The following is a 56,907-nucleotide window of genomic DNA, read 5'->3' on the forward strand; positions in this document are numbered from 1 at the left end:
GGCCCTTCGGAAATCAGGGCCGTGACGACAAGATCCGGAGAGCGGGCGACAAGCTGTTCGAGCGGCATGGTTCCGTCCGCGCGCTGGGACGCGAGGGGATGAAATCCTGACAGGGTCAGAAGATCCTGCATCAGGCCTGTGCCCTCATCGGTCATGTTGGCCCCGATGACCGCCACGCTCAGGATCTTTTCAGGATGCGCCGGATGAAGCGTGGCCAGCCGCGCCTCGAACGCCTGAATGAGACGCTCACCGCGATCCTGTTCGTGAATGGCGCGGGCGACCGTACGGATCTGGGTGGGGATATCCTTCAGGCCCGTCACGCCGGAAAGCTGGACGAGTGGAACATGCAGCGCGTCAGTGACGAGCGAGACAGTGGGCTTGCGCCATGTTCCGTCAAACACGACGGTCGGATGGGCGGTGATGAGGTCCTCCCCGCCCGCCCGCTGGATGGGAAAGCCCCGTGCTTTCCGGCACAGGACAGATTCCGCACAATCTGTCGCCAACGGACTGAGACCGGCAATATCAGCCGGGTCCGCCAGCTCCAGCAGGAGCTGGTCCGTGCAGAGGTTCAGCGATATGAAACGGGGATGCGCCGCCCGGGCGGAAACGGTCAGAAGCACCGCCGCGAGCATCATGGGGACGCCAGAAGCCACCCGTTTCAGCACTGTTGCCTTACAGCCCAAATGTTACGCCACCATAAAAAGACCGACCGGGCTGGAGGTAACCCACGGGATTTTCATAATAGCGGTTCCCGAGATTGTCTCCACGGGCAAAGAGCGTGACGAAACTGGCCAACTTGTATTCGACCGCGACATTCACCGTCACGTAGTCATGGGCGATGACGGAACTGATGTCATAACGATCGTAATCATGCCAGCCGCTGACATAGAGCAGGCTTGGCGTCACGGTCAGGCGCTTGGTCGGCGTCCAGACGATGCTGGCGGTCGCCTTGTGGCGCGGACGCCGGGTCAGGGCGGCCCCCGTCGCCCTGTTCGTGGCCACGGTCCAGGTATAGGTGCCGCGCAGGTCGACATCCTTGCGCAGACGGTAATCCACGAATGCTTCCACACCATGTGTCTGAGCGCGGGCGACGTTTACATAAGTATAGTTATAACCGGACAGTCCGGTGTCGATCAGGTTGCGGACATGATTTCCGTAATAATTCGCGCCGAATGTCAGACGGCCATCCAGAAGACGTTCCTCGAACCCGGCGTCAAACCCGATCAGGCGTTCCGCCCGGAGTTTCGGGTTGGCGAGGAAGTAATAGGCCGGATAGCTGACGAAAAGCTGATTGAGGGACGGGCCGTGGAAGCCGGTGCCGCCACTGGCTTTCAGCGTCAGGCCCGTACCGGGAATCTTGACGGCCGGAGCAACGCGCCAGGTGACATAGTCACCGTAGCGGGAGTTGTTATCATAGCGGATATTGGCCGAACCGAACAGGATGTCATGCCAGTGACCTTCCAGCTGTCCCCATGCGGCGTGGGTCGTCGTCTGGGCATCGATCGGCGTCATGATGCGTTCGCGGATATAATCGTAACCCACGAGGAAAGACCCGTTGTGACCCAGATGGGTCAGGCCCTGCCAGTCCACTTTCAGGCGGTCACCACGGTTGGAAGCGATCTCCGGATCGCCTGCCGTGATGTCATGGCGGCGATAGGTGATGTATCCGACGCCCAGCGTCTGTTCGAATACGCCCTGAAAGGATTTCAGATGGGCTGTTCCCCGCAGGATGGCCTGCTTGAGGTCACTTTCGTTCTGCTGATTGGTGGGGAGTTCGGGATAGATGCTGTAATCATCCGCTGCATATTCGTAATCGGACTGTGTCAGGTGGGCCGTGAACCCCAGATCGAAGTTGTCCGTCACGTCATAGCCGAGACGGACATTGGCCGTCCGGTTGTCATTCCGGTTCGAGGCGACGTCGTGGTCCTTCACCTTGTCACGCAGGTTCCTTGGAATGGCCTGATAGTCCCCGACGTGGTTATGGGAAACTTCCACCATGTAATGGAAACGGTTCACGGACCCTGACAGTCCGGCCGTCTGGTTCTTGGTGGAATAGCTTCCCCCTTCCAGACGCACGAACCCGTGCAGGGGGCCCTGCCCCTGCTTCGTCGTCATGTCGATCACGCCGCCCATCGCATCCGCGCCATACAGGCCGCTCTGCGGCCCGCGCAGGATTTCCACCCGTGCCAGACCGTCCGTCAGGAACTGTGCAGGATCAAAAGCGCCACCGGGCGTCGAGGGATCGTTGATGTCCATGCCATCAAGCCGGACCTTCACCTCGTTCGAGTTGATGCCCCGCATGAAAATGGAGCCTGTTCCCCCCGGGCCACCTGTCCGCACCATGTTGAGGCCGGGCTGACGGACCAGAAGGTCTGACAGGTCACGCCGTTGCAGCACTTCGATGTCCCGCTGCGTGATCACCGTGACCTGCGATCCCACCTGGCTGACATCGTGCGGGATACGATCGGCCGTGACCGTGACCGTTTCGGGGGCGGTTGTGCTTGCAGACCGGGTGGTGACGTGCTGGTGCACCGGTTTTCTGGCCCGGGCGGGAGTAGTCTGGGTGGAGGCGGTCTGGTCCGGAGCTGTCTGGTCCTGCGCCATGGCAGGAACAGCCACCATCATGCTGGACCCAAGAAGCACAAGGGAAATACGGGACATGGAGTCTTCTGACCTCGTCAAACACGACGTTGTCCTCAGAAAAACAGACGTCACCCCGGCAACGGGTCGGTCTGGCGTTCCGGCACACCCCGGCCGGCCCGTCTTTCGGACAACTCCTGCGACGGCAGGTCTCCTGGCTCGTACCGGGTCAGCGCCCCCTTCCCAGCAGAAAAACAGTCTGCCAGTGGTTTTATGGCCCTGACGATCCTCCATCCCTGTGGATGGCGATACTTACAGTTGCGGGGGCAGCCGCAGCATTTCACTGCGTTCCCTTTTTAAGTCCGCTGGTCACGGACACCGTCAGGCCCGTCATGAACCTTCATGCCATGATGATGTCAATCAAATTTGAAGGATTGTGACCTGTCCGACACACCCCCAGTGTCCTGAAAGCACCCTGCCTGACATGATCCGCCAGACTGTCCGTCAGGGCTGCCAGCCGGATTTCATCTGCCGGGTCCAGACGCTGCGCCTGGACACAATATGCCGTGCCAATGTCCAATGACCTTCCTGACTCCAGCGGCCTGTCCGGCCCTCCCTCCTGACGCAGTCGCGTTCCCTGTTCCGGATATTCCTGCCGTTGCGGCGCTCTCTTGCGCCTGACAAAAGGATATGGACAATTGAGGCGCACCGGGACGGAAGAGGGAAACCATGGGCGGCAAAGCGAAATCCACGGAGCGGACAGCCTTGGATGTTTATGTTGACTGTCTGCGGGGTCATCTCGCCATCGAGACGAGGGCCGTTGAAAACGCCCTGTCCGACCTGCCTGCCTGCGAACAGCAGGCGCGCCTGAGCGCGCGGCTGGAGCAGGATCTGACCATGGGCCGCAGCCATGTCAACGAAATCACGATCATCCTTGCCCGCCATGGCCATCATCCGCCTGTCCCGCATGAGACCGTATCTTCTGTCCTCAGCACCGTTTCCAGCTTCCTGCATGGCGGAGACGACGACGACATTCTCCAGAGAACGCTTAAAACCGTAGGCTACAGGGCGCATCAACTGGCTTCCTTCGAAACACTGATCCGTCTTGCCTCCCGTCTGGGCTTTGCGGAGGACGTGAAGATCCTCACCTGCCTGCGGGACGAGGAAATCACGTCTGCCGACTGGCTTGGCGCCAATCTCACCAGCATCATCGACGATTATATCGACGCGCTCTGAGCCGTCGTCACGGGGAAGGATTGGCCCCTTCCCTGAGGAAGGGTAGGATAGATGCATGTCCTGCTTCCGTTTTCTTCATGCTGCCGACATCCATCTTGATAGTCCTCTCCGGGGTCTGGGCCGATACGAAGGCCTTCCGGTAGACGAAATCCGGGGGGCAACCCGCCGGGCCCTGGACCGGCTGGTTGAAACCGCACTGGAACGGGACGTGGCCTTCGTCATCCTTGCAGGGGATCTGTATGACGGGACATGGCAGGATGTCGGGACCGGCCTGTACATGCTCCGCGCCCTCAGCCGGCTGGCACAGGCGGGTATTCGCGTCATCACGCTTTCCGGCAACCATGACGCGCAGTCCGTCATCGCGCGGGAGCTACCCCTGCCCGAGGGGATCGACCACTTCCCCTATGATCACCCGCGCACCATCGTGCTGGAAGGCCTGAAGGTAGCGCTCCATGGACAGAGCTTCCGGGACCGGCACGTCAAAAAGGACATGACGGCCGCCTATCCCGCGCCTCTTCCCGGATACTTCAACATCGGCGTGCTCCACACGTCTCTCTCCGGTTATGGGGAGCATGAAACCTACGCACCCTGCTCCATCGAGGCACTTTCGGCAAAAGGTTATGATTACTGGGCACTCGGTCATGTCCATGCCCGGCAGACCGTCTGCGAGCATCCATGGGTCGTGTTCCCGGGTGTTCTCCAGGGGCGTCATGCCCGCGAGACCGGGCCGTGCGGCGCCATGATGGTGGCCGTGGAAGACCGGGCTGTCCGGAGTGTCGATTTCGTGGAATGCGATGTGGTGCGCTGGGAGCATCTGACGCTGCCGCTGGACGTCGTGGAGGACATGGACGGGCTGACGGTGCTTCTTCGCCGGAAGATGGAGGCATTGCAGGATCAGGCGGCAGGACGGACCGTCGTGGTGCGTGTGATCCTGACGGGACGTACGGCCCTGCATGACCGCTTATGCGCCTCCGTCCAGTGGCATGACGAGATCCGTGGTATTGCCATTTCCCTCAGCGGGAGTGCTGGCCAGATCGCTGTCGAAAAAATCATGGACCGGACATCACCCCTGCGCCGCCCGGCGGATCAGGCGAATACAGAGGAACTGGACGCGGCGCTGGAGGGTCTTCTCTCCGATCCGGAATTCCTGGACGGCCTGCCCGAGGCATTCGAAACTTTCCTGTCCGCCCTGCCCGCCTGTGTGGAGCGGGACAGTCTGCTGGATGGCGATGGCAAATGGCCGCTTGAACAGGCAAAGACGGCCCTGCGCGCGCGCCTCCTGGGAGACATTGCCTGATGCGTTTCGAACGGCTGGATCTTCTGCGGTATGGCGGCTTTCAGGACCGGAGCCTGACGTTCCCGAACGGGAAACAGGACCTTCATATCCTCTACGGAGACAACGAGGCGGGAAAATCGACTACCCTTGCAGCCATCCGGGACTTCCTGTTTGGCTTTCCCCATCATGTCGGAGCGGACTGGGTGACGGCGGGACCGCTTCTACGGATCGGTGGCTGTCTGGAGCGTGACGGTACGGTTCTGTCCGGCATCCGCAGGCGGGGCCGCAACCAGACATTCTATATGCCCGATGACGAGACGGCGGCTGATGACGCCCTGCTGCGGAACTGGCTCGGCAATCTGGACGCGAAGGGATTCGAAGCGGGCTGGGCCCTCGATCATACACGCCTGCGAAATGGCGGTGAGGAAATGCGCCGACTGAAGGATGATGCCGGACTGCAGATCCTTGCGGCCGGGCTGGGACTGGGTGGTGTCAGTGCGCTTTCGGCGGCCCTGGAAAAGGACATGAACGCCGAATGGCGCAAGGGGGGCAGCAAAAGCGCCATGGCGCTGGCGCGGCGCGAACTGACGGACCTGACGCGGGATCTCCGCGCTGATGCGATCACGCCCCGGGAACTGACCGATGCACAGAAAGCGGTCGCGGAGGCGGAAGCTGCCCGTCAGGCCTGCGAGAACGACTACCAGACCCTGAGCGCGCAACTGCGCGACAATGCGCGCCTGCGGACCATTGCCGTTCCCTACCGGCAGCTTGTCACGCTGGAAGCCGAACTGGCAGCCTATCCGGTGCCGGATGTGACGCTGGAAGAGTGCGCCCGGGCGGAAAACACCCTTAAGGCCATCCGGGAGGAAGAACTGGCCTGCCAGACTACTGCAGCCTGGCTCCGGACGGCTCTTGCCCAGATTGAAGAGCTTGGACCGGTTGCGCCGGTACTGGCGGAAAAAACCATTATCGCCAGACTGACCCAGGACGCCGTTGCACTGGCACAGGACCGCGACCGGAAGATGGACCGGCAGGAGCGTATCCGCCGTGACCGGATCTGGCTGGAGCAGTTCTGGTCACGGCACGGAAGTGCGCCCTGCGAACTGCCTGATGTCGCGGCACTCGAGCGTCTTCAGAAGGCGCTGGACCGGCGGGAGCAGCTGGTGGCTCGTATCCGCGACGTTCAGGCTCGTCTGATGGACGCGCAGCGCAATCTCGCCGCCTGTTCCCGATCTTCCGGGGAAGAGGACATCCGGCAGAACGAGGACCGGATCCGTCATCTGCGGCTCGGGATTGACTATGCACGGGCTCTGGGGCCGATCGACAGGACCGTTGATGACCGCCGGGCCGAGCTTGAAGCCGCGATACACCGTCTGGACACGGCGTTTCTCCAGCTTGCCCCCTGGACACCGCCCGGACCTGCTGCGGCGCAGGCACTGGAGGGCATGGCGCTCCCGCCCCGGCGGCAGGTCGAGGAAACTGGGCAGCTCTGGAAGACGCAGGAAGACAGGCAGCGTCAGGCGCAGGATACCGTTCACGCAGCACGGCATGAGTCCGCGCGGCTGAAAGAGGAACAGTGCCGGCTGGAACAGGACGGTCAGGCCGTCTCACGCGAGCAGCTTCTTCAGGCCCGGCAGAACCGGGACAGTGCATGGGAAGGTCTGCAAGATACCCTGCGGACCGGGCATGTTCCTGCATTGCCCGTGCTGGAGGCGTTCGAAGTGCTTGTCCGGGAAGCCGACACACTGGCGGACCGCCGTCATGCCCATGCTGAGCTGTCAGGGCGGCTGAATGACCTGAAGGCCCGCATCCGGGAACAGGATCTTCTCGCCGCGCAGGCGCTGGATACGGCAGAGATGGCCGAAACCGGACTGACGGCCCTGCGGACCGACTGGAACGCGCATCTTCAGGCCCTAGGCACCCCCCTGCTCCCACCTGTGGTCCTGCTGGACTGGATGGACAGGCGCGACAGCGTGCTTGCCCTCATCCAGAGCATCCAGAGCCTGAAAAACAGCCTGCGGGATGAAGAACGGCGCCGGGCAGAAGCGATGGCGCTGCTGGAACCTTTCACGGGTGCTCTTCCCCATGCATCCCTCTCCTTCTGGATGAACCATGCCATAACGCTTCTGGGAGAACAGGAGGCCCAGCTGAAGGCCCTGCGCGAAAAGCAGGACCAGCAGGGACGTCTGCGGGACGAGATCGGAACTGAAACCGCGCGTCTTTCGGCCATGCAGGACGAACAGGCCATCTGGGAAGAGGACTGGAAAGCTGTCTGTACGGACACACGCTATCCGGGGCAGGCCACGCGGGCGGATCTCGAAGACATCCGGGAAGCCCGCACGCTTCAGATCCGTCTTCCCAAGGAAGAGGCGGAATTTGCGGACATCGAACAGCGCGCCGCCCGGTTTGACAGCACGTTGACCCCGCTTCTCGAACGCTATGGCCAGCCTTCTCTGGAAGCGCTCTGCGCGCTGCTGGAACAGGCCCGGGAGGCCGAACAGCGCCGGCAGACCCTGCGCGAGACGGAAGCGGGTCACCGGAAGGACCTGGAAGAGCGTCAGGTGCGCCTTTCAGCCCTCCAGGCCGATCTCTCCACCCTTCATCAGCGTCTGTGCAAAACGGAAGACGATGATTTCAGTGCCTGTCTCGCGCAGGCCCGCGCCCGGGCAGAGCGCCTTCAGCAATGCGAGCACTTCCGGACGGCCATCCTTCAGGCCGGTAACGGGCGGTCTCTCGAGACCCTGCGTCAGGAAGCGGCACAGTCGGACGTGGAGACGCTGGAACATGATTACAACCGTCTGGAAAGTCAGGCCAAAGACCTGAATGATCGCCGCTCCGAGACCGACCGGGTCCTCTGGGAAGCGCGGCAGGCGCTCTCTGCCCTGGTAAACCGGAAGGGCGCGCATGAAACGGCGGAACGCATCCAGACGGTGGAAGCGGAACTGACGGACCATGCCAGCCGGTATGTTTCCCTCCGGCTCCAGCATCTGCTCCTGCGCCGCCTTGTTGAAGACAGGCGACAGAAAGCGCATGGCCCCCTGCTGGCGCGGGCTGGCGCCCTGTTTTCCCGCCTGACGCTGAACCATTATGCCGGGCTGGCCATGGACGATGACGGCGGCGACAGTCTGCTGCTGGCCGGACGTCTGCCCGGGGACCGGGCACTCGTCCCTGTCCATGCCATGAGTGAAGGCACGCGGGACCAGCTTTACCTTGCCCTGCGTCTGGCATCCGTGGAGCAGGCGCTGGATCGCGGCATCAGGCTTCCCTTCCTGGCGGATGACCTGTTCATCACGTTCGATGACAGGAGGACGGCGGCCGGATTACGGATCCTTGCGGAACTTTCGGAGAAAACACAGGTTCTTTTCTTTACACATCATACCCGGATCAGCAAACAGGCGAGAGAATTGTCCATTTCGTCAAAATCGGAACAAATACTGTGAAAATTAATTTATGACCCTGAAAGGGTCTATTTCATCAGAAACAAACAAACTCTGTTTTCTGTGACACAATAAAAAATAAATAATATCTATTTATATTGCCCTGTGTCTTGCCTATGTCTTTGTCGAAATCTTCCAATAACGTCTGGGAAATATCTTCGGGTATTTTCCTGCCCGGCTTTCCGGCCCATGAGTTCACGGTCTCACCATGACTGACATGCCTTCCGAAGACCTGTCTGCACACCGCATCATCCCACTGGCCACGCTGGCTGGTCAGCCACGGGGCCTGAGCCCGCTTGTCAGCAGGTTCGAAGCCTTTCCGCGTGGAGACATGAAAGCGGCTTTCGGGCGTGGACAGGCCGTCTGTCTGATGACCGAAAACACGGGTGGACGGCTGTTTCTCGATGCGGCACAGCTTGCCGATTTTCAGCAGCAGCTGGCCGATGAGCGGCAGGATAGAGACGCTGATCCGGACAGTCCGGAGTTCTTTCTCCTGACCGTTATCCGCAGCGCGCTCCTGCGCCATCTGCCGGTTCTGAGCGGATTGCCGACTGTTTCTTTCCCGACGGAAGCCGGCCCCGGCACATTCCTGCTGATGACGGCGAGGTTGATGGAACAGGGCAAGCTGTCGGACAGTCTCGTCCAGACACGTCAGCGCCTGTTCCAGCATATGACAGACCTGCTGATGACCACGCTTCTGGATGCGCTGGATCTGGAGGTCAGCGTCGCGGGACGGCGACGTCATCGTCAGAAGCATATCCGCCATTATATCGAGGCCCGCCTTCATGAACCGGACCTCACACCGCAGACCATTGCCAGTGCTTACGGCATTTCGGCCCGGGCCCTTTATCAGCTTTTTGATGGTGAGCCCGGTGCGGTTGCGGGTTGGATCCTGAACAGGCGTCTGGAACGCATCCATGCCGATCTGACGGACCCTGCCCATGATGCCCTGACCATCGCAGATATTGCCCTGCGGCATGGTTTCCGGAACGCCGCCCATTTCTCGCGGCGCTTCAGGCAGAAATTCGGGGTCTCGCCCCGTGATATCCGGCAGAAACGCCTGTCCGCCTGATCCTGTGTCGACCGGGAGCAGAGGTCAGGCCGGCGTTTTCCGTGTTTCACTGACAAGGCGCGTGGTGGACTGCCCGGCGACCAATTGCGCCAGAACCACGCGACCGCCCCTCGCCTTCACGACGTCCGCTCCCACAACCTGATCTTCCGTATAGTCAGCCCCTTTCACCAAGACATCGGGCTGAAGGGCGCGAATGGTTTCAAGCGGGGTCTCTTCATCGAACAGGACGACCAGATCCACCTGACGCAGCGCTCCCATGACGGTTGCGCGGGCCTGTTCGGACTGGATGGGACGCGAGGGTCCTTTCAGGTGTGAAACCGAGCGATCCGTATTCAGCGCCACGATCAGCCTGTCGCCCTCACGGGCGGCGGCCTGAATGAGCGCGACATGCCCCGGATGAAGCAGGTCGAAACAGCCATTGGTGAAGACGACCTTCGCGCCATGACGATGCCAGTCTTCCACGATGCGTACGGCCTGCTGCAACGGCACAAGCGCGCCGGATTCCGGAATTTCCTGAAGCAGTTCGCGAGTCAGCTCTTCCCGGGAGACGACGGCCGTTCCGAGTTTGCTGACAGAAATGGAGGCTGCGGCCGTGGCGATAACCACAGCTGTTTCAAGCGGCTGACCGGCCGACAGCACGGCTGCCACCGTCGCCACAACAGTATCCCCCGCACCAGACACATCGAAGACTTCCGTCCTGCGGGTCGCGACATGTGTGGCGTTTCCGGTCCTGCGCCAGAGTGTCATGCCGTCTTCGGAACGGGTCACGAGCACATCACCCCCAAACTGTCCGGACAGTGTCTCCGCAACCTGGAGCACTTCGGCATCCGTCCGGACGGGAAGGCCACTGGCCTGTTCCGCCTCCAGCCGGTTGGGGGTGATGAGCGTCGCCCCGCGATAGGCTTCGAAAGTTGGGCGCTTGGGATCGACAATGACTGGAATACCGCGTGCCCGCCCGGCAGCAATCACGGCTTTCAGGACGTCATCATCCAGTACGCCCTTGGCATAATCCGAGCAGACGACAACATCGGATTCCACAATGGCTTCTTCCGCGGCGCGGATCAGGGCCTGACGGGTCTCTTTCTCTAAGGGGAGAATTTTTTCGACATCGATCCGGACGATCTGCTGGCGGCCACTGACGATGCGGGTCTTGGTGATAGTCGTCCAGTCCGGTGAAGACACGATCCCTTCCAGTCTGACTCCGCGCCTGTCCTGAAGGGCAGCACGAAGTTGCCGGGCGGCATCATCCTCACCCACAAGCCCGACAAGCCGGACTTCCGCGCCCAGAGCCGCTGCATTAACAGCCACATTGGCCGCTCCGCCGGGCACAAGCCGGAAATCGTCATGCAGGACGACAGGAACCGGGGCCTCCGGTGAAATCCGGCTGACGCTCCCGGAAATATACTGATCCAGCAGCAGGTCTCCGATGACCGTCACACGTCCAAAGCGGAAATCATCGATCACGACCTGTCTTTCTCCGGCGTTGCTACAGGAATGGCGTTTTCATTTTCGCAGGAGAGCACAATAAAGAAAAGGCGGGGCAAGAACCCCGCCTTTTTTGCAAGATGCCGAAGCCTCTTCTGTCAGCCTGCGGTGGAACCGGCCAGCAGACCAGCCAGAATGCGGGCGAAGCCGGTCGGATCAGGCAGCGGCTCGCCTTCCTGGACACGGGCGAGATCCAGCAGAACCTGCGCATGGTCCTTGATGCTTTCGCCCTTGGCCACACGCTCCGCCAGCGCACGGATCAGCGGATGGCGCGGATTGATTTCCAGAATAGGCGGCATCGGTGGGAGGGCCTGACCCGAGCGGCGCATCAGGCGCTGCATGGCGAGGTCGGGGCCCCCTTCGGACGTAATGACCACTGCGCTTCCCGTCAGGCGGACCGTGCTGCGGACATCCTTGACTTCATCGCCTAGGGCTTCCTTCAGAGCCGGAACGAGTTTCTCGACATCAGCCGGTTGGCTCTTGTCCTCGTTCTCGGCTTCGAACTTCTCCAGATCCCCATGGGAGTGGGTCACGGAACGCAGGGTCTTTTCCTTGTAGGTCCCGAGCCGCTCCGGCCAGAAACCGTCAACCGGATCGGAAAGCAGCAGGACTTCTAGACCACGGGCGCGGAAGCCTTCCAGCTGTGCGGATGCCTTCAGGGCGTCCAGGTTGTCACCCGTCAGGTAATAGATGACATCCTGTCCGTCTTTCATCCGGGAAATATAGTCATCCAGCGTCGTCAGGTCGTCACCATGTGTGGAATGAAAACGGGCAAAACCAGCGATTTCCTGCCGGTGTTCGCTGTCTTCCCACAGGCCTTCCTTGATGACGGCGCCAAAGTTTTCCCAGAAGGAATTGAATCCGGCGTCTGCTTCTTTCGCACGGTTCCTGATCTCGCTGAGCACCCGTTTCGTCACGGCCTTGCGGATACGGGCCAACACCGGCGTCGCCTGCAACATTTCACGCGAGACGTTCAGCGGGAGGTCTTCCGTATCAACCACACCCTGCACGAAACGCATCCAGCTCGGGACCAGATCGGCTTCATCCGTGATAAACATGCGACGGACGTGGAGATGGATCTTGCTCTCGCGAGACTGTTCCATGAAGTCGAACGGACGCGTGCTGGGCAGGAACAGCAGGGCCGTGAATTCAGTCGTGCCTTCCGCATGCCAGTGCATCGTGGCGTAAGGCTCATCAAACGCATGTGCGATGTGACGATAGAATTCCGTGTATTGTTCGGGCGTGATTTCCGACTTCGGCTTCCGCCACAAGGCCGTTCCCTCATTGGCGGATTTGTCTTCAATCGTACCATCTTCCTTCGTTTCACGCAGAGTGATGGGCCAGGAAATATGATCGGCCCATTTCCGGATGATGGATTGCAGGCGCCAGCTGTCCAGGAATTCCGTCGCGTCGTCCTTCATGTGAAGGACAATGTCAGTTCCCGGTGTGGAACGGGAGGCGGGAGCAATGGTGAAGGAACCCTTGCCATCTGAAGACCAGGTCCAGGCCTCGTCCGTGCCGGCCTTGCGGGATGTAACGTCCACACGATCCGCCACCATGAATGCGGCATAGAATCCCACACCGAACTGGCCGATGAGGCTGGGACGTTCTTCCGGCTTTGCCGCCGTCAGTTTCTCGCCAAACGCCTTGGTGCCAGAACGGGCGATCGTTCCGAGATTCTGGGCCAGTTCATCATGGGACATGCCCAGACCGTCATCGGAAATGATGAGATCCTTGTCCGCCTTGTCCGGCGTGATGCGGATAGATGCATTTTCCGGCAGGGCCAGCGCCGGGTCCGTCAGGGCTTCAAAGCGCCTCTTGTCCGTCGCATCGGCGGCATTGGCCACCAGTTCACGCAGGAAGATCTCACGGTCTGAATAAAGGGCGTGAACCACAAGGTCCAGCAGGCGACCGACCTCGGCGCTGAACTCATGCTTTTCAGCTGGTTTTTGGTTTTCCGTTTCGCTCATTGTCTTGTCCGCCTCCTCGTTAAAGAAATTAATGAGGATATGCGTCCTGAAAATCCTCTTTTCAACATCTGCTCAGAGGTAACTGGCCAGTGTCATGCTCTTCATGTCGGCAATAATGGAGTAAGAAGCCTGTAACTGGTTGTTGGTATCGGTAAACTGGGTCGAGACCTGCGCCAGATCGGCGTCTTTCGTATTGCCCAACTGTGTCGTCAGGGCACTGCTCATCTGGCTCAGAAGGGAGCTGTGTGTCGTCAGGGAATCCTGCTGTACACCCATGACACCACTCATATCCGCAAGGCTTGAGGTGACATTCTGGGTAGAAGTCTGGAGATCCTGGATTATGTCCGTGTAATCCCTGCTTCCTGTATCGGTAGTGCCCAACGAGGCTACCATCATCAGGTTCCTGACGAGATCCCGGACCGGAGAGCCGGTGGAGAGTGCTGAAGCTGCCTCTCCCTGCGTGGCCACCAGCCCAACGGAGACTGTCTCGTTCTGGCCCATCACGATCTTCTGGTTCTCATTGGCAGCGGATACGGGATCAGTCGAAAGGGATGCGGAAAACGGGCTATCCGGTTTGGTGTTTGCGGCGCATGTGGTGGCTTGGCTCAGAACAGCGGAAGCATCTTTCGTGCCAAGCTGTGAGACGGCATTCTCAACCTGAGTGTAAAGGTCCGAACCCTCCAGGTTTTCGCTGACAGGAGCAACAGAGGATTGCTGTCCGGCGAAGACGTATGTGTCCCCCTGCTGTGTATTCAGGAGGCCCGTCAGTGTGGAGAGGGCATTTTTTGCCTGTGCCGATGCCGTGACGACGGATTGTGTGCTGATGGATGAGGTGCTGCTCAGGACGCCAAGCGTTGAGGTCAGGTCAGAGGCAATGTCTGAAATCTGGCTCAGGGCCGTCTGGGTGGAGGTCAGTTTGTTCTGGGCCGCGGTGACATTACCGCTCCAGGAGGAAATCCGGGTAATGGCAGGCTGAAGCGCCAGAGCCTGTGTGCGGGCTGAACCGAGACCGGCATAGCTGTCAGCCGTCACACCCGTTGATGTCTGACCCTGAAGGCTGCTCTGGGATTTGGTCAGGGTCTGGAGCCCCAGCAGCATCTGGCCTGACAGACCACCGAAACCGAAAGAAGAAACTGTTCCCGTCATCGTCAGGTTCCAATCGCATTGAGGAAAGCCGAGAACATGGTCTGGACGGTCGATATGACCTTGGCATTCGCGGAATAGGCATTCTGCAACGTGACGATGTTCGCCATTTCCGTATCAACGGAAACGGAAGACGTTTCGGACAGGCCGGAGGACAGGCTGCTCTGTGACGTCTGGGCATAGGAGAGGTCGGTACTGGCGTTACTGGCCGTTGCCGCCTGGTTGGCGGTGAGAGTTGTTGCCAAAGAAACCAGCCCCTGATTTCCGCTGTAACCCGTTACCAGCGTCCCACTCATCCCGAGACCCGAAGTGGGAGAGGCGGGCTGGGACGTCCCGTCTGCCAGTGTCGTTCCGAAGGAATATTTCAGGACGTTCTGGACGGTATCCGTATCGGCGCTGTTGCCGTCAACGAGGAGAGACGGGTCATTCGTATAGGTGGAAGAGACCGTGATATCCTGTGATAAACCGATGCTTCCATCGGGGCTCAGTGTTGTCTGGGACGTGCCTGGCACCTGATCGGAAGATATCGTGAAAAGACTCATGCCCTGTGCCTGGAAACGGCTGGCGACGGTGGAGGAAAAGGCGTCCAGCTGGGCCTGCATCGTGGGCAGGGTCGTATCCCGAAGGGTGATGTTCGCACCCAGCGTTCCGCCTGTCAGATGGCTGGTGATGTCCTTGCCGTTCAGGGTGATGCCGGAAATGCTGTTGGCGTCTCCGTTACCGGGATAGACGCTGCTGGCTGAGATCTGCATGCCGGAGGTGGAGAGCGGCCAGTCTGAGGAAATTGTGGGTCCGCTGGCGGAGGACGTGTCCCGGGTGGGGAGGGTCATGCCATCGGCCGTGGAAATCGACATGTCTCCGCTGGATGTCACGGACCAGTTGACCGAGAGTTCACTGGACAGGGAAGAAAGGGCCGTGAAACGCTGGTTTTCCAGACTGGCCGTGTCTGCATCCTGACTTTTCAAGGTCATGATGCGCGTGGAGAGAGTGCCGATCGTCGTCAGATCGGTGTTGATGTCCGAAATGGAGGAGACAATCCCATCCTGTGCGGTCTGGCGCTGCTGCTGGTAGGTATCGGCAAGGGTGTGGACAGAGTCACAGAAACTGGACGCATCCGAGAGGACGGTGTTCTGGGCGGAGGCGCTGGTAGGTATGGCGGTGAGGGCTGTCAGCGAGGACTGGAGATTGCCCAGCAGGTCGGGCAGGGTACCGCTGCTGCCGGAAGATGCGCTCGTCGATCCCTGAAGGGCCGTGATGGCGGAGAGGGCCGTCTGTGTCGTGCTGTACGAGGCCACATCCGCATTCTGGCTGTACAGGGCTTTCTGAAGCTGCTCGCTGGTGGCCAGCGTGGTGGCTGCGACACGAACCCCGGAACCCGTATTGCCCGCCACCGTAGACTGGACGTTCGCGACTTCCCTGATGTAGCCGGCCGTTCCGGAATTGGATACATTGTTGGAGGCCACGTTCATGGCGTTCTGAACGGCATTCAGACCGGATGCCGCGATAGACAGTGCGCTGTTCAGTCCCACGAAGCGGATTTCCTGTTCGGTTGTCTTACTGGATCATCGCCAGTGTGGTCTGGAGAAGCTGATCGGCCGTAGTGACGACCTTGGTGTTCGCCCCGTAGGCCTGCTGCGCGACGATCAGTTTGCTGAGATCGCTTGTCAGGTCCGTCGTGGATTCCTCGACGGAGCCTGTGGTGAGGGTGCCGGCGCCATTGGTGTTGACGGCGCTGACCTGTGGGGAGCCCGAGCTGGATGTCGCCGTGTAGGCCTGCCCGTTCTGGGCGGCGAGACCATTCGCATCCGAGAAGGTGGCCAGCGGGACCTTGGCTACGAGCTGTGACAGGCCATTGTCGAAATTCGCCATGACGGATCCATCCGACTGCATGGAGATGCCGGTATAGGTTCCACTGGTCACGCTGTCTGTCGTCATGGTCGGATCGATCGTAACGTCCGAAGAGGATGTCGCGAGGTGGACGCCACTTGTGCTGCCGATCGTTCCCAGACTGACGGTCATGTCCTGTGGCGTACCGGTATAGGGTAATGTGGCGGAAGCGCCCTTGGCCTGCGAAGTTCCGTTGACGGAGATGATGGAGCCGTCGGAAGTGCTGAAGGAGACCGTTCCGAGCGTACTGCCGTCAGCATCGCTGGTGACAGTCCATGTTGTCTGGCTCTTGTCGGTATCCGACTGTGTCTGGGCGTCCTGCGTCCAGTTCAGTTTCAGGGGCGTCTGGGACGGATTGCCGCTGCTGTCATAGACGGTGGCGCTGGAAGTATTGGTCTGCCCGCTGCCGGAGGTGGTCCCAATGGCGGAGGACAGGGAGAGTGTGGTTGTTTTCGTCGGAGTGAAATTGACGTTGCTGACCTGGATGGGTTTCAGGTCGCTGCTCAGGGCACCGTTCGAGGAGGTGACGTTATATCCCTCCAGGTAATATCCGGATGTATTGACGAGATAGCCGTCTGTGTCTTTCGAGAAGTCACCATTCCTTGTGTAATACTGCTGGCTGCTGAACGTGGGATTGCCTGTAGTGCCCGTCCCGGATTTCTGCACCACATTGAAAAAACCATTCCCGGAAACGGCGAGAGCGAGGGAATTCGTGGAACTGACGACCGAACCCTGGGTGTCATTGTGCTGCCGGGTCGTGGCTTCCACGCTGTCGCTGAGGGAATTCCCGTCATTCGCCAACAGGTTGCTGGTTACGAAGTCCTCGAAACTGGTGGAACTGGCCTTGTAGCCGGTCGTGTCGCTGTTCGCGATGTTGTTCGAAAGGTCGGTGAAGGCGTGGGACTGGGAGTTCAGGCCACTGACGGCGGTATTGAGGGAATTGATGATCGACATGACGGACTCCGCGGCGGGCTCAGATGTCGGGCCATGCGCCCGAGCAGGGATCAGGAGCGTGAGGATTCCACAGGAACCGTTAATAAAGTCCTTACACCCCTGTCCCCGCGGCAACGGAGACTGACAGCGGGGACGGAGCAAAAATACCGGCTGGCACTGGCTCTCCGGATGGATACCGGGCACTATGCGGGGACATGCCAGCGCCTTGTGATGATTCCGCCTCGCCAGCCATTCCCGACGACTCCCCGGTCAGACCGGCAAGATTCGTTCATGGCAGCATCATGCGACATGTCATCACCATGGCCGGAACAGGCGCCATCGGCCTGATGGCCGTGTTCGCGGTCGATCTGCTGAATTATGGGTACATTTCCCATCTTCATGATCCGACGCTGACGGCCGGCATTGCGTTTGCGACGTCCCTGAGTTTCGTGCAGGTCGCTGTTTCCATTGGTCTGACGATCGGACTCGGAGCCTGTACAGGACGTCTGATCGGGGCGCGGGATCATGCTGAAGCGCGGCGGCTGGCCTCTGCTTTCATCGCTATCATGGTGGGGGTGACGGCTGTTCTGGGGTTGTTGACGGCCACGTTTGCAACGCCGCTTCTCGGGCTTCTGGGCGCGCAGGGTGGCGCGCAGATGCAGGCTGCGACCTTCCTGCATATTGTTTCGCCCGCCTTGCCGCTTGTCTGCCTCGGCATGGCGCTCTCGGCGCTGCTACGGGCTGTGGGGGATGCGAAACGTTCCATGCGGGTGACCCTGACAGGCGCGGTGGTGGCAGCCTGTCTCGACCCGATCATGATTTTCGGTCTACATCTTGGTCTTGAAGGGGCGGCGATCAGCACCGTCCTGTCCCGCTGTGCCATTACGGGCAGCGGTTTTCTGAACCTGCGGGGCCATGCGATGCTGCAATGGCCTGAACGGTCTGCCTTTCGTCCGGCCCTGCGGAAAATCGGCTGCATCGCTCTGCCAGCTATCGCCACCAATCTTGCCACGCCGACGGGCGCACTGTTTGTCACACATGCCATGTCCCGGTTCGGGCTGGACGCCATTTCCGGGCAGGCGACGATTGACCGGATTGTTCCGGTGGCTTTTTCCCTTGTTTTTGCCCTGACCGGTTCTGTCGGGCCGATCATGGCCCAGAATCTGGGCGCCCGGCAGATCGGGCGGGTGCAGGAAACACTGCTGGCGGCGCTGAAGCTGACCGTGCTGTGCGTGACGGTGACATGGATCATTCTGGCTGCCGGGCATAATGTGGTGCTGCATGTCTTCCCGGTTCATGGCGTGGGTGTGGATGTCGTGCGGCTGTTCTGCTGCTGGCTGGTCCTGAGTTACATGTTCGTCGGACTGCTGTTCGTGGCGAACACGGCGTTCAACAATCTTGGCCATCCGCTTTATTCCACCGCGTTCAACTGGGGGCGGGCAACGCTGGGCACCATTCCATTCGTCTGGATCGGGTCGGCTTATGGGCCGGTGGGGATTCTGGTGGGACAGTCGCTGGGGGTGGTGCTGTTCGGATCGCTGGCGGTGCTGACAGCTTTTGGCGTCGTCCGGAAGCTTGAGCCTGAACTTCTGGAATCGGAACATTCCGCAGAGGCAGAGCCGACGTCCTGAAACGGGCATTTTCCGCAATCGTGAATTTCATTGTTCTACCGGTCTGAAATCCGATCCAGATAAAAATGACTCCGGCGCTCAGAAAAAAGGCCGGATGGAATCCAATTACAAATGTTACATTCAGTCGCGTATCAAGATGAAATGTCCAAGAAACGTTTCAGATAAATTCATATATAATCCAGAATGAAACCAAGTTTCTGTAACTGTATTACTTTTATGTTGTTTTGAACACAGTTCGTTTTTCTGTTTTGGTTTGATGATGTTCTTCGTGGACAGATCTGGTTTTTAAACACATCTTTTCCGGGCAAGAGAAATTCCTTCATTTCGAGGCCCATATGGCTTTTTATCGCAAACGGGCGCTCCTTTTCTGTGCGTCGGTTCTGGCAACAGGACTGGCAACGGATGCTGGAGCGCAGACAGTTTCCGGCACAGATACGACCCAGCGTACGACCCGGCATCACACCACGCCCCGTAACAGGTCCGTTTCGTCTGCCCGGAAAACCACATCTCCGGTCTCCTCACAGCCTGTCCGTGCCACGGCGACAGCGCCGGCCGTTACGGCTCCGGCCCGCAGAACAGTGGCAAGTGCGGATACATTCCGTTCCATCGAGGGCCGAAACGCGGAAAGCGTTGTGGTGACGGGTTCGGCTCTGAGCACGTCCAACAATGCCAATGCGAACCCGGTTCAGGTCGTGACCAGCAAGCAGATCGAGCAGACCGGCGCCACGACACTGGGAGACTTCCTGCAGCGTCTGCCTTCCATCGGGTCGTCGGGTACGACGAACAGCCAGACAAACGGCACCGGGGGCCTGTCCTGCACGGATATCCGCAATCTTGGCCAGAGCCGTGTGCTGGTGCTTGTTGATGGCAAGCGCGCCGCCATCAATGGCGAAGGCAGCTGCTTTGACATGAACACCATCAACGTTCACCAGGTGGCGAGCGTTGAAATCCTGAAGGATGGTGGTTCCGAGCTTTATGGTGCGGATGCGGTCTCCGGCGTCATCAACATCAAGCTCAAGCACAACCTGAACGATGCCAACATCACCATCCGTGGTGGCATCACCGACCGTGGCGACGGCGAGACAGGCATGATTTCCGGTTACAAGGGCTGGAACTTCGATCATGGCAGGGGCAACGTCACGGTTGCCGGTTCCTACATGACGCAGTCCGGTATCATGCAGCGCAACCGGGCTTGGGCCAATCCGGTTCAGTCCAATGATCCGTCTTCCGCTTCAGAGGTTGCTTTCGGTTCTTCCATTCCGACGGCTGGCCGGTTTCTGGGCCTGAACAGCAATGATGACTTCGTTGCGACAGGCAATGGCGGGGTCAAGAATTTCACAAGCGCCGACCGATATAACTACGGTGCAGACCAGTCCCTGACGAATTCCCTGCAGGATGCGACCCTGTCATTCGATGCCCATTACGACATCAATGACCATTTCACGCCTTACGCCAATTTCAACTACAGCCATCGCGACTCCTCCACCACGATGGCACCGGAACCGGTTGAAGGCAGTATCTATCCTTCAACCCTGCCGACCACGCTGGAGATCCCTGCCAACGATCCTTACAATACGACTGGTGAGGATCTGGCCATGTATAAACGCATGTCGGAGTGGGGAAACCGGCGGACTGAAACGGCTTCCGATACTTATACCGGGATTGCCGGTGTGAAGGGGCTTATCACGCATGGCTGGAAATATGACCTGTCCTATACCTATGGTTGGAACCAGGTCATGAGCCAGATGTCTGGCATTGGAAATTATGAGAAGCTTCTGGAAACTTATGGACTGGAGCAGGCCGAACCTGGAAATTCCGACAGTGCGCTGATCTACAATCCCTCTGTCTGCAACGCGGCGGCCGGCTGTGTTCTTTCCAACCCGTTCGAGAAACTGTCTTCGGCGGCGGCGGCGTATTCGAACTATACCAGTCACGATCATTATTATTACCAGCTGCGGGATCTGAACCTGCGCATCAACAACAACCATGTCGCGCACATGCCGTGGAAAAACGGTGGCGATCTGGGTATTGCGCTGGGCATGGAACATCGTGGCGAGCAGCTTTCCTATTCGCCTGATCCGCTGGTGGCGGCTGGCGAAACGTTGACGAACTCCGCGTCCTACACGGGCGGTGGCTTCAACGTGACGGAGGGATATCTGGAAGGTAAAGCCACTCTCCTGAAGGATGCGTTCCTCGCCAAGGATCTGACACTCGACGCGCAGGGCCGGTATTCGTCCTACAACACCTTCGGCGCCACCAAGAACTGGAAAGCCTCCATCAACTGGGCGCCGATCCGGGACATCCGCTTCCGCGCCACGCTGGGCACATCCTATCGTCAGCCGAACGTCTATGAGCTGTATGGCGGCCAGACGCTTGGTTACGCTTCAGCAACTGACCCCTGTGATTCCGTGCAGGCGGCGTCCTATGGCTCACTGTCGCCGATGGTTGCGGCGAACTGCGCCAAGGCGGGCATCAACACGAGCACGTTCAGTTCGGCATATTCGGGCCAGACGCCCACGCTTTCAGGCGGCAACAGCGCCCTGCGTCCGGAAACCGGCAAGACCTACACGATTGGTACGGTCATTACGCCACGCTGGATTCCGGGTCTGTCCGCTTCTGTCGAATACTGGCACTACACACTCAAGAACATGATTTCCGAACTGCCGACGCAGTATATCATGGACGAGTGCTACACGGGGGCGAACACGTCCTATTGTAGCGACATCACCCGTGTTTCCAGCACGGGACAGATCAACTCTGTGTCGGCGCTGTATGAAAATATCGGTGGCCTGAAGACGAGCGGTATCGATTTCGATCTCGATTACCGTATCCGTGTGACGCATCAGGATGTGCTGACCCTCAGCAACAACTTCCAGCAACTGGTCAGCTATCTTGAGCAGTATGAGCCGGGTGGCGCATGGTACAACTATGCCGGACGGATGCTGTATCAGTCGGGCTACGGTATGCCGCGAGTTCGTGATTATGCCACTGTCGGCTGGCAGCATGGCGCCTTCGGCATCACCTATATGATGCAGTATATCGGCGGTATGGTCTGGAATGACGGTACCAGTGACCTGACACGCGCCAATGGTTATGGTCGCACCAACACACCGGGCATTTTCTCCCATGATGTTACTGTATCGTATCGCTGGAAAGACTGGAATTTCCAGGGAGGTGTCAACAACCTGCTCGACAAGAAACCGCCTTTTGTCGCCAGTGCAACGGATAACAGTGCTGCCGCGCTCTACGGTAATCTTTATGAAGGACGTTATGTCTTCCTTCAGGCTGGTGTGAACTTCTGATCCAATCTTCTGTGCCGGACTTCATCCCCTGCAACGGTAACGTTGCAGGGGATGATCCTTTTCGGGGACAGAGGGGACCTGAGATGTTTCTGTCTCAGAAAACGGAACCGGTGTGTATTATTCCTGATACGTAGTATTTAGAATTTCAATTCTATTCCAAAATGGATTTGTTGGGGAACGCGGTTCAGATGGGATTGATTTTCCAGTACGGAACAGAACTTCCCTATTCTGTTTTTAATATGAAATGACTTCAGGGCCTAGATGCGGGCCGTCTGCCTGCGAAGATGTTCTGGTAAAAATGAAGTTCACGCAGCAGGGCATCCTCAATGGTAGCTGTTCCCCGGAAGCCGTGTGTTTCCTCCGGATAAACCTTCAGTTCGGAATGTTCGAGTTTTGTACGCATGGCTTCAGCCTGCGAGAGCGGAACGACCTTGTCTGCACCTCCATGCAGGAACAGGACGGGAACGCTGATCCTGTCCGCATGGGTGAGGGGAGAACGTTCGAGGTACACAGATTCGGCTTCCGGGTAGGGACCAATCAGACCGTCAAGGTAGCGTGCCTCGAATTTATGGGTTTCTTCCGCCAGGGCCCGCAGATCCGTGACACCATAGAGAGATGTTCCGGCGGTAAAGAGATCGGAACGGGCGAGGGCGCCCAGAACGGTCAGGCCTCCGGCGCTGCTACCCCGGATGACGCAGCGCGCCGGGTCGACCAGTCCACGCTCCACCACGGTCCTGACTCCGGCGAGGCAGTCCTCCACGTCGGCCACGCCCCACTGGCCGTCCAGTGCTTCGCGGTATTGCCGCCCAAATCCCGTTGAGCCCCGGTAGTTCACATCCAGAACGGCGAAACCACGCGACGTCCACCACTGCACCTTGAAAGCGAAAGCGGGATTAGCGCGTCCGGTCGGGCCACCATGGGCCATGACGACGAGCGGGGGTTTCTCGCCCGGGTTCAGGGAACTGGTGCTACTGGCAGGTGCATAGAACAGGGCATGGGCCTGTGTTCCGTCAGCGGTCGGGAAGGAGATGGGAACGGGAACCGAAATATCCGCTGCCGTGACTCCGGCAGGAAGAACAACACTGGGCCGGAAGCGCTGGACCGGCTTTCCGGGAAGGCCCAGTGCGAGGGCAGGAGGCTCATCAGGTGAGGCGTCGATCCAGGCGAAGCGGCCATCTGCCAGCGGTTGGGGCACGTTGACCGGCGAACCAAGAGACAGTTCATGCCATTTGCCGTTATCGAACATCAGCACATGACCGAGACCGTCCCGGATCCCCAGCGTCAGAAGCCGTCCGTCCCGCAGGGGCGCCATGGTCCGTTGTCCGAAAACCCAGTGCGGCAGTCCGATTTCCGCGCCGGCATCAGGCAGATAGCGGGCGTGCCAGCCGATGGGGGTGCGGCGGAAATGAACCGGCGTCCAACGCCCCTGCGCATCCAACGTGGCGTAAAGCGTTCCGTCAGGCGCCCAGCAGGGTTCGATGACGCTGGCGCGTTCACCGCCCGTCAGGTCCGTGACGTTCGCGGGCTTCAGGCCAGGGCGCAGGAGGGATGCCACGAGAAGACGGGTGGCCGTCCATGGCATGTCGGGGTCCTGCCAGGTGAACCACGCGAGGAATGCACCGTCGGGAGACGGGCGGGGAGCGGCGTAGAAGTCGTTTCCTTCCGCCAGCATGGTCTGGATGCCGGAGGATGCGATATGCACGATAGCTGCGACCGGGACGCCTTCGCCATGTGTCTCACGAACGCAGAAAACGCCGTCTCCGGCCGGGTCGAAGGCGAGATCGGCGTAGCGCTGTTCGGAGTCTGTCCCGGCCTGCGCCCACTGGACGGATGCGCCATGACGGCAGAACCAGATACCGCCGCTCCTGCGGTCGCTGAACACGACTTCAGGCGCACCGTCACGCAGGCGCACGTCCCATGCGCCGCCACCATATTCGTGAACGCGCGTTCCTACGGTATGGTCCACCGGCACCAGATCCGCGAATGTGCCGTCCGGAGCACGACCGGTGATGACGGAGCGGCCCTGTTCTTCCGGTCGTGTTTCCTGCCAGAAAATCCAGTTCCCGGCGGTCCGGAGTTCGGAGAAGGACAGGGTGCGTCCCGCTACAAGTTCAGGGCCGACCCATGACGGCCAGTTTCCAGCAGAAAAGGAAGAAGGCAGCTCGGTCATTTCTCATCCTGTGTCTAATGCCTTAGTATCGTAACCGGCGGCAGGATGTTCCGCCACATCTTGTACAGGATCAGGACACTGCTACATCTCACGCATATTCTCGATCAGCTGCTCAGGCAGTACGGCTATGGCGTGATTGGCGTCACGGTCATGTTCGAGAGCATGGGTCTTCCCCTGCCGGCGGAAAGTCTCATCATTGGCGCCTCCCTTTATGCCGGCAGTACGCATCACCTCGAAATCCGCTGGATTGCCCTCGCTGCCGTTCTGGGCGCGATCATGGGAGACAACATCGGTTATCTTCTGGGTCATCACTTCGGATACAGCATCCTCCAGAAACACGGCAAGAAGGTCGGTCTGACGGAAGAGCGCCTGATGCTGGGGCGGTATCTTTTTCGCAAACATGGCGGGATCGTCGTCTTTTTCGGGCGTTTCATCGCTGTCCTGCGCGTCTTTGTGGCCATTCTGGCGGGAGCGAACCGGATGCCCTGGCATTCGTTCCTGATATTCAATGCCATGGGAGGCATCTGCTGGGCCGGTGGCTATGCATTTGTCACCTATGAACTGGGACAGCAGATCGAGAAGATCAGCGGGCCCGTTGGCATTATCATGGCTGTGCTGGGCGTGTGCTGTCTGCTCGGGGCGTTTCTCTTCCTGAAAAAGAACGAGAAACGCCTGACCGAAGAAGCCATGAAACATGCGGAAGCCGAGGAAAAGAAAGATAATAGCCGGCAGAAAAAGCCGGCCTGAACACAAGAGGAAAGCCCTGATGACGCGCTCCACCACCCCGGCCTGGTCCATCACGGAACTCGAGCGTCTGGACGGGAAGACCGCTCTTGTGACGGGATCGACAGGCGGGCTCGGTTTTGAAACGGCTGTCGGGCTGGCACGACAGGGGGCGCAGATCCTCCTGACGGGCCGGAACCGCGAGAAGGGCCGGGCGGCTCTTAACCGGCTTTACGAGCGGGTACCAGGTGTGCAGGCTCGGTTCGAGGCTCTGGATCTGGCGTCCCTGAAATCAATTGCCGATTTTTCCGGTCAGCTCAGGGCGCATCATCAGACCATCCATCTTCTGGCCAATAATGCCGGGATCATGGGGCCGGCCTCCCGCATGACGACCAAGGATGGCTTCGAACTCCAGTTCGGGATCAACCATCTCGGGCATTTCGCCCTGACGGGACGGCTGCTTCCCCTGCTCGCGGCAGGTAACGCCACCATCATGACCGTGGCTTCGCTTGCGGCGCTGAACGGGGAACTGCCGTTCGGGGACCTGAATGCGCGCCATCGGTACAGCCCGATGACCCGCTATCGCCAGAGCAAGCTGTCTAATCTCCTTTTCGCACTTGAACTCGACCGCCGGGCCAGAAAGGCGCCTTGGCCCATTCATTCCCGCGCAGCCCATCCGGGCTGGGCAGCCAGTGACATCGTGGCCAATAACGGCAGTCTCGATCAGGGTGGAACAGCGCTGGGGCGGTTCGGACGGAAGATTGCCCGCGGTGTCGCCGGGCCGGTTTTTCATGCCATGGGTCAGAGCGTGGAAGAGGGTGCCTGGCCGCTGCTCTATGCTCTGGCCTCACCACACGCGGAGGATGGGGGATATTACGGTCCGGTCGGGCCAGGTGAACGGCGTGGACCGCCGGGCGTGGCCGGGCTTCCAGCGCTGGCCTATGACCGGAAACTGGCCGCCCGCCTGTGGGAGGTCTCGGAGCAGATGACGGGCGTGAAATACGGTCTGGTCTGAGGCCAGCCCGTGACGACCGGGTTTCAGAAACCCGGTCGGACAACGATCATGATGACGATGATCGCCATGAGGATCGTCGGAACTTCATTTGCGATGCGATAGTATTTCTCAGGATGGGTATTGCGGTCTTCCGCGAATTCCCGCCGCCATTTGGCGCACATGCCATGAAATGCGAAAAGGCCGAAAACACAGGCAAGCTTCGTCCACCACCATCCTGCGCTCCAGTCAATGACGCCGGGGATGGAGGCCATGGCTCCACCCGCAAGAAGCGTCACAATCATGGCCGGGGTCATGATCTGCCGCAGGAGCTTGCGTTCCATAACCTTGAAACGTTCGCTTTCCGTAGAGCCCGGCGCCGTCTGGCAATGGTACACGTAGAGGCGCGGGAGATAGAACATGGCCGCCATCCATGCGATGAAAGCCATGATGTGCAGTGACAGGAGCCAGCTCAGATGGGCGGCGAGAAAGTCTGTCATGCCTGCGCCTTCTGGCTTTCAAGCGTTTTCCGGAGCAGTGGCACCAGCTGGGAGATATCGGTGATGCGAACGAAGCCCGGCGCCGGCCAGAAGGCGGGCAGGGGAAGGCCTTCGGCACGGAGGAGAACACAGGCCATTCCCGCCCGGCGCGCGGCTTCCGCTCCGGTATCGCTGTCTTCGATCACGAGACAGGAATCCGGCGTTACGCCTTCCGCCTTCGCCGCGTACAGATAGACCTCCGGAGAGGGTTTGGGATGGTTCATGTCATTGGCGGAGTGAACACGGTTTTCGGGGAAAAACTGCATCATATGACAGGCCTGGAACTTGGCTTCCATCTCCCGGACGGAAGAATTCGATCCGACACGAAACGGCACTCCCAGATGCCGCACGCCTTCGATCATTTCGGGCGCTCCCTCTACGGGAACTGCCATTTTCTTCATGAGCTGTACAAGGTTTTCGCGCATTCTGAGTGCCGTATCGTCTGGCAGACTGTGCCCCAGATCATGCTCCATTTCCTTCACGATCTGGGGCAGCGCCTTGCCCATGAAACGGTCATACGCTTCCTGATCCGAGATTTTCAGTCCCTGGGAACGTGCGAATTCCGCTGTTGCACGGCAGGACGGCTTCTCGCTGTCCACCAGTACGCCATCGCAATCGAAAATGATCAGCCTGAGATATCCGTTCGGATCAAGGGCGTTCGTCATATGGCGCGTACAGCCTCCACAAGTGCGGCAACATTTTCAGGCGGCGTATGCTGCATCACGCCGTGGCCGAGGTTGAAAACATGAGGTTTTCCGCGCATTGCATCACGAATGGCCTGTGCTTCACGAACCATCGGTTCGCCCCCGGCGAACAGGACCATCGGGTCCATGTTTCCCTGAAGCGTTACACCCGGCACGAGGTCGGAAATCTGCGCCGGATCAGCAACCGTATCCAGCGCCAGCGTGTTCACGCCGGTTTTTTCCGCATATTCCCGCACCATGATGCCGCCAAGCCGCGGGAAGCCAATGATCGGCGTCTGCGGATGACGTTCACGGATATGACGCACGATGCGCCGGGTTGGTTCAATCACATAGCGGCGGAAAGCGGAAGGCGGCAGGATTCCGGCCCAGGAATCGAACAGCATCACCGCTTCCGCCCCGGCTTCGATCTGGCCGCAGAGCATCTCAGCAGTACTGGTCGTCAGGGTTTCGATCAGACGGTCGAAAAGAGCCGGTTCAGTCTGCATCATGGTGCGGGTATGGACGAAATCCCGTGATCCTCCGCCCTCGACCATGTAGCACGAAACCGTAAAAGGACTGCCGGCGAAGCCCAGGAGCGTTGTGACATCCGGCAGTTCCCGTGACAGGCGGAACAGTGTTTCCCGGACAGGAGCGGTAGCGTCCTTTACGTGGCGGGGATCAAGTTTCGCGAGATCGGCTTCGGAGCGGATTGCGCCCAGCACGGGGCCGCGTCCGTCAATGAATTCAAGGGACTGACCCATGGCCCAGGGCAGGATCAGGATATCGGAAAACAGGATCGCCCCATCCATGCCGTAACGCCGGATCGGCTGGATGGTCAGTTCTGTTGCGATGTCGGGCGTCATGCAGCGGGTCAGGAAATCGGCCTTTTCGCGCATGGCGCGGAATTCCGGGAGGTAACGGCCGGCCTGACGCATCAGCCAGATCGGAGGAGGCCAGACCGCTTCTCCCCTGAGAGCTCTGAGAAGCGGCTTTGCCGACGGAGAAGGTGATGCGTTTTCCAAAATCATGCCGCCCACTAACCATGAAAGAAAAAAGAAAGAAATCCTGGAGGGATAGATGAACCCTGTGGATACCGGGGTACCCGGCTTTCTGGAAATGTACCCCGTCTTACCCACACTGTGTACAACTCGCGACTCCCGGGTTTGCAAGGGATGGAGGATTCTATCCCGAATTGCCCACAGAAGGGCTGTGTACAACCCCCAGTTTCCGGAGGTGTACCCCTTCATCCACGGTACTCGGTACCCGATTTGTGGACTCGGAGTACTATCCCCATGTACCCCAGTACTGACACAATCCTTTCACAGGACTACCCGCAGTACTGATGCAGGACCGGGCAGTCGATAGTACGGAGTCGTACTTCATGACCATGTTGAGTACTTCGCTGATCCTTGCCAGTGGTTCTTCTGCACGGAGGATGCTGCTGGAGAACAGTGGTCTGTCCGTCATCTGCCGTCCCGTGGATCTGGATGAAGAGTCCCTTCGGCTTCAATGTCAGGATCAGGGCCGGTCCCTGGCTGAGACCGCCATTGCCCTTGCCGATGCGAAAGCTGATCTGGCGTCCCGGGTTGCCGGGCCGGGCAAGCTGATCGTGGCGGCGGACCAGATCCTGGATCTGGAAGGCGAGGCGTTTGCAAAACCCCGTTCCTTTCAGGAGGCTCGACGGCACCTGCTGCGGTTGCGCAACCGGACCCATACCCTGCAATCCGCCGTGGTTCTGTACAGAGGAAAAGAGAAGCTGTGGGCTCATGTAGCGTCTCCTGTTCTGACCATGCGGAATTTTTCGGATGGTTTTCTGGACGCCTATCTGGCCCGGGAAGGAGAGGAGATCCTCTCCTGTGTCGGAGCCTACCGACTGGAAGGACTGGGCATTCAGCTTTTCTCGGAAATCCACGGCACCCATGATGCCATCCTTGGTCTGCCCGTGCTGCCGCTGCTGGATGTCCTGCGGAAGATAAAAGTGCTGGAGAGCTGAAAAATCTTCTTTTGACGCTTGTCAGGGGAGAATCAGGGCGATATACCGCCCTCATCCGGTCCCACCCCAATGGGATTGTCGATGAAACAGTGTGGGGCCATAGCTCAGTTGGGAGAGCGCTTGAATGGCATTCAAGAGGTCGTGAGTTCGATTCTCATTGGCTCCACCAGTTTCCTCTTTTTCTCCTGAAAATTGATTTTCTTGTTTTTTCGCTGATGCGGAGTTGCGTCGTCCTGTTCAGGCGATGGCGTTGACGGATGGATCAGCCCGGAGGCTTGACCAGATCCGCTGTGATTCCGTTCGTTGCGGTCAGGGCGTCCTGTGGGGAAAGTTCCAGCAGCAGACCCTGTGCGCCACCGTTGATGACGATGGGTGCTCCGTCCATGGCGCATTGTTCGAATGCGGTGGGAACAGTGCTGCGCTGTCCGAAGGGGCTGACGCCACCGATACGGTATCCCGTGCGCTGTTCGGCGTCCGGACGGGAGAGCATCTTGGCTTTCCGGCCACCGAACGCACTGACAACCCGCGTGAAATCCAGTTCACGGTCCGCAGGAAGGACCACGCAGGCCGGGCGCCCATCCAACTGCACCATCAGCGTCTTGAGAACATGGTCCGGTGAGAGGCCAAGGGCTGCCGCTGCGGCCACGCCGAGTTTTCCGGCCGAAGGATCATAGTCATAAACCCGGCGTTCATACGGAATGCCGAGTGCGTCCAGTGTCAGGGTTGCGGAAGTGTCCTGTTCGCTCATCTGGGAGTCCTCATTATCGTCAAATGGCGTACAGGATGGTAGGGTGTTGCGGGGGATGCTAGGGTATGACCCTGGCTTTCATCATCGAAGGCGGTTTTCCGATGGCTGCATCCCTGCTGGCCTGCATGCTGGCTTCTGCTCTTCATTATCATGTTCCACCCCGAATTTTGCCCGCCATCCAGCGGGTGGAAGGGGGAATGACGGGAAATATCAGCCATAATACGGACGGTTCGGTCGATATCGGGCTCATGCAGATCAACTCGCGCTGGATCCTGCCAATCGCGGGCATGACACAACTTCAGCCGTCCCAGGTGGCGGCGCGTCTGGCGCTGGACCCGTGTTTCAATATCGCCGCTGCGGCCATGATCCTGCATCGCGCCCTTGCGCAGGAGCACGGCAACATCATGCAGGCGATCGGGGATTACCATTCCCGGACCCTTCCCCTGAACCTGGCCTATCAGCGCAGGGTCATCGCGGCGGCATCGGAGTTGTATTTCCGGAAAAGAGCCTGATTTCGGAGCATTGAGGACCGGGAAGGATGGCCAGGGAGGAGATGTTATCTTATAACGCCCGCTTTGCCAGTCTGTGCCGAGGATTGTCATGCGCCGTTTTATGGCCCCGTTTCTGGCCGGGCTGTTTTTGCTTCTTCCCGCGTACGGCAGTGCCGCGCCTCTGCCCGTGGTCTGTGTGGAAGCAGTGTGGTGCGATATTGCTGCGCAGATCGGTGGCAAGGATGTCCGGACACAGGCACTTTTCTCCATGCCGGGTCTTGATCCTCACGATCTGACGCCGTCGCCCTCCATGGCGCGGGCCCTAGTGGAGGGGTCTTTCGTCATCATCAATGGCGCGACATACGATGACTGGGCACGTCCGTTTGTTGCAGGCCGCCCTGACCGTCTGATTGTCGCGGATCTGGCCGAATGGCAGCCGGGCCAGAACCCGCATCTTTTTTTCGATACGGCTGTCGTGCGGCAGGTGGCGCAGGATCTTGCAGCATGGTTCGGGCGGCAGTCCGGGCTTGACCAAGAGGGCGTGCAGAGTCGTCTGGCGGCTTTTCTGCACCAGGTGGATGGCGTGGATGCCGTCCTGTCCGACATGCGCGCGCGCCATGGAGGCACACCCATTGCGGCTGTTGAGCCGGTTGGGCAACCGCTTCTGGAAAAGGCGGGGCTTCATCTCGTGGATCAGGCTTTTGCCTATGCGATCATGAACCATGTGACACCATCTCCCCGGGACGTGGCGCAGCTGGATCAGGTGCTGGCCCGGAAGGAGGTGCGGATGCTGGTTGTCAATCCGGCCATTCATTCTCCTCAGATTGACCGTCTGTTGGAACAAGCCGCGGCGGATGGGGTGCCGCAGGTCAGGCTCGGGGAAATCTTGTCCCCGGGACAGACCTGGCAGGGTTGGGTCGGGGCGTTCCTTCAGGCTGTTGGACAGGTTCTTGATGGCCATGCCTAATATTTCCGGGCCTGGTTTTCTGGAGTTTCAGGACGTGACACTGTTCGCCGGACGGAAAAATGTCCTAGATCATGTGTCATGCACTATTCCCCTGACGGACATGACTCTTCTGACGGGACGCAATGGTGTGGGAAAATCCACTCTTCTGCGGGCCATGCTGGGGCTTTGCCCGGTGCAGGGCGGAAAGATCCTGATTGACGGGGCTGCTCCTGTCCGGGCCCGGCGTCGGATTGGTTACATGCCACAGCGCGTGACGGATGCAGCGCTTCTGGTCCCGGCCATTAGTCACGTTCTGGCTGCCATCGGTGGAACGGGCTGGGGTTTCCCCCTGAACTGGCGTTCGCGCCAGCGGGAAGCGGAACGGTTGCTGGATCTGACAGGGGCGGGTTGTTTTGCATCCCGTCCGCTTGGGCTTCTGTCGGGCGGTGAGAGGCAGCGGATCGGTCTGGCGCAGGCTCTGGCGGATGTGCCGTCGTTGTTGTTGCTGGATGAGCCGCTGGCCGCGCTCGATCAGGCGGGACAGAGGCAGATTGTCACGTTGCTGGAGACCCTGATCCGCAAGCTGGGGATCGGGGTCCTGATGACGTCCCATGAGGTTCTGGCGCTGGAGGGGCAGGTCAGCCGGAAGCTGCATCTGGCGGAAGGAGCGCTGCATGTTCGAATTTGATTTCATGCGGCATGCCTTCGAGGGCAGTGCGATCGTTTCCGTGATGGCGGGATCGGTCGGGTGGTTCCTGAGTCTGCGTCGACAGGCTTTTGCGGCACATGCCCTGTCCCATGTCGGGTTCAGCGGAGCAGCGGGCGCGGTCTGGCTGGGATATCCTCCATTGGGAGGGATGGTGCTGTTCAGTCTCCTGACCGGACTGGCCATGGGCTGTGAGCGTGATGCTGGCGAGGGGGCTTCCGTCCAGCGGGACAGCTCGATCGGGCTGGTTCTTGCGGCCAGTCTCGGACTGGGGACGTGGTTTCTGCACAAGGCCAACGGGGCATCCAGTCTTGCGACGACGCTGCTTTTCGGGGATGTGCTGGGGATTGACGGACGGACGCTTGGTGAGCTGGGCGTGGTGGCTCTGATTTGTCTGACGGGGCTGACGATGCTGGCCCGGCCTTTGCTGTTTGCCAGTCTTGCTCCTGAAGTGGCGCGGGCCAGAGGCGTGCCTGTCAGGGCGGTGTCTCTGGCGTTCATGCTTGTCGCGGCGCTGACCTGCGCTGCCTGCGCGGAGGTTGCGGGGGCTTTGCTGGCGTTCAGTCTGATGATCGGCCCGGCGGCGGGAGCGCTGCGGCTGTCCCTGCGGCCGCTGGCGGGGCTGGTGTTCTCGGTTGGGGGCGCGCTGGTGCTGTCATGGGGCGGGTTGGTGCTGTCATGGCAGACGGATGTGCCCGTGCCCTTCTGGACCGGAATGGGGGCGGCTGGTGTTTACGGACTGGCGTGTCTGGGCAGCCGGTTCAGGACCCTTTCATGTGCGTGAGTTTCAGATGAACCAGCACGATGAAGGCGATCAGCAGAACATGCATGATGATCAGCGCCTTCATCGTGATGACGCGCGCATCCTTGGTTGTATCGGGAACTTCACTCGGCACTGGCTGTCTCCTCTGCCTCTTTTTCAGGAATAGCCTGTACTGCCGGGATTGGCCAGATTGGACGTCACCAGCATTTCATCGAGATTGTTCCGGAAAAAGCGCGAAAAACTATCGCGGTTCCGGTATGTTATGAATGTTATGTCAAATGATACAAAAAATTCCCGACCTGAGCGGGAGCATGTGGATCCCGCAACGATCCAGATTTCTCCCAATGCAAAGCTGACGCTTTTCCTGGCTGCACTTGTGGCTGCCATCTGCGGCGGCCTTTACGGTTATGATACAGGTATCATTTCCGGCACGCTCCCCCTGATCGGCGATGATTTCGGGCTTAACGCTACCATGAAGGAGAGTGTTGCCTCGGCAATTCTTCTCGGGGCCATCTTCGGTGCCTTCGGTGCGGGGAACCTTTCGGAGAAATACGGCCGCAGGGCGACGACCTGTATCGTCAGCGGTATTTTTGTCATGGGGGCCACGGCCTGTTCCATGGCGCCGGGTGTCTGGAGCCTGATTGCGGCGCGCTTTGTGCTGGGACTGGCGGTGGGTGGCTCCACGCAGGTCGTACCCATGTATATTTCCGAGCTGGCCCCGCAGGAGCGGCGCGGCACGCTGGTGACAATGTTCAATGTGGCCATAGGTCTTGGCATTCTCATTGCGAACATCATCGGATTTACGGAGCGCACCAACTGGGGCTGGCGTCCTATGGTGGGTATTGCTGCAGCACCGGCATTTCTGGTGTTTGTATCCATGTTCTTCATGCCCAAAAGTCCGCGCTGGGCGGCTGAAAATGAGGGTATCAAGAGCGCCATCGAACAGCTGAGCCGGATCCGGACGACCAAGCGCGCCGTGCGCCGGGAAATCCAGTCCATCCGTGAAAACGCCGTGAGTGATCCGAAAAACCGTGGCTGGGGCGGGCTGTTCCGTCCATGGGTCCGTCCGGCCCTGATCGCAGCGTTGGGTGTGGCGTTCTTCACCCAGTGCGGTGGGCTGGAGATGATGATCTATTATGCGCCGACCTTTCTGAATGATGCAGGTTTTGGCACGTCTTCCGCTCTGCTGGCGTCGCTCGGCGTGGCGGTTGTCTACTGCATCATGACCTTTCTGGGCTGCATGTTCGTGGACAGGATCGGCCGCCGTCGCCTGATGCTGGTCATGGGGCCGGGGGCTGCCCTGTCGCTGGTCGGGCTGGGCTTCATGTTCCTGAGCCATCCGGCACCGGGAAGTGTGGGAGCTTACATGATCGTGGCGTTCCTGCTGCTGTTCATGATGTTCAATTCCGGCGGGATCCAGGTCTGTGGCTGGCTTCTGGGGGCAGAGATGTTCCCACTTTCCATGCGCGGGCAGGCGACATCGCTTCATGCCGCCACGCTGTGGGGGGCAGATCTGCTCGTGACCAGTACGGCCCTGACGATGGCCGAGGCCATTGGTCTGACATGGACGATGTGGTTCTATGCGTTCGTCAACCTCGCTTCTGTTATATTCGTGTATTTCTTCGTGCCCGAGACGTCGGGGGCTTCGCTGGAAGACATTGAGGACGCCCTGCTTGAAAAGCGCTTCCGCCCGACGCCGGGGCACACCCGCATCGTTCCGGAAGAGGACGCCGAAGAAGCCGCATGATACGGTCTCCCTTTTGAGGGAGATTACTCATGGCGGATGTTATTGCAGAACGGGTTGTTGCCGCGCGGCGTGGTAACAACCCTTCTGTTATCGGGCGTATGAAATCCGGCTGGCTTGTCATGGGCGAGACGCAGCCGCTTCCAGGGTACTGTCAGCTTCTGGCCGATCCCGTTGTGCCGTCCATCAATGATCTCAAGGGTGCCGACCGTCTTCAGTATCTGTCGGACATGGCGGAAGCGGGCGATGCGCTTCTGGCCGTGACCGGCGCGACGCGGATCAATTACGAAACGTGGTGCAATCTCGCGCCATCCCTTCATACGCATCTCGTGCCCCGTTATGTGGATGAGCCCGAGGAAAAACGGATCAGGCCGGCTGGGACGGTCTATGATTATGCAACCGCGCGTCCCTTCAGCCCGGAGGTCGACCGGGCATTCATGGATGCCATGCGGAAGCGGCTGGGGCTTTAGGGTCAGGAGCGTAGGGTGCGCAGCAGATACCAGACCTGAAAGACGGCCGTTTCACACCAGGTCTGGCGTTTGAGATCTGGATACTGTTTCAGGATATGCAGGCGGGCGGAAAAGGATTTCGCCCGGGCTAGGGCTTCGAGCAGGCGCAGCGCTTCCGGAGACAGTATTTCCGACCATTCCAGCAGATAGCGGACATTGCCTTCAAAAATCGACATGAACACGTTCGGTCCGCGCCGGAGGGCAGCGTATCCGCGATGCAGGAGGGATGTCTGGGCGCCAATGGTGTTGCGTCCATGCTGCCTGTAATGACTGACGCAGCGATCGTCGAAAACGATCCTGCCACCGCTTCCGCTGGTCAGCAGGTAGGCCCACCAGTCATGCAGCACCGAAGGCGGGGGCGCATGATTCTGAAGGAGGTGATGGGTGGCGGCGTTGAAAAGGATCGTGTGGCCTGTTGCGATGTTCTGGGTCAGGGCATTGGGAAAACCGGGAGAACGGCGCAGGGGACTGGATTGTCCGATAATGTTCAGGTTCTCGTCCGTCAGGTACTGCCGGGCGCAGTAGAGGGCTGCGACATGCGCGGGGATCGGGGCAATGCTTTCCATGGCCCATGCCAGTTTCCGGGGATGCCAGACGTCGTCCTGATCGGCAAAGGCGACATGGGACGCTGTTGGAATGGCATTCAGAAGATAGGCGTATGAGGCGGCAACACCCAGTCGTCCCGGGTGGGACGTGATCTCGATGAAGCGTTCCTGACCGGCTCGGGCGGCGAATTCCCGCATGAGGATCGGTGAGTCGTCCGATGAGGCATCGTCCCGCCAGTACAGGAGCCAGTCCTCATGGGTCTGGGCCAGGATGCTCTCAAGTTGGGCGGGCAGGTAAGCTGCACCGTTATGGAGCGAGAGCAGGATGGCGATTGTGTCCGATCCCCGCTTCAGATGCGAGCCGGCTTCCCCGTTCAGGAAAGAATGCCGCATGGAGGCACCGGAAGGGGGAAGGGGCATGTCATCCTGAAGCAGGGTATGAGAAAAGGGGTAGAAAACGAATAGGGAAGTTCACACCAGACAGGCCGGTGTGAACCCGGGATCAGGCTGCTGAGAACAGTTTGTGAACCGTACGGGCAATGCTGTCCCGCCATTCAGGAAGGCGCACGCCGAAGATACGGTGCAGTTTCGTGTTATCCAGCCGGGAATCCTGCGGCCTTTTGGCCGGCGTTGGCCAGTCTTCAGTGCGGATGGCGGTAACGCTCGGCATGGACTGTCCGTGTTTCGCGGCTTCCTCAAGGGCTGCTACGGCCAAGCCATGCCATGTTGTCGAACCGGTTCCGCTGGCGTGATAGATACCGGCGTAATTGGCCTTCCACCCGTCTTTTTCGATCAGGTCGATAATGGCGAGGATGGCTTCCGCCAGGTCGTCCGAACTGGTCGGGTTGCCGTGCTGGTCTCCAACGACCTTCAGGGCCGGGTTCTTGGCGCCGGCATTGACCATGGTCTTGACGAAGTTCTTGCCATGCGCGGAATAGACCCACGCCGTGCGCAGAATGATACTTTTCGGGTTGGCCGCCAGAACCGCCTGTTCGCCGTCGGCTTTCGTGCTGCCATAGACGGTCTGCGGTGTGGTAGGGTCCTGCTCGGTATAGGGCTCGCCCTTGTCACCAGAAAAGACGTAGTCCGTCGAGACATGGATGAAAGGAATGCCGGCTTTCGCACAGGCCGCAGCGAGGGCGGCCGGACCGGAGCAGTTGGCGCGCTCGGCGCCTTCCTTTTCTGTTTCCGCCCGGTCAACCGCCGTCCATGCCGCAGCGTTCACGACGACGGAGGGATGGTATTTCGCGACAGTCGCGGCAATTGTTTCCGGATGGTCGAAATCAAATTCCGGGCGTCCGACCCGAACGACACGTGCGCCGCCAAGATTGGCGAGTGACGTGGCGAGCTGGCCGTTACCACCCGTTACGAGAATGGGGCCTGTACTGGACATGGTGCTGCTCACTTTTCGTACTGAAACCAGCCCTTGGCTTCGGAGAAATGCGGAGCGATCTTGTCCTTGTCGGACAGGACGGCGTCAGCTTCGGAAACCGGCCAGTCAATCTTGAGTTCCGGACAGTTCCAGATAACAGCGCGTTCAGAGACCTTGCTGTAGAGCGAGGTGCATTTGTACTGAACTTCGGTATTCTCGGCCAAAGTGACGAAACCATGCAGAAAGCCCGGCGGGATCCAGAGCTGCGACCAGTTTTCGGCTGAAAGCTCGGCAGCGACCCATTTGCCGTAGGTCGGGGAACCTGTGCGGGCATCCACCGCGACGTCCCAGATGGCGCCCTGCGTGACACGGACGAGCTTGCCCTGTTCATAGGGTGCGAGCTGACAGTGAAGGCCGCGGACCACGCCTTTCTGGCGGGAGAGGCTCTGGTTGTCCTGGACGAAAGGCAGGTCGATACCGGCTTCCGCCATGCGTTCGACATTGTAGGTTTCGGAAAAGAAACCGCGATTGTCACCGAAGCGCGGAGGCGTGACGAGAATGACCTCGGGGATGGCGAGACGTTCGACTTTCATGCGCGGGCTCCTTTGAAAATGATGTCATGCGGGGGCGCGAAAAACCGGGTTTCGCACCCCTGGAAATGTGGTTTCAGACGTCCGCCGTGGATTTGCTGCTGTCAGCCAGTTCGAGAAGCAGGCGGCCCAGTTCGGTCTTGCCCATTTTCTTTGCGTGATCGCGAAGCTGGTCGGCGTTGATGAACTTGTTGCGGAACGCCACTTCGGCGGGAGAACCGACCAGCATTCCCTGACGGGACTGGATGGTCTGAACGAAAGTGCCCGCCTGCATCAGGCTGTCGGGGATGCCGGCGTCAAGCCAGGCGCAGCCACGGCCGAGACGATCGACCTGAAGGGTGCCTTCTTCAAGATACATGCGGTTGAGGTCGGTGATTTCCAGTTCGCCACGCGGGCTGGGTTTTACCTTCTTGGCGAATTCCACGACGCGGCTGTCGTAAAAATATAACCCGGTGATGGCCCAGTTGGACGTCGGATGAGTAGGCTTTTCCTCGACTTTGAGGGCGCGGCCCGTTTCGTCGAAGGCTACCACGCCGTAGCGTTCCGGATCGCGGACCTGATAGGCGAAGACGGTGGCGCCTTCAGGACGGTTTGCAGCCGCGCGCAGCAGGACACCGAGGTGCTCGGAGAAAATCAGGTTGTCGCCCAAGGCGAGGGCACAGGGCGATCCCTGAATCCAGTCTTCCGCGATGAGGAAGGCCTGTGCCAGGCCGTCCGGAGTGGGCTGGACGCGGTATTCGAACCGGACGCCGAACTGGGAACCGTCCCCCAGAAGCCGCTGGAACTGCGGCATGTCATGGGGTGTCGTGATGATCATGATGTCCCTGATCCCCGCCAGCATCAGCGTGGAAAGGGGATAATAGACCATCGGCTTGTCATAGACGGGCAGCAGCTGTTTCGAACAGGCTATCGTCATGGGATACAGGCGCGTGCCCGAACCGCCGGCGAGGATAATGCCCTTCATGGGCTTGGTTTCTATCGTGCTCATGAACGTGTCCCCAGTCGCTGGCCAGTATAGCGCTTGGCGCGGATGCCTTCCCACCAGTCGCGGTTGTCGAGATACCACTGCACGGTCTTGCGAATGCCGCTGTCAAAGTCGTGTTCGGCCTTCCAGTGGAGCTCCTTCTCCGCATGGGAGGGATCGATCTCGTAGCGGAAGTCGTGACCCGGGCGGTCGCTCACGAAACGGATCAGGCGCTCACGCGGGCCGGCAGGATCGGGGGACAGCTCATCAAGGACGGAACAGATTTTCCTGACGACTTCCAGATTGGTACGAGGCTGGCGGGCACCGATGGCGTAGGTCTCGCCTGGCTTGCCGATTTCTACGGCCCGCACGAGGGCCTTGGCATGGTCCTCCACGAACAGCCAGTCACGGATGTTCTCGCCCTTGCCATAGACAGGCAGGTCACGGCCTTCGATGGCGTTGATCGTCACAAGCGGGATCAGCTTTTCGGGGAAATGCCAGATGCCATAATTGTTGGTGGTGTTGGTGACGAAGGTGGGCAGGCCGTAGGTATGATGCCACGCGCGGACTAGATGATCAGAGGACGCCTTGGACGCGGAATAGGGGCTGCGCGGATCGTAGGGAGTGGTTTCCGTAAAGGGCGGATCGTTCGGTTCCAGATGGCCAAAGACTTCGTCTGTCGAGATGTGGTGGAAGCGGAATGCGGCCTTTTCTTCGTTTCCGAGCGTATTCCAGTATTTGCGGGCGGCTTCCAGAAGGGAATAGGTGCCGACCACGTTGGTCTGGATGAAAATGCCCGGACCGTCGATGGAGCGGTCGACATGGCTTTCCGCGGCCAGATGCATCACGGCGTCGGGGCGGTATTCCTCGAACAGACGTTGCATCTCGACGCCGTTGACGATGTTGGCACGGGCATGCGAGTACCGCGGATCCCCTGCAACTTCCGCGACCGTGTCTTCCGAAGCGGCATAGGTCATGCAGTCAACGTTCAGGACACTGTGTTCTGTATTCTTGATCAGATGACGCACTACGGCCGACCCGATGAAGCCGCATCCGCCTGTCAGCAAAATCCGCATATCTTTTCCTCAGCATGCCAGATGAGGTTCTACCCTCACCAGTTTGGCAAGTATCTTACAGAGTTGTCGAAGAGGCGCAAATGACGGCTGAAAGTAACATCGGCTCCGCAATACGGAACAGGATAAGGTCTCGCGCTGTGGCGTCGAATAGGCTACCCCCTCTCTGCTGTTGATGAGACAGGAGAACGGGCATGCTGGATGATACTTTGACACGGGGTCTGACCAATGTTCTGGAACGGCCGGATCTCAGAGTCGTGGCGGAAGGGCTGTCCCCTGTTCTGGATGTTTCCCTCTCCCTTCCTTTCCGTCTTGAGGGGGAACTGGCGGTCCGGCAGCCTTTTCCACTGTCATCTATACATCTGAAACTGGGTGCACCCTGTCTTCAGACGCCCCGTCTTGCTCCGACCTATCTGCGTCATGCGATCGAACTTGCGCGTCTGCTGGAGCCCGGAGCCAATCCATGGCTTGCCAGTTTTGCAGCTGCCCGGGTAGCGGCCCTTTTTCATGCGCTGGACACGGAAGACGCCCTGCCGCTTCCGGCTGTTCTGGATGTTTTCAACCGGGATGTGCCTGACAGCCAGACTCTTCTGAAGATATGGCCTGCCCTTGCGGCGTTGCTGCCTCCATTGCCGAATTTTTCCGAAGCGCAGGCAGCCCGGCTTCAGCCGATTCTGGCGTCACTCTGGCCGCTTCTGGCGCCGGCTGAAACGTTGATGAGCAGTGGCGGAGACTCCAGACTGCTGGTTGATCCACGCACGGGGCTGAATCGTTACGCGTGTTCGCATCGCCCGCGACCGTGGGCGATCACTTTTGGTTCATCAACGGCTTCTTCCCTGTCCGAACGGGGATTTGGCGGCGCGGAGCAGGCCCGGCGGGACATGATGAACGCCCTGCTGAGCAAACAGGATCCTGAAACCGTTCAGGAGGGTGTCGTCCGGAGTGCCCGGATGCGGATTGCCCGCCATTACGGGCTGCCGGAAGAAGCAGTTCTTCTGTCCGCATCAGGGACGGATTGCGAAGTGGCAGTTTTGGCCCTTGTGGCGGCACAAGGTGGACGGCCAGTCAGTTCCATTCTGCTGGCTCCGGATGAAACAGGCAGTGGCGTTCCGCTGGCCGCGCGTGGGCGGCATTTCGCGACGGATAGCGCCTGCGCCACACTGGTGGGCAAGGGAGAGCTGATCGAAGGTTTCGATGAAGACACGCGTCTGCTCGGTATCCCGATCCGGAACGAAGACGGGACAGCCCGGCAGGCTGTGGACATTGATGCCGACTGCCGGCGTCTGGTGCACGAGGAGGCTGCGCAGGGACGGCAGGTTCTGCTGCATCGTCTGGACCAGTCCAAGACCGGACTTGCAGCGCCGGACATGACTCTTGTGCAGGCATTGCGTGAAGAGCTTGGCGACCGTCTTAGCGTTGTGGTGGATGCGTGTCAGGCCCGGCTCAGCCCGTCACGGATTACAGACTGGGTGGAGCAGGGTCTTATGGTCATGATCACCGGGTCTAAGTTCTTTACCGGCCCACCTTTCTGTGGCGCCATCCTGCTGCCGGAAAATCTGCCGGAAAATCTGCCTTCCCTGTCACTTCCGGCCGGATTGCGGGCTTATGGCAACCGTGATGAGTGGCCGGCAGGTGCGGATGCGCATGCTCTCAATGATGGCCACAATATTGGTCTGGCCCTGCGCTGGCATGCGGCCCTAGCTGAGATGGACGCGCTTTTTGCCCTTCCGGAAGCGGTGATTCGCTGTCGTCTGACCTGTTTCATGGAGCAGGCGCAGAACATGGTGCAGGAAAGGGGGTGTCTGACTCCGTTGCCGATGGGACAGCCTTTCGATGACGGGCGCTGGGACGCCGTATCAACCATCCTGCCATTTCTGATTGATGATCCCCGATGTCCGGGAACACCTCTTACCCTTGAAGATGCCCGGCGGCTTCACCGCTGGCTGAATGCTGATCTGTCCCCCTGGGTTCAAGAGGGAGAAGCGGCGCTTCTGTGTGTGCTGGGCCAGCCTGTTCCGGTTCCGCACCCGCGTCTGGATGAGCCAGCCGGAGCGCTGCGCCTGTGTGCCGGAGCCCGTCTTGTCTCCGGCGAGCCGTCCCATGAAGGGCTGGATGAAGCCCGGCGTCTGGCGCGGGAATGTGCTGATGCCCGTCGTGTGCTTTCCAAACTGGAACTGATCCTGAAAAACTGGGATATTCTGCTGGACGTCAATCCGGCGCCCCGTTACGCCCCTTTTGCATGACCAGTTCTGACCAAGCGGTCCCGCACGGGCATTTCCTCGATACTCCTGAACTGCCGCGAGGCGTAACACGGTTCTGGCTGATTCGTCATGCTGTTGTAGAAGCCAGCGCCCGCAGGACGATGTATGGCGCGCTGGATGTTCCCCTATGTCGGGAGACCATGGTCAGTCAGCAGGGGGGGTACGCAGCTCTTGCCCGGCGCCTGCCGGAGGACGCCCTGTGGTACAGCTCTCCACTTCAGCGCGCCCGTGATACGGCTGAGGAAATTCGCAGGGCGGGTAATTTCGCGCCTGACGTTACGATTGATGACCGTTTCATCGAACAGTCCATTGGAGACTGGCACGGCACGCCGCATGAGGATTTTCTGTCTCTTCTGACGCTGCCACCTAATCCGTTCTGGTCCATCTCAGCCGCTGAACTTCCGCCTGCCGGAGAAAGCATGCTGGATGTCTGTGCGCGTGTTTCACATGGACTTGAAGATCTGGCGACGGCTCATGAGGGCCGTGATATGGTGATCGTCAGTCACGGTGGAGCTATTCGTGCGGCCCTGGCGCATGCACTGTCCGTCCATCCCGACACGGCTCTTCATTTTACCATACAGAACCTCTCGATCACGATTATTGAACGGATTGATGGTCTGTGGCGTGTTGTTGCGGTCAACGAACTTCCCTTCTTCCAAGGGTGATAGGAAGGGCATCCGGTTTTCAGGATAGATGAAAGAACTGTCCTGTTTCGGTTAGTTTGCAGGGGGATATACGGGTCAGCATGAGGTTGGGTGACCAAGATCATCCAAAGCATACGACATTTTTCACCGGAATTGTTGTTGTGAAATCGGAATAATACGGAAGTATAAAGTCCAAGGTACCCAAAAGACGGGGCGGAAAATGACAGGCATAACTACCGATCTTTGTTCTTGATCCTGACATCAGCCCAACAGGAATATCAATTCCGTCATTTGTGAGCAGATGGACAGAAGATTTTCAAATGAGGCTGGATGGAGTCTAGGAGATTAGGCCCGGCTTCATGAAGCTCAAAGAAAAGGCTGATGATAGCCGCCTAGAAAGGTTCAAGAGACCGCAGATTTTCAAGAGAATAACCGGAGACGGGCATGGTGGGCACACAAGGGCTCGAACCTTGGACCCGCTGATTAAGAGTTACGCCCGGAGAAATGCAGTTAAGGCGCAAGGAAACGCAAAGCCACGCAATAACAACGCTTTACAGAAGCGCGCCTGAGACGGTTCACGCAAAGAGATGCACAGAGACGCCACAGTTGCTATTTCAGATGAGTCCGGATTGAGTCCGCGAAAACCCGTCAGCGGGTCCGGATAGGGGAAATAGGCAAAATGAAATTCAGGGAGCTACACAATTACGGTGTTATAAGTGTTATTAGTGTTACTCACATATATAATATATTGATTTCATTTTGTTTTTCTCCGGTTTCTCCACTAACACCTTTCGATTTTGAAGGTGTTAAAGGTGTTATGGAGCCTCGGGCATGAGGTTTTCAAAACGGGAAATAGACGCTCTCACCTGCCCGCCGGGCAAACGGGACGCGTTATTTTCGGATACGGAGACGAAGGGCTTCCTGGTCCGTGTCACGGCAACCGGGGCAAAGATCTTCCTCTTTCAGTATCGCTACGCGGGGAAGGTCCGTCGCCTCAAGCTGGGAGAGTATGGGGCTGTCACCATTGCACAGGCTCGGAAGATGGCTGAGGAGGCTCGTGGGCGCGTCCTGGCTGGCGGAGATCCAGTAGGCGAACGCAAGGCGGAGGTGGTGGCCTATCAGGCCTCCCTTCAGGAGCAGGCAGCGCAGGCCGCAATAGATGCACTGACCTTGGATGTCCTGATTGATCGCTGGGCCAGCATGGCGCTCAGGGAACATAGCGCGGTCTACAAGAGGGAAGGGCCGCAGCGCATCCGCTATAACTTCCAGCAGTTTCTGGATCGGCCTGCCCAGTCCCTAACTGCCTCTGAGCTTCAGACGCGACTGGATGAGATCGCAGCAGAGCACCCCACCACAGCCCGGCGGCTGCAAGCCTATGCCCGTTCCATGTACGCCTGGGCTGTAAAGCGTCAGCTGGTGGATGATAATCCGTTTATCCGCCTGATCGTGGAAGGACGGGAGATCTCGCGGGATCGCGTTCTGACTGATGAAGAGGTCGGTGAGATATGGCGGGCGGCTGGACAGATGGCCTACCCCTTTGGGCCCTTCTTTCGGTTGCTGTTGCTGACCCTGCAGCGCCGAACAGAGGTTGCGGAGATGCGATGGGAGGAGATCTCGCCAGATCTGACGACCTGGACCATTCCGGCTGAGCGGACAAAAAACAGTAAAGCCCATATCGTCCATCTCTCTGAACCGGCGCGGCATGTTTTGGCGGCATTGCACAGGCAGACAGATCCGAAGACAGGCGCCATTTCCACCTACGTCTTCACTAACACCGGGAGAACGCCCATCTCGGACTTCTCAGGGGCCAAGGAGCGCCTGGAGAAGCTGATCGAGGCGGATCCGGCCAAAAATTCATCGGGAAAAGAAGTCTGCGCCTTGCCTGCGCCGGGCTGGAGGTTGCATGACCTGAGGCGGACGGGTGTGACAGTCATGGCTCGCCTTGGGATTGGACCGCATGTGGCTGATCGGGTGCTGAACCATGTGCAGGGAACGATCAAAGGGGTGGCAGCCGTCTATCAGCGGCATGAGTTTCTCAAAGAGCGGGAGATTGCTCTGGATCGCTGGGCCGTCCATGTCCTTCAGTTGGATAAGGAGGCGGCTCTGGATGGTGCTAGTGGCAAGGTGGTTTCTTTGCGGAGTCCCTGAAACGCAGGAAATCACAAGGGGCCAACCTCTAAATATCGTGCAGGTTGGCCACGCATCTGAGTCTGAAGCGCTCATAGCCCAGTTTTTTTGAGCTACTTTTCCTCTGTTCGGATGGGCAGGAATAGGTAAGTCGCAAATTTTCCGCTTATGAGGCTACCGTCTCATCAGGTGGAGGGATCTGTGGCGTATTATCAATTTCAGGAGCCTGTACGACCTTCAAACGAAGTGGATGAATGGTCGCGATAAAATTTTTTGCGACACCGTTTTTTGAGAACTCGACCAATTCTTGAAGCCCGCTTTCGCTTCTGAGATGTAAGGCTTCGTAGAGACAAATAGGTAGACGAGGATTTACCCTGAAACGTTTATCAGGGCCGCCCTTTTTATTTGGATGTTTCCACGTATGATCAACAACCATTGCATCGGAAGGTACTCTGCCTTCTTCTATGAAGCGGCTATCCTGAGAGCGTAATTGTAGATCGGTGTATCCAATGGCACCCATTTTTTTGCCGTCATCCACAAGAGCCACATCAGGCAGAAAATAAATGGTTTGTTTTCCTACCTTCAAGGAAGGAGGTGTAATGTTGCAGCGTATTTCACGGGGTAAAGCATAGGAAAGGGAAGTTGGCTTCTTTTTGACGAGGTAAGCTGCACCAGCGTTTCTCTTCCAAGTCGTAAGATCCTTAACTGCTCCTCCAGCCTCAATGTGCCATTTTCCATGGCATTTAGACATTCGATCAAACGCGACCGTCATTTGTTGAAAGGCTGTCTGGATATTGTCTTCCAGATTGTAGAGGAGAACCGTTGTACGATGAGCGGCATCGAGGGCATGGCCAACACCCCAAAGGATAGGACTAAGTAGGCCTATGAGTATAAACTCGGGTTTTAGAAATATGGCCATGACCGCAGCCACAATAACCGTTGCCCAGAACAGCAGAGGTGCCGCTCGCATTTGACGGCGTTTGGCGTTCAATTCGTCTAAGATATCTTGATAGGCTTCATTTCGCATTTCCAATACATCACCAGATTCAATCTCTATCATCTGTACGGGATCAGTATTGGGCAGCGTATATGCTGGTTTTTTGAAGGGAGCGTTTGTTCTGCTCTGATATTTTTCTCCCGCTCGACCTATCGAAGCCCGGTAGTAAATTCCACCTCTTCCGGCATGTACATAATGCCCTCTAGGGCCAGTACCAATGCGTAGTCCTCTTACTCCAGCAGAAATACCCATCCCATTTTTTGAAAAATTGAATCGGAAAGGGCCAGCGCTAACAGATTTTCGAATATAAAAAGGCATAAAAATACTTTCTATAAATCAATTTATTTCGGGGCATGTATAATATTTGTGTCTATGGAAAACTATATTAATACTTGTCCATTCAGGTGGAGGCTTTTTCCTTCCATGTCGTAACAAGAAATGACGCCATGGTTCCAGCGAGGTTCACCGCCAATTCAGCATGGCGTGGTTTGGGTTTTATAGGTCGACGCCCCTGCCCATGGGCATCACCGATCTTGTTCCGGATTGAGCCCAGTCCGTTCACCACCGATTGGCAGTTGCCCAGAATGGTCTTGAAGGCATCTTCCTGATGCTGGTGAGGAGCAAGGTTCAGCAATGTGGCTGTAAGGGCCCAGAGCTTTGGCAGGTCAGCTTTTTCGGAATAGGCTTCTCCTGCGTCGTCCAGGATATGTTTGCAGACGGTTTCGAGCAGTGTCCGGGCTGCGGTAATTGCTCCATCGGGATCGACCAAACGGCGATCCAGTGCCTTTTGCCAGATCGCACTTACATGCTCGGGATCAAAGGCTTCCAGAGCTTCGGTCATGGGAGCCACACCTACGCCAGTCGCCTGCGCCTCAAGATAATCCAGCGTTGGCCGAAAGCCGCCCCAGATATATTTCCGGCGTTCCAGATAGGTCCTGTAGCGGGCTTTGATGAACTGCCAGAACTGATCGTTGTTGCGGTGACGTCGTACGAAATCAGGGAGGCGGCTTGATATGGTTGGATCGCTTAAGAGCTCTTGGCGAAGTCGGCTGAACGTCTCTTCATCCATTCTGCTATCGCCTGTGGCGTTGCAGATGAGCGCCATCTGGAATTTTTCCACCTTCTCCAGAAGGGTGCGCTCATCCATTTCATCGTCGTTAAAGTCGAAGCCCACGCAAACCTCCACTCAGTTCGGCCGCTTCTTTGGTCTGCTCTTTGCCAGCTGCTTCACGTTGCCAATGGCTTCCATGAAATGTCGCTCCGCCGGGCTCGGATTTTCAATGGCCCGTTTGCGCCAACGTTCAAATTCTTCAACGCTTTTCAATTTCGCTGTTAACGCGCTGCACTTTCCTGCATGCGTCAACACGTCCCGATCGCCCAAGCGCAGGAAGTCGTCCAGTTTGGAGATCCAATCTTTCATCGTCATTTGCCTGCGGCCCATGGCTTGAAATTCGGCAAACTCCAAGTAGGCAGAAACGATACGATTGAGGGCTGCAATCTCTTCGTCTTCGAGATAATTCTTCGCTATGTCCACGTCTGCCTTACGTGGAGGACCACCTTTCGACTGGTTGGCCCATGACGTAAGGCCCATGTGATCCCGATCTGCGTTGGCTCTGCTATTGATGACTTCGGCCGCTGTATGGCCATGCGCTGCCCAATGCATCTTGTTCTGCACGGCTTGGAAAAACCGGCCGGAGGTCTCCGCTTTCGGATCGTAGTCAACGCTGGTTGCGTAGATTTCCAATACCTTTTTGTAGAACAGCTTTTCTGATGACCGGATGTCCCGGATGCGTTCGAGCAGTTCATCGAAATAATCGGAATCCGGATCCTTCAGGCGCTCGTCATCCATGGCAAAGCCTTTGACGAGATATTCCGAAAGGACTGTCGAAGCCCAGCGACGGAACTGCGTGCCACGTGGGCTGCGGACGCGGAACCCGATAGCCAGAATCATAGGCAAGCTATAATGGGCAACCAGCCTCTCAACCGAGCGGTCGCCTTCAGTTTGAACTATTGAGTAATTCTCAATAGTTGCCTCGCTCTGCTCGCCTTCGGCGATTATCCCTTTGATATGCTTGTTGATATTCGAGACAGTGGTTTGAAAAAGATCGGCGATCTCAGTCTGCGTGAGCCAGACCGTGCCTTTGATCGCTCGAAGCTGGATGGTCTGTTCTCCGTCCTCGGTCGTGTAGAGAATGATTTCGCCGTTGCTCATTGGGTGCGCTTTCTTCAGGATCTGAGTGCAGGCTTCAGGAAGCCCATGGTTCGTGCAGCATAAGGCGGGCAAGACCCTCGTTATCCCCTGTTGATGCGCGTATTGTTTTGGAACGTGCGTTCTTGGCGCTGGTCACAATGATCAGGCCTTTATCGACGCGATACCAGCCGATCCTTTTACCATCTTTCATAACGTCGATCCGCTGGTTGTTCATGCGCTCTACTCCTGTTGGGCAGAGGCCAGCCACACGCCGGGGCCGCCTCCGTTTTGGGGGATGAACTCTACGCCTGCAGGTTCCAAGCTTTTCAGATGCCTGTGATCGTGGCGGCGCACAATATCGTTTCATCTACTTTGAGGTGGTTATTATCACGAAATTGTGAATAACTGTTATTTCTCCCCATTGCGCTTCCTTGCGTCTTATTGCGCGACAAATACCAACGCCAATAAATTCCTAAAATTTCCGCTATTGTCTTAAAAATTCTCTAAGGCAATTCTCTCATCCGGAATGGATTCGGAGGATAATAGTGGAAGAATCCAAGCTTCTTTCTTTAGAAGAGGTTGCGCATTTGGCGAGAGTTACTTCTCGAACGATGCGTAAATATCTCTCGGAACAGAAAGGGCCAGTAATGACCCGGATTGGCGGGCGGGTTTTTGTTCGCCGAGATCATTTCGAGAGCTGGTTAGCGTCCTGTGTGGTTTCGCAGAACGCGTCTTAATTTCAGAGGTACAATATGAAGAAGAAAATGAAGAAAGACCGCAGTCTTTCAAACCGTTTTGCACACCTCAATTCCGGACTTATTTCCGATGTTGAGGCTTCCCAGGCGCAGAAGTCGTCCGGCGTTGCGCGTCGGATGCTCGCCACTCATCAAAAATTATATGCCGATCACGCGCCGGGATCTCCGAAGCAAGCGCTGACAAAATCGGGAAGGGCATAAGATGAACATGGAAACTGCAAAAATCGCTGATTTTCGCCCATTGTCCAGCAGCTTTGATGATCTGAAAAACGCGCTTGTAGCGATTGACGCTGAGATTTCTTCGATCAAATCCGCTTTGAGCGATGGAGAAGTGGCACGAAATGGCCTGCTCTCTACAGGAACTGCGAAAGAGGTCGTTAATCACGATGTCCTTTTGAAAGAAGCCAAAATCTCTTTGGCGCAATTTGAAAAGCTTCGGAAGACCACGGCCGATCAGCTGCGCAATGCTGAAGAAGAAGCCGAGGTGGCCGAATTCCTTGGGAAGATCGAACGTCACAATCAGCTTGTTGCAAGCCTGACCGACTGGAAGGATTCAGAATACGTCAGGATGCAGGAACTGCTTACCATGGGTGTTTCGCTCGCTACCCAGATTAAGGACAGCGAGAAGAAGCTGGAAGCAGCGAGAAACGCATTTGCGTCGCTTCCCAATGATGACCGTAGGCGCTCTCTTCTTGCCGCCCAGGCACCTACTGTCGTGACAGGTATTCGTGGAACCGTCCAGGTCGTGAAATACGGAGCTTCAGGTGCATTCCGGGGCGAGCGTACGGATCTGCTGCCTGAAGTGATCAACCTGCCCGAGCCGCATGGTGGTGGAGAGGTTGCTATGACGGTGTCTCGTCGGTCTGAGAGGCACCGACAGCATGTCCAGCCTTCGACCCGACCTATGGTTACGCGATCTGGCGGCCCTGTAATCACGTACGGGTGACGGCGGCGAGGTTACCACTGCGCAAGAATGGCGGAATGAATGTCCTGGTCTTAGGTATCAGCCATCAGACATTCAAGCCGCCAACCGTTCGCAGAAAGAGGCCAGCTCCTGATGATGCAACAGATGCACACCTGTAGTGGCCGCGATTTGGCGGGCCGGAATGGTGTAGCCGGCATTTGAGACCACGATGGCCTCATCTGCCTGCTGGTGTTGCTTGGCGGCGTAGACTTCCTGCACGGCTTTGTTGCCGACAGGCTGGCTATAGAGTTTGCACTGCACCACGATTTTCCGGCCGCCTTTGGTTGCGATGACATCCGCGCCCTGGTCGCCACTGGCTTGGGTAACGCGCGCATTCCAGCCCGCCTGTTCCAGAAGCAGCGCGCAATGGCGTTCATAGTCGATGGGATCCATCTGTGGATCGAATACACGTGGATCGCTTAGAGGCTTCTGGTTCAAGACGGCGCCTGGTGGTGTGCCTTGGGCCACATCATCAATGAGCTGGCGGGCGCGATCTTGGATCAAAGGCCATTGATCCACCATGTTCCCCAGGCTCAGAAGGGGCAGAAGTCGGCTGCTACAAAAATAATCAATCTCTTTCATCCATCTGCTGACATCGAGAGTTCCGTAGTCATCACGAATCAGCTTCTGAAAGCGCTTGATCTGTAGCGTGCTCGCCTGAGCATAAATTTCTCGTTGTGCAATTTCCCAGGCTTGTTGTTCTCGCTCCATGCGGCGTCGGCGATCATCAGCACGTTGCCAAAAGCGAAAGCCGTAATAGCCGGCTACTCCACAAAAAATCAGTAGAAGAAACAGGATTCCGCCGTAGCCAGAGTTCGTGTCTGGTGCGGATTTGGAAACAGTAGGAGGCGAGACAGGAGAGGCGGGTTCGTTTGGAGCAGAATCTTCTTCTGTGGTCGCATCTTTCGGAGGCGCTGTGTCGTGCCGGGGCTTTTGCCAGCCCTTCGGAAGAATATCGGTGGTTTCGCCAGAGGACTGCGGTGGTGTTTCTGGCTCTGGGCTTACAGGGGCAAGCTGCACCGGTCCGTTTGTTGGGGCCTCAGCAGAAGGCTGAGGAGCTATGGGGACGCCGGAAGATACCTGCTGGGGAAGGAAGAATAGTGGCGGCATGCCAGTGCGTGGCGGATCGCGGCGCAAAAGGAGCAGCCCATTTTCCTGGCTGATCTGTTCCCATTTCTCGCCGGGATCCACCTGAAAGCACCGACCGTCCGTGATGACGAAGTGGACCCAGCCGGGATCGTTCTGGCGCGGATCCGTGTGATTGGCGAGTGCGCGTGTGGCTCGTGGGTTCACACAGGCATAGGACTGCCCGGTGGGATGAAAAACGCCGTCTGCCAAAGCGGTGGCAGGAGAGAGCAGCGCAAGAGCCATGAGAAGCGTTTTGGTATTAAGGCGGCGCATTCTTTCTCCTGACGTTCTCAATGACTGTTCTAGGCGCATGTGAGGTTCTGATGCTGACGCTCAGTCCTGCCTTCTCTTTCGAGTAAGCCGTACAGCTTTCTCGATGTCTTCCAGGGCGACGCTCACGTCTATGTCCGGCTCGCTTTCCGTCTTCTTGCGGTTTGCGAGCTTACGGCCTGCGTCAAAAGTTTCGTATCTTTGGTGAGCAACGGTCTTGGCCTGTGTCTGGGATCGGCTTCCCGGCCCGTGCAGAACAGGGAACTCGTTGCTTTTCAGGAAGGTGTCCAACACCCCTTCCCATTCTTTAAGCTGAATGGTCCGGCGGCGTTGGGCACGAAGCTCGGCCGTATCAAGAAACATCGTGACGATCTGGTTGAGTTCTTGGATTTCCTGATTGCCCAGGTAATTTTTGGCGACCGTGACGTCTTCTTTGCAGACACGCTGCTTTTTCCATGACGTCAGCCCCATGTTCGGGGCTTGAGGGTCTGAACGCGCAATAATCAGTTCTGCAGCTGTGTGCCCTGTGACGGCATGAAGCATTTTGTTCTGGATCGTGGCGTAGAAGTCTCTCGCCACTTGGCTTCTTCCGTCATAGTTCTCGCTGAGCGAGAGGATATCCCGGACCTTGTGATAGAAGCGTGCCTCCGATGCCCGGATTTCCCGGATGCGCCCGAGAAGCTCATCGAAATAATCATGCTTCGGGTCCTTCAGGCGCTCATCATCCATGGCAAAGCCTTTGACGAGATACTCTTTCAGGACGCTGTTAGCCCAGCGTCGGAACTGGGTCCCTCGTGGTGACCGAACGCGCATGCCGATGGCGAGCACGGCGTCGAGATTATACTGGAGCGTATTGTAGGCTTTGCCGTCTGCGGCAGTTATCAAGGATTCCTTGACAACTGAATCGGGGGCCAACTCCTGGTCCGAAAATATGTTGTTAAGGTGAAGGCTGACGTTCTGTTTTGTTGTATCGAATAATTCTGCAATCTCAGCTTGGGTAAGCCAGATGGTGCCCTCGATGGCTCGGAGTTGAATCGTCGTAAGGCCATCTTCGGTGTTGTAGAGAATGATCTCGCCGTTGCTCATCGGGATGTTTTCTCCTTCAGGCGCACGCCGGGGCCGCCTCCGTTTTGGGGGATGAACTCTACGCCTGCGGCTTCCAAGGCTTTTCGAAGGGCTGCGAGATTGTTCGCGTATGGGGTGCGGGCACCTCTCTCAAAATCGACAATAGTCTGGCGCGACACAGACGCAGCCTCTGCCAATTCAGTTTGGCTGATGCCTAGCATTGCACGGGCACCACGGCATTGAGCAGCTGACAGTTCCACCGGACCTCTATCTTTTTGATTGACGTTGGATCAAACCTCTATCAGAGTAATTGAGGTTGGACGTTGTGCCAATCGAAAAGCGGCACGGTTGAGAGCTGGAACCTCTTAACCGCGCCTAACCATAACCCGAGGGAGTACTCGGCAATGGCTATTCATGCCTTTACCACGTCCGGCTTATGCCGGGCAGTGATTGCGTCTGTGCATCTTGCATCTGAGGCAGCCCCTGCTGTTCTGGGTGCAGGCCTGTTCCTGCTTTCCGCCCTGACACTGGCTCAGCCTGAGCACCTGCACGGTCCGGCGAAATCCGTTCATCATCATGCCAGACCCTCGCTTCTGCTGGCGTCTGCGAAAGCGGGAGGAGCACGGCCATGACGCACAATCAATCCAAAGCCAGAACGGCGACTGTGACCGGTCTGGCCCGTCTCGCTGGGCTTGCTGCCATTACGGGAGCAGAGGCCATCACGGCGGACTCAGTGACGCTCTGTGCGCCCCCAGCTGATGCGCGTCTGGTCGGACTGTGTGCGGATCTGACCGAGATAGAACAGTGGCGGCAATCCCGGCTCGCAGGGAGGTGCAATTTTCCGGCTGTCCAGTTGGGTGGATTGTTGGCCCAGCGTCAGCTTCTGATTGCCGACGTCTGCGAAACGAAGGCTGCAACTCGGGACGGCCTCAAAGCCAAAGCCCGCGCTGTTCGGCTGGTGCTAGGTGACGCTGTGGTGCCGCGCAACATGCGGGAAGCCCTGATGCGCTCTCTGCTGGAAGACATGCGGGGAGGGCTTCTGTGATGATCGAGGCAATACAGGGGGCAGAGATTGCTGCCGGGCCTGAAGACGTGTCTGTGGCGTCGGGACAGCCGGATGAGGCTCTGATCCGAGCCTGTCAGGAGCTGATCGGACTTGAACGGAGACGCATCCAGCAAGAGGCCGATCCTATGGCGCTTCCTGCGGTGTCGGCTCTTTGGGAGAAGAACTTCCGCCGGGCATTGGACTGCGCGTGTTCGCTGCCGGCTCTGACGATTGAGGGACAACGGGCACGGGCAGAGGCGTTGCAGTTGATCGGCGGCGGTGTTGCAGACGACATCGAGGCATCGCCTACGGAGCGGCTTTCTTCCGCGCTGGCGCGTGATGCAATGCGTGCGCCTACCGTGAGTGTGCGGAATGTCAGGGTTGATGGCGCGTTGGTTCAGGCTTGTGACGCCTTCGTATCCGCGCTGGATGAGCGGAATCGTATGCGGATTGAGCGGGATGCGAACCCCTCTGATGGCCGCCGCTGGGCTGATAGGCATGCGTCTCTAGAAACGCGGATTGAGATGCTCATGCAGGAGATCGTGTCACGCCGGGCTTGTGGGCCGGAAGGCCGAACAGCGCAAATGCGGGCGCTGCTGGCGGCTCAAGGGCCGTTGCGATCATTCGATGAACTGATCGCCCATGCGCCTGACGGGTTCGGACGGCTTGTGCATGTGGTGTTGCGGGATCTAGCGGCGGAGCAGTCAGCACAGGAGGTGCCGGATAGGGATGCTGCGTCAAAATGTGGCGACGGTGCTGATGCTGTTCTGGTCCGTCTGTGTGGTGAGTTCGTCCAGGTGATGCGGGCCAAGGATGAACTGATGGAAACAGATCCTGCCAGCCCTGAGGCTCAGGCTGTGTCTGATCGGGCGCGTGAGCTGCTGGATGATCTCCTGGTGCAGCGGGCGACAACGCCGGAAGGACATAAGGCTCAGATGGAAGCTCTGGCCGCGCTGGGGCGTCCTCAGATGGATTATGATCGTCTGATTGCCGAGGCTCCGGACTGGTTCGGGCAGGTGGCTGCGGCGATCCTGCGGGATCAGGCGCAGGTCATGCGCGGTGGCCCGGCGCAAGTGCCTGCTGCCGCTTCTGTGGATGTGCTTGGGCCCTATGAGGCAGTGCAGCGAATGCGCCGCGCCCAGCGCCTCAAGGATCAGCGGACTGATGCAGAAGATGACCTAGCGGGACCTACAGTGATTGCGCAGAAGAGGCGGCTTGCTCTGGATGCCGCTGCGGCCGAAAGCGTGGAGCTTGCGCTTCATGACATGCTGCCGCTCTTGCCATCCGTCTCTCTGGCTGATGCTGCTGTGCAGGTCTGCGCAGCGTTGGAAACGCTCCGTGCAGTGGATCTTGAGCCAGTGGGTGGGAGCGCTCCTCTGTACCGCTCAGAGAATGTGACGCGGGTGGTGAGGTGCTTGTCCTCTGCGTTGCCGGTTCTCATGAAAGCCAGTGAGCGCGATCTGAGCGAGGTGGTGGATGCAGTAACGCTCCAGATGCCAGACCAGGAGCATGGACTGTTCGGGCAGCTCTGGCAGGGCGTGGAGATGCCGGCATGAACGGGACTGCATTACGATCGAGCGGTTCTACGCGGGCCGGTTCTGTTCAGGGCTTGTTCTCGGTTTGCACGGGGCGCATGGTTGGAACTGGCGCGGCTAGGTCTGGCCGCCGAACGCCGGAACCCCACGTCTGGCCCGCCGCGCCGCTCCAGTTCATGCGTGGGGACGGCTGGCGTGGGGCGGCTATGGAAGAAACTACCGGTAAATGGGTAGGGCTGGCTGATGCCTTGCGTGAGATCGTCTCTGCGCAGGTCTGGGATCAGTGCCGTGTCGCTTGGGAGGCCTGCGCAAAGGATGGTCGCTATAACGAAATCTCGGAAGCTGTTCGGAAAAGTCGGATACGTTTCAGTGTCTCAAAATTGCCTTCCTCATCTCCGGCATTATATCGGCCTGTTCCGCAAATCCCTGTAGAAATCCAGGCATTAGAGACTGCTCTCAATACCATGAGAGATGAATTTCGGTCTTTTGCCTGTGCGTCTGGGGAAAGGTGTCGGATCTTCGAGGACAAGGGTTCTTATCAGCCACCTGGCGGCGTCTGGAAGGATTGCAGTTTCGTCCGGCCTCCGAAATCGAGTTCTTCCTTTTTTGAGGATTTCATCGGATCTCTTACGATCCGGATATGGCTTCCCAAGTCCAAGTTTATTCGTCTTGCTTACATCCAAATATTCCGGGCGGAAGAAACTGCTGCATCTGAGCCTGCCGTCTCCAGTGTGAAAAAGTCGGGCGGTCCCGGTCGACCTGAGAAAGCAGAGACCACGTTTGCCAGAAGTGTCGCGCGTGCCTGGTTGGAAGAAGAAGGTGAGCTTTTTAAAGAGCGTGGAAAGCAGGCGGAATGCGAGCGGTATGTTCTAGATCAGCTCGCAAAAAAAGATCTGAAGCTCAGTCCGGCCAAGGTTCGAACGGTGGTCAAAGAAGAAAGCGCAAAGCTGGCGGCAAAAAAAGCAAGCGAAAAGCTAGAGGCAGAAAAGGAAAAGGCCCGGAAATCTGCCAATAATTGAAATAGTCAGTAATTCATTTCTGACCTAACTGGCCGACATTCCAAGACGTTCCTGAACATCCTCGCATCATTCGGACACGGCGTGACGCTGCTGTTTGAGACGCAAGGAAGGTAAAAATTCATGCTTTCTATTAAGGACAAGGGGTCATCCCCTGCGCCGCTGGTCGTGTCTGAGCGGCAGGCTGCTGCAATGACTGGACTAGGTTATCGGACCCTTCAGGCGATGCGGCTCAGTGGCAACGGGCCTGCTTTCGTCCAGCTGAGTAAGCGGCGTGTCGGTTATAGCGTTGCGGAGTTGGAACGCTGGATTTCTGAGCGCTCTGTGCAGTCCACGGCTGACGCAACAGTACGTTCTCAGAAGGGGCGGCCAGCATGCTGACAAATTCTCATGCTGCTCCCTCTGCTGTGTCTCGGGCTTCTCAGGTGGGTGTCCTGCTCTGGGCTCCTCCGGCTGATTCAAAGCCGAATATCTTGGTCCGCTTCCTGAAATTCTGTCGGGGGTGTGACGACTATGTTTGGAATAGTTTTTGGCGGCCAGGCATGGACGAAACGCTTCGGCGGCATGGCCGCTATCAGTTCCGGCCTGTCCCTTCTCAGGCTGCGGTGGTTGGGCTTATGGCGGCCTGGTCCGAATTGCGGAAGATCCTCTTAGCTGATGATTCTTTCGCGGCTTTGGTCCAAGCGAATGGGGAAAAAGAAGCCGCAGATCACTTTCAGTCTCTCAAAGCAGCGCTGATCTGGTTTCGGATCAGTCTGGATGAGGATCTTCGTGCAGTGGAGGCTCGCCGCTGGCTTGATGCCATTGGCTGGCAGAGCATTCTTGCACTGGCTGGAAAGCGCGATAGAGCAGCGGAAAGACTGATCGCTGGAAAGGCGATCGTCGGGTTGGCAGGCGACATTGTAGTTTTGCGCGGCTCCTCCCGAGAGGGCACGCCATGAGTGTCGGTTTTGTGCAATTCCGTCTTGGGGTTGCTGAACTGGCGATCCTGGGACTGCTCTTTCCGGCAGAATGCGACGATCTGCCTGCATGGACTATGGAGGAAAGGGCGATCTTTCGCCGCGCTGCTGACCTGGTGGCGCAAAAGGGTGATGATCTGCTCGTTCCGCCCGGCGCCGGATGGGATGCGCTTTCTGAGGCGCAGTGGGAAGCCCATGTGCGGGAGCCGGGGTGGTGGCCCTTAACGTGGATGATGGCGGGGCCAGACGGCGCGTGTTGCGAGCAGTTTCATGACCTGACGCTTCCTTTGCTCTGGGGGGCAGAATGGCTCCTGATGGAATTGGAACGGCGGCGCTTTGCCTATGCAGATCCGGCGATCAGGGCAGCGTCTAATCTTATACGGCAGGCCAAAGCCCGTCTGGATGTGTTGCGTGAGCGTGAAGGTGGTGTCGTCAATGACGTGCCGGA

The 56,907-nt window shown here is 58.3% G+C and carries 53 protein-coding genes, 1 tRNA gene and 1 riboswitch (1 of these 55 only partly in view); of the genes, 28 read left to right on the forward strand and 26 right to left on the reverse strand.

Going from position 1 to position 56,907, the window contains the following annotated elements; translation table 11 throughout:
- From GMO_RS08870 to GMO_RS08880, 3 genes are all read right to left on the reverse strand, one after another.
- On the reverse strand, nt 1–635 hold a 635-nt coding region (locus GMO_RS08870), incomplete at its 3' end, for an ABC transporter substrate-binding protein (protein ID WP_050801451.1).
- Between the two features lie 37 nt (nt 636–672).
- Nucleotides 673–2,661, reverse strand: coding sequence for a TonB-dependent receptor plug domain-containing protein (locus tag GMO_RS08875; protein WP_008852036.1), 1,989 nt, complete (start codon nt 2,659–2,661; stop codon nt 673–675).
- A gap of 106 nt (nt 2,662–2,767) precedes the next feature.
- A riboswitch (cobalamin riboswitch) is annotated at nt 2,768–2,978 on the reverse strand.
- Between the two features lie 2 nt (nt 2,979–2,980).
- Nucleotides 2,981–3,160: a hypothetical protein gene (locus GMO_RS08880; protein WP_008852038.1), complete on the reverse strand. Its 180-nt coding sequence runs from the start codon at nt 3,158–3,160 to the stop codon at nt 2,981–2,983.
- A gap of 149 nt (nt 3,161–3,309) precedes the next feature.
- On the opposite strand from GMO_RS08880, the gene GMO_RS08885 reads away from it, so the two are divergent.
- The 4 genes from GMO_RS08885 (at nt 3,310) to GMO_RS08900 (ending at nt 9,601) form a co-directional block, all read left to right on the forward strand.
- Complete coding sequence (locus GMO_RS08885; protein ID WP_008852039.1) at nt 3,310–3,816, forward strand: DUF892 family protein; 507 nt, start codon at nt 3,310–3,312, stop codon at nt 3,814–3,816.
- A gap of 55 nt (nt 3,817–3,871) precedes the next feature.
- On the forward strand, nt 3,872–5,113 hold the full coding sequence (locus GMO_RS08890) for a metallophosphoesterase family protein (RefSeq protein WP_008852040.1): 1,242 nt from the start codon (nt 3,872–3,874) through the stop codon (nt 5,111–5,113).
- On the forward strand, nt 5,113–8,532 hold the full coding sequence (locus GMO_RS08895; RefSeq protein WP_008852041.1) for a YhaN family protein: 3,420 nt from the start codon (nt 5,113–5,115) through the stop codon (nt 8,530–8,532). Before GMO_RS08890 ends, GMO_RS08895 begins: the two co-directional genes overlap by 1 nt.
- A 205-nt stretch (nt 8,533–8,737) precedes the next feature.
- Nucleotides 8,738–9,601 carry a helix-turn-helix domain-containing protein gene (locus tag GMO_RS08900; protein WP_008852043.1) on the forward strand — a complete coding sequence of 288 codons (864 nt, stop codon included), beginning with the start codon at nt 8,738–8,740 and terminating at the stop codon, nt 9,599–9,601.
- 24 nt (nt 9,602–9,625) lie between these two features.
- Here the strand turns inward: GMO_RS08900 and rfaE1 are convergent, their stop codons facing one another.
- From rfaE1 to flgE, 5 genes are all read right to left on the reverse strand, one after another.
- The gene (gene rfaE1 / locus GMO_RS08905; RefSeq protein WP_008852044.1) at nt 9,626–11,065 is read right to left on the reverse strand and encodes a D-glycero-beta-D-manno-heptose-7-phosphate kinase; all 1,440 of its coding nucleotides are present in this window, start codon (nt 11,063–11,065) and stop codon (nt 9,626–9,628) included.
- Nucleotides 11,066–11,184: 119 nt separating this feature from the next.
- Complete coding sequence (gene htpG / locus GMO_RS08910; protein ID WP_008852045.1) at nt 11,185–13,056, reverse strand: molecular chaperone HtpG; 1,872 nt, start codon at nt 13,054–13,056, stop codon at nt 11,185–11,187.
- Nucleotides 13,057–13,128: 72 nt separating this feature from the next.
- Nucleotides 13,129–14,202 carry a flagellin gene (locus tag GMO_RS08915; protein WP_008852046.1) on the reverse strand — a complete coding sequence of 358 codons (1,074 nt, stop codon included), beginning with the start codon at nt 14,200–14,202 and terminating at the stop codon, nt 13,129–13,131.
- Nucleotides 14,203–14,204: 2 nt separating this feature from the next.
- Complete coding sequence (gene flgK / locus GMO_RS08920; protein WP_008852047.1) at nt 14,205–15,728, reverse strand: flagellar hook-associated protein FlgK; 1,524 nt, start codon at nt 15,726–15,728, stop codon at nt 14,205–14,207.
- A gap of 25 nt (nt 15,729–15,753) precedes the next feature.
- Nucleotides 15,754–17,040 carry a flagellar hook protein FlgE gene (gene flgE, locus GMO_RS08925; protein WP_008852048.1) on the reverse strand — a complete coding sequence of 429 codons (1,287 nt, stop codon included), beginning with the start codon at nt 17,038–17,040 and terminating at the stop codon, nt 15,754–15,756.
- A gap of 281 nt (nt 17,041–17,321) precedes the next feature.
- On the opposite strand from flgE, the gene GMO_RS08930 reads away from it, so the two are divergent.
- Together GMO_RS08930 and GMO_RS08935 are read left to right on the forward strand one after the other, a co-directional pair.
- On the forward strand, nt 17,322–18,650 hold the full coding sequence (locus tag GMO_RS08930; RefSeq protein ID WP_050801454.1) for an MATE family efflux transporter: 1,329 nt from the start codon (nt 17,322–17,324) through the stop codon (nt 18,648–18,650).
- 335 nt (nt 18,651–18,985) lie between these two features.
- Complete coding sequence (locus tag GMO_RS08935; RefSeq protein WP_008852051.1) at nt 18,986–21,952, forward strand: TonB-dependent receptor domain-containing protein; 2,967 nt, start codon at nt 18,986–18,988, stop codon at nt 21,950–21,952.
- A 250-nt stretch (nt 21,953–22,202) separates the two neighbouring features.
- Here the strand turns inward: GMO_RS08935 and GMO_RS08940 are convergent, their stop codons facing one another.
- Nucleotides 22,203–24,122 (reverse strand): alpha/beta hydrolase family protein, encoded by a 1,920-nt coding sequence (locus tag GMO_RS08940; protein WP_008852052.1) that lies wholly within the window; start codon nt 24,120–24,122, stop codon nt 22,203–22,205.
- Nucleotides 24,123–24,272: 150 nt separating this feature from the next.
- On the opposite strand from GMO_RS08940, the gene GMO_RS08945 reads away from it, so the two are divergent.
- Both GMO_RS08945 and GMO_RS08950 read left to right on the forward strand, forming a co-directional pair.
- Nucleotides 24,273–24,869, forward strand: a complete 597-nt coding sequence (locus GMO_RS08945) for a DedA family protein (protein WP_040508979.1) — start codon at nt 24,273–24,275, stop codon at nt 24,867–24,869.
- A gap of 19 nt (nt 24,870–24,888) precedes the next feature.
- Nucleotides 24,889–25,860, forward strand: coding sequence for an SDR family oxidoreductase (locus GMO_RS08950; protein ID WP_008852054.1), 972 nt, complete (start codon nt 24,889–24,891; stop codon nt 25,858–25,860).
- 23 nt (nt 25,861–25,883) lie between these two features.
- Here the strand turns inward: GMO_RS08950 and hemJ are convergent, their stop codons facing one another.
- Genes hemJ through hemE form a run of 3 tightly spaced genes read right to left on the reverse strand, consistent with a single transcriptional unit; the run spans nt 25,884 to nt 28,086 of the window.
- On the reverse strand, nt 25,884–26,336 hold the full coding sequence (hemJ, locus tag GMO_RS08955; RefSeq protein ID WP_008852055.1) for a protoporphyrinogen oxidase HemJ: 453 nt from the start codon (nt 26,334–26,336) through the stop codon (nt 25,884–25,886).
- Nucleotides 26,333–27,040 (reverse strand): HAD family hydrolase, encoded by a 708-nt coding sequence (locus GMO_RS08960; protein WP_008852056.1) that lies wholly within the window; start codon nt 27,038–27,040, stop codon nt 26,333–26,335. The genes hemJ and GMO_RS08960 overlap by 4 nt, the downstream gene beginning before the upstream one ends.
- Nucleotides 27,037–28,086 (reverse strand): uroporphyrinogen decarboxylase, encoded by a 1,050-nt coding sequence (gene hemE / locus GMO_RS08965; RefSeq protein WP_040508983.1) that lies wholly within the window; start codon nt 28,084–28,086, stop codon nt 27,037–27,039. The genes GMO_RS08960 and hemE overlap by 4 nt, the downstream gene beginning before the upstream one ends.
- A gap of 353 nt (nt 28,087–28,439) precedes the next feature.
- Between hemE and GMO_RS08970 the strand changes: the two genes are divergently transcribed.
- Entirely contained in the window at nt 28,440–29,051 is a 612-nt protein-coding gene (locus GMO_RS08970; protein WP_040508986.1) for a Maf family protein, read from the forward strand.
- A 93-nt stretch (nt 29,052–29,144) separates the two neighbouring features.
- Nucleotides 29,145–29,220 (forward strand) — tRNA-Ala (locus tag GMO_RS08975).
- Nucleotides 29,221–29,313: 93 nt separating this feature from the next.
- Here GMO_RS08975 and GMO_RS08980 read toward each other — a convergent pair.
- On the reverse strand, nt 29,314–29,799 hold the full coding sequence (locus GMO_RS08980; protein ID WP_008852059.1) for a YbaK/EbsC family protein: 486 nt from the start codon (nt 29,797–29,799) through the stop codon (nt 29,314–29,316).
- A 65-nt stretch (nt 29,800–29,864) separates the two neighbouring features.
- Here GMO_RS08980 and GMO_RS08985 point away from each other — a divergent pair, with 65 nt between their 5' ends.
- The 4 genes from GMO_RS08985 to GMO_RS09000 all read left to right on the forward strand — a co-directional run bounded on the left by GMO_RS08985 (nt 29,865) and on the right by GMO_RS09000 (nt 32,726).
- The gene (locus tag GMO_RS08985) at nt 29,865–30,311 is read left to right on the forward strand and encodes a lytic transglycosylase domain-containing protein (RefSeq protein WP_008852060.1); all 447 of its coding nucleotides are present in this window, start codon (nt 29,865–29,867) and stop codon (nt 30,309–30,311) included.
- 88 nt (nt 30,312–30,399) lie between these two features.
- Entirely contained in the window at nt 30,400–31,257 is an 858-nt protein-coding gene (locus GMO_RS08990) for a metal ABC transporter solute-binding protein, Zn/Mn family (RefSeq protein WP_040508883.1), read from the forward strand.
- Nucleotides 31,250–31,924 (forward strand): metal ABC transporter ATP-binding protein, encoded by a 675-nt coding sequence (locus GMO_RS08995; protein WP_139064426.1) that lies wholly within the window; start codon nt 31,250–31,252, stop codon nt 31,922–31,924. Before GMO_RS08990 ends, GMO_RS08995 begins: the two co-directional genes overlap by 8 nt.
- A complete protein-coding gene (locus GMO_RS09000) occupies nt 31,911–32,726 on the forward strand; it encodes a metal ABC transporter permease (RefSeq protein ID WP_008852063.1) in 816 nt (271 codons plus the stop codon). The genes GMO_RS08995 and GMO_RS09000 overlap by 14 nt, the downstream gene beginning before the upstream one ends.
- Here GMO_RS09000 and GMO_RS14865 read toward each other — a convergent pair.
- Entirely contained in the window at nt 32,704–32,838 is a 135-nt protein-coding gene (locus tag GMO_RS14865; RefSeq protein ID WP_008852064.1) for a hypothetical protein, read from the reverse strand. The genes GMO_RS09000 and GMO_RS14865 overlap by 23 nt on opposite strands.
- A gap of 138 nt (nt 32,839–32,976) precedes the next feature.
- Here GMO_RS14865 and GMO_RS09005 point away from each other — a divergent pair, with 138 nt between their 5' ends.
- Both GMO_RS09005 and GMO_RS09010 read left to right on the forward strand, forming a co-directional pair.
- Nucleotides 32,977–34,452 carry a sugar porter family MFS transporter gene (locus GMO_RS09005; RefSeq protein ID WP_040508994.1) on the forward strand — a complete coding sequence of 492 codons (1,476 nt, stop codon included), beginning with the start codon at nt 32,977–32,979 and terminating at the stop codon, nt 34,450–34,452.
- A 29-nt stretch (nt 34,453–34,481) separates the two neighbouring features.
- A complete protein-coding gene (locus GMO_RS09010; protein WP_008852067.1) occupies nt 34,482–34,919 on the forward strand; it encodes an HIT family protein in 438 nt (145 codons plus the stop codon).
- A 2-nt stretch (nt 34,920–34,921) separates the two neighbouring features.
- On the opposite strand, the gene GMO_RS09015 is transcribed toward GMO_RS09010, so the two are convergent.
- From GMO_RS09015 to rfbB, 5 genes are all read right to left on the reverse strand, one after another.
- Nucleotides 34,922–35,923, reverse strand: coding sequence for a glycosyltransferase (locus tag GMO_RS09015; protein ID WP_008852068.1), 1,002 nt, complete (start codon nt 35,921–35,923; stop codon nt 34,922–34,924).
- Between the two features lie 82 nt (nt 35,924–36,005).
- Nucleotides 36,006–36,896 carry a dTDP-4-dehydrorhamnose reductase gene (gene rfbD, locus GMO_RS09020; RefSeq protein ID WP_008852069.1) on the reverse strand — a complete coding sequence of 297 codons (891 nt, stop codon included), beginning with the start codon at nt 36,894–36,896 and terminating at the stop codon, nt 36,006–36,008.
- 8 nt (nt 36,897–36,904) lie between these two features.
- Complete coding sequence (gene rfbC, locus GMO_RS09025) at nt 36,905–37,468, reverse strand: dTDP-4-dehydrorhamnose 3,5-epimerase (RefSeq protein WP_008852070.1); 564 nt, start codon at nt 37,466–37,468, stop codon at nt 36,905–36,907.
- 73 nt (nt 37,469–37,541) lie between these two features.
- Nucleotides 37,542–38,429 carry a glucose-1-phosphate thymidylyltransferase RfbA gene (gene rfbA, locus GMO_RS09030; RefSeq protein WP_175282609.1) on the reverse strand — a complete coding sequence of 296 codons (888 nt, stop codon included), beginning with the start codon at nt 38,427–38,429 and terminating at the stop codon, nt 37,542–37,544.
- Between the two features lie 20 nt (nt 38,430–38,449).
- Nucleotides 38,450–39,505 (reverse strand): dTDP-glucose 4,6-dehydratase, encoded by a 1,056-nt coding sequence (rfbB, locus tag GMO_RS09035; protein ID WP_040508884.1) that lies wholly within the window; start codon nt 39,503–39,505, stop codon nt 38,450–38,452.
- Nucleotides 39,506–39,696: 191 nt separating this feature from the next.
- Here rfbB and GMO_RS09040 point away from each other — a divergent pair, with 191 nt between their 5' ends.
- The 3 genes from GMO_RS09040 (at nt 39,697) to GMO_RS09050 (ending at nt 44,555) form a co-directional block, all read left to right on the forward strand.
- Nucleotides 39,697–41,745, forward strand: a complete 2,049-nt coding sequence (locus GMO_RS09040; protein WP_008852073.1) for a hypothetical protein — start codon at nt 39,697–39,699, stop codon at nt 41,743–41,745.
- On the forward strand, nt 41,742–42,428 hold the full coding sequence (locus tag GMO_RS09045; protein ID WP_040508887.1) for a histidine phosphatase family protein: 687 nt from the start codon (nt 41,742–41,744) through the stop codon (nt 42,426–42,428). The genes GMO_RS09040 and GMO_RS09045 overlap by 4 nt, the downstream gene beginning before the upstream one ends.
- An 810-nt stretch (nt 42,429–43,238) precedes the next feature.
- Nucleotides 43,239–44,555, forward strand: coding sequence for a tyrosine-type recombinase/integrase (locus GMO_RS09050; RefSeq protein WP_008852075.1), 1,317 nt, complete (start codon nt 43,239–43,241; stop codon nt 44,553–44,555).
- 145 nt (nt 44,556–44,700) lie between these two features.
- Here the strand turns inward: GMO_RS09050 and GMO_RS09055 are convergent, their stop codons facing one another.
- From GMO_RS09055 to GMO_RS09070, 4 genes are all read right to left on the reverse strand, one after another.
- Nucleotides 44,701–45,849 carry a DUF4236 domain-containing protein gene (locus GMO_RS09055; protein WP_008852076.1) on the reverse strand — a complete coding sequence of 383 codons (1,149 nt, stop codon included), beginning with the start codon at nt 45,847–45,849 and terminating at the stop codon, nt 44,701–44,703.
- Nucleotides 45,850–45,931: 82 nt separating this feature from the next.
- Nucleotides 45,932–46,705, reverse strand: a complete 774-nt coding sequence (locus GMO_RS09060) for an abortive infection family protein (protein ID WP_008852077.1) — start codon at nt 46,703–46,705, stop codon at nt 45,932–45,934.
- 12 nt (nt 46,706–46,717) lie between these two features.
- Nucleotides 46,718–47,743 carry a virulence RhuM family protein gene (locus GMO_RS09065; RefSeq protein WP_040508890.1) on the reverse strand — a complete coding sequence of 342 codons (1,026 nt, stop codon included), beginning with the start codon at nt 47,741–47,743 and terminating at the stop codon, nt 46,718–46,720.
- 34 nt (nt 47,744–47,777) lie between these two features.
- Complete coding sequence (locus tag GMO_RS09070; RefSeq protein WP_008852080.1) at nt 47,778–47,957, reverse strand: hypothetical protein; 180 nt, start codon at nt 47,955–47,957, stop codon at nt 47,778–47,780.
- 310 nt (nt 47,958–48,267) lie between these two features.
- On the opposite strand from GMO_RS09070, the gene GMO_RS14975 reads away from it, so the two are divergent.
- The 3 genes from GMO_RS14975 to GMO_RS09080 are packed head-to-tail and all read left to right on the forward strand — an operon-like array spanning nt 48,268 to nt 49,423.
- Nucleotides 48,268–48,459 (forward strand): helix-turn-helix domain-containing protein, encoded by a 192-nt coding sequence (locus GMO_RS14975; RefSeq protein ID WP_175282605.1) that lies wholly within the window; start codon nt 48,268–48,270, stop codon nt 48,457–48,459.
- A gap of 15 nt (nt 48,460–48,474) precedes the next feature.
- A complete protein-coding gene (locus GMO_RS09075; protein WP_008852082.1) occupies nt 48,475–48,678 on the forward strand; it encodes a hypothetical protein in 204 nt (67 codons plus the stop codon).
- A 1-nt stretch (nt 48,679) separates the two neighbouring features.
- Nucleotides 48,680–49,423 (forward strand): hypothetical protein, encoded by a 744-nt coding sequence (locus GMO_RS09080; protein WP_008852083.1) that lies wholly within the window; start codon nt 48,680–48,682, stop codon nt 49,421–49,423.
- Between the two features lie 72 nt (nt 49,424–49,495).
- Here the strand turns inward: GMO_RS09080 and GMO_RS09085 are convergent, their stop codons facing one another.
- The 3 genes from GMO_RS09085 to GMO_RS13925 are packed head-to-tail and all read right to left on the reverse strand — an operon-like array spanning nt 49,496 to nt 52,164.
- Nucleotides 49,496–50,842 (reverse strand): restriction endonuclease, encoded by a 1,347-nt coding sequence (locus GMO_RS09085; protein ID WP_040508893.1) that lies wholly within the window; start codon nt 50,840–50,842, stop codon nt 49,496–49,498.
- 60 nt (nt 50,843–50,902) lie between these two features.
- The gene (gene rhuM / locus GMO_RS09090; protein ID WP_008852085.1) at nt 50,903–51,925 is read right to left on the reverse strand and encodes a RhuM family protein; all 1,023 of its coding nucleotides are present in this window, start codon (nt 51,923–51,925) and stop codon (nt 50,903–50,905) included.
- Nucleotides 51,922–52,164 (reverse strand): helix-turn-helix domain-containing protein, encoded by a 243-nt coding sequence (locus GMO_RS13925; RefSeq protein ID WP_342632842.1) that lies wholly within the window; start codon nt 52,162–52,164, stop codon nt 51,922–51,924. The genes rhuM and GMO_RS13925 overlap by 4 nt, the downstream gene beginning before the upstream one ends.
- A gap of 144 nt (nt 52,165–52,308) precedes the next feature.
- Here GMO_RS13925 and GMO_RS09100 point away from each other — a divergent pair, with 144 nt between their 5' ends.
- The 6 genes from GMO_RS09100 to GMO_RS09125 all read left to right on the forward strand — a co-directional run.
- Complete coding sequence (locus tag GMO_RS09100; RefSeq protein ID WP_040508898.1) at nt 52,309–52,536, forward strand: hypothetical protein; 228 nt, start codon at nt 52,309–52,311, stop codon at nt 52,534–52,536.
- Complete coding sequence (locus GMO_RS09105; protein WP_040508901.1) at nt 52,533–52,949, forward strand: hypothetical protein; 417 nt, start codon at nt 52,533–52,535, stop codon at nt 52,947–52,949. The genes GMO_RS09100 and GMO_RS09105 overlap by 4 nt, the downstream gene beginning before the upstream one ends.
- Nucleotides 52,949–54,505, forward strand: a complete 1,557-nt coding sequence (locus GMO_RS14710; RefSeq protein WP_245528469.1) for a hypothetical protein — start codon at nt 52,949–52,951, stop codon at nt 54,503–54,505. Before GMO_RS09105 ends, GMO_RS14710 begins: the two co-directional genes overlap by 1 nt.
- A gap of 185 nt (nt 54,506–54,690) precedes the next feature.
- Nucleotides 54,691–55,503, forward strand: a complete 813-nt coding sequence (locus GMO_RS14420) for a hypothetical protein (protein WP_175282604.1) — start codon at nt 54,691–54,693, stop codon at nt 55,501–55,503.
- Between the two features lie 539 nt (nt 55,504–56,042).
- Entirely contained in the window at nt 56,043–56,441 is a 399-nt protein-coding gene (locus GMO_RS09120) for a hypothetical protein (RefSeq protein ID WP_008852090.1), read from the forward strand.
- On the forward strand, nt 56,438–56,907 hold the 5' portion of the coding sequence (locus GMO_RS09125; protein WP_008852091.1) for a hypothetical protein. Its footprint extends 94 nt past the window's final position; the window shows 470 of its 564 coding nt (coding positions 1–470); its start codon is at nt 56,438–56,440; the stop codon falls past the right edge of the window. The genes GMO_RS09120 and GMO_RS09125 overlap by 4 nt, the downstream gene beginning before the upstream one ends.

Origin of the sequence: Gluconobacter morbifer G707, from assembly GCF_000234355.1 — a bacterium.
Classification (GTDB): domain Bacteria; phylum Pseudomonadota; class Alphaproteobacteria; order Acetobacterales; family Acetobacteraceae; genus Gluconobacter; species Gluconobacter morbifer.

Coding starts and splice junctions, on each gene's coding strand:
- GMO_RS08875 (WP_008852036.1), bottom strand. CDS start 2,661: ATGTCCCGTATTTCCCTTGTGCTTCTTGGGTCCAGCATGATGGTGGCT.
- GMO_RS08885 (WP_008852039.1), top strand. CDS start 3,310: ATGGGCGGCAAAGCGAAATCCACGGAGCGGACAGCCTTGGATGTTTAT.
- GMO_RS08890 (WP_008852040.1), top strand. CDS start 3,872: ATGTCCTGCTTCCGTTTTCTTCATGCTGCCGACATCCATCTTGATAGT.
- GMO_RS08895 (WP_008852041.1), top strand. CDS start 5,113: ATGCGTTTCGAACGGCTGGATCTTCTGCGGTATGGCGGCTTTCAGGAC.
- GMO_RS08900 (WP_008852043.1), top strand. CDS start 8,738: ATGACTGACATGCCTTCCGAAGACCTGTCTGCACACCGCATCATCCCA.
- htpG (WP_008852045.1), bottom strand. CDS start 13,056: ATGAGCGAAACGGAAAACCAAAAACCAGCTGAAAAGCATGAGTTCAGC.
- GMO_RS08915 (WP_008852046.1), bottom strand. CDS start 14,202: ATGACGGGAACAGTTTCTTCTTTCGGTTTCGGTGGTCTGTCAGGCCAG.
- flgE (WP_008852048.1), bottom strand. CDS start 17,040: ATGTCGATCATCAATTCCCTCAATACCGCCGTCAGTGGCCTGAACTCC.
- GMO_RS08930 (WP_050801454.1), top strand. CDS start 17,322: ATGCGACATGTCATCACCATGGCCGGAACAGGCGCCATCGGCCTGATG.
- GMO_RS08935 (WP_008852051.1), top strand. CDS start 18,986: ATGGCTTTTTATCGCAAACGGGCGCTCCTTTTCTGTGCGTCGGTTCTG.
- GMO_RS08940 (WP_008852052.1), bottom strand. CDS start 24,122: ATGACCGAGCTGCCTTCTTCCTTTTCTGCTGGAAACTGGCCGTCATGG.
- GMO_RS08945 (WP_040508979.1), top strand. CDS start 24,273: ATGTTCGAGAGCATGGGTCTTCCCCTGCCGGCGGAAAGTCTCATCATT.
- GMO_RS08950 (WP_008852054.1), top strand. CDS start 24,889: ATGACGCGCTCCACCACCCCGGCCTGGTCCATCACGGAACTCGAGCGT.
- hemJ (WP_008852055.1), bottom strand. CDS start 26,336: ATGACAGACTTTCTCGCCGCCCATCTGAGCTGGCTCCTGTCACTGCAC.
- GMO_RS08960 (WP_008852056.1), bottom strand. CDS start 27,040: ATGACGAACGCCCTTGATCCGAACGGATATCTCAGGCTGATCATTTTC.
- hemE (WP_040508983.1), bottom strand. CDS start 28,086: ATGATTTTGGAAAACGCATCACCTTCTCCGTCGGCAAAGCCGCTTCTC.
- GMO_RS08970 (WP_040508986.1), top strand. CDS start 28,440: ATGACCATGTTGAGTACTTCGCTGATCCTTGCCAGTGGTTCTTCTGCA.
- GMO_RS08980 (WP_008852059.1), bottom strand. CDS start 29,799: ATGAGCGAACAGGACACTTCCGCAACCCTGACACTGGACGCACTCGGC.
- GMO_RS08985 (WP_008852060.1), top strand. CDS start 29,865: ATGACCCTGGCTTTCATCATCGAAGGCGGTTTTCCGATGGCTGCATCC.
- GMO_RS08990 (WP_040508883.1), top strand. CDS start 30,400: ATGCGCCGTTTTATGGCCCCGTTTCTGGCCGGGCTGTTTTTGCTTCTT.
- GMO_RS08995 (WP_139064426.1), top strand. CDS start 31,250: ATGCCTAATATTTCCGGGCCTGGTTTTCTGGAGTTTCAGGACGTGACA.
- GMO_RS09000 (WP_008852063.1), top strand. CDS start 31,911: ATGTTCGAATTTGATTTCATGCGGCATGCCTTCGAGGGCAGTGCGATC.
- GMO_RS09005 (WP_040508994.1), top strand. CDS start 32,977: ATGTCAAATGATACAAAAAATTCCCGACCTGAGCGGGAGCATGTGGAT.
- GMO_RS09010 (WP_008852067.1), top strand. CDS start 34,482: ATGGCGGATGTTATTGCAGAACGGGTTGTTGCCGCGCGGCGTGGTAAC.
- GMO_RS09015 (WP_008852068.1), bottom strand. CDS start 35,923: ATGCCCCTTCCCCCTTCCGGTGCCTCCATGCGGCATTCTTTCCTGAAC.
- rfbD (WP_008852069.1), bottom strand. CDS start 36,896: ATGTCCAGTACAGGCCCCATTCTCGTAACGGGTGGTAACGGCCAGCTC.
- rfbC (WP_008852070.1), bottom strand. CDS start 37,468: ATGAAAGTCGAACGTCTCGCCATCCCCGAGGTCATTCTCGTCACGCCT.
- rfbA (WP_175282609.1), bottom strand. CDS start 38,429: ATGAAGGGCATTATCCTCGCCGGCGGTTCGGGCACGCGCCTGTATCCC.
- rfbB (WP_040508884.1), bottom strand. CDS start 39,505: ATGCGGATTTTGCTGACAGGCGGATGCGGCTTCATCGGGTCGGCCGTA.
- GMO_RS09040 (WP_008852073.1), top strand. CDS start 39,697: ATGCTGGATGATACTTTGACACGGGGTCTGACCAATGTTCTGGAACGG.
- GMO_RS09045 (WP_040508887.1), top strand. CDS start 41,742: ATGACCAGTTCTGACCAAGCGGTCCCGCACGGGCATTTCCTCGATACT.
- GMO_RS09050 (WP_008852075.1), top strand. CDS start 43,239: ATGAGGTTTTCAAAACGGGAAATAGACGCTCTCACCTGCCCGCCGGGC.
- GMO_RS09055 (WP_008852076.1), bottom strand. CDS start 45,849: ATGCCTTTTTATATTCGAAAATCTGTTAGCGCTGGCCCTTTCCGATTC.
- GMO_RS09065 (WP_040508890.1), bottom strand. CDS start 47,743: ATGAGCAACGGCGAAATCATTCTCTACACGACCGAGGACGGAGAACAG.
- GMO_RS09070 (WP_008852080.1), bottom strand. CDS start 47,957: ATGAACAACCAGCGGATCGACGTTATGAAAGATGGTAAAAGGATCGGC.
- GMO_RS09075 (WP_008852082.1), top strand. CDS start 48,475: ATGAAGAAGAAAATGAAGAAAGACCGCAGTCTTTCAAACCGTTTTGCA.
- GMO_RS09080 (WP_008852083.1), top strand. CDS start 48,680: ATGAACATGGAAACTGCAAAAATCGCTGATTTTCGCCCATTGTCCAGC.
- GMO_RS09085 (WP_040508893.1), bottom strand. CDS start 50,842: ATGCGCCGCCTTAATACCAAAACGCTTCTCATGGCTCTTGCGCTGCTC.
- rhuM (WP_008852085.1), bottom strand. CDS start 51,925: ATGAGCAACGGCGAGATCATTCTCTACAACACCGAAGATGGCCTTACG.
- GMO_RS09100 (WP_040508898.1), top strand. CDS start 52,309: ATGGCTATTCATGCCTTTACCACGTCCGGCTTATGCCGGGCAGTGATT.
- GMO_RS09105 (WP_040508901.1), top strand. CDS start 52,533: ATGACGCACAATCAATCCAAAGCCAGAACGGCGACTGTGACCGGTCTG.
- GMO_RS14710 (WP_245528469.1), top strand. CDS start 52,949: ATGATCGAGGCAATACAGGGGGCAGAGATTGCTGCCGGGCCTGAAGAC.
- GMO_RS14420 (WP_175282604.1), top strand. CDS start 54,691: ATGGAAGAAACTACCGGTAAATGGGTAGGGCTGGCTGATGCCTTGCGT.
- GMO_RS09120 (WP_008852090.1), top strand. CDS start 56,043: ATGGACGAAACGCTTCGGCGGCATGGCCGCTATCAGTTCCGGCCTGTC.